Here is a 55,951-nt window from a genome sequence, read left to right on the forward strand (position 1 = left end):
CCCCGTTCCGGATCGCGCACGAGCTCGCCGGCGCCTGCGTCCAGGCGGCGGAGAAGCGCGGCGTGGAGCTGGACGCGCTCACCGACGAGGAGTTCGCCACGATCTCGCCGGCGCTGACCCCGGACGTACGCCTGGTGCTGACCATCGAGGGATCGGTCGCATCCCGCGACGGCCGTGGTGGCACTGCTCCCGACCGGGTCGCCGAGCAGCTCGCCGAGCTCCGGGCCAAGGCAGCCGGGTTCCGTACGTCGTAGTGCTCGCGAGCCTGTTGAACCAGCGCCCCGAGGTGGCCGCTCCGCGGCTCCTCGGGGCGACGCTGTCCTTCGACGGCGTGAAGGTGCGACTCACCGAGGTCGAGGCGTACGCGGCCGACGATCCCGGCTCGCACGCCTTCCGGGGCGAGACGAACCGCAACCGGGTGATGTTCGGGCCGCCCGGGCGGCTTTACGTTTACTTTACGTACGGAATGCATTATTGCTCGAACCTCGTATGCCACCCTCCGGGTGAGCCCGGCGCGATCCTGCTGCGTGCCGGCGAGATCATCGAGGGGATCGAGATCGCCCGGGAACGACGTGGCGCGGTACGCGACGTCGATCTCGCCCGGGGACCCGCGCGACTCTGTTCAGCGCTCGGGATCGACCTGACGATGGACGGGACCACCGACTTCGAGCTTGACCTTGCGCCGGCCGACACGTGGGCGGGGATCGAGGTCGCGGCCGGGCCGCGCGTCGGGCTGCGGCTCGCGCCGGACCGTCCCTGGCGGTTCTGGGTCGCAGGGGACCCGACGGTTTCGCCCTACCGGCCGGCGAAAGCCCTCCGATAGCTGGCCGGACGGGCCGATGACCGTCCACAGGCCCAGTTCGGACCGCGGTTCTCCACAGGCCGCATCGGCCCGGCCGGAACTGTCGGTGACCCTGATCAGGATGGTGGTCGGAGGTGATCGAGATGACGGTCGCAAGGGTAGAGAAGGAGCCATCACCGGACGATGGCGAGCGGATGGGGCCGGCCGGCGGGCTGGCGACGGTCAACGAGGTGCGGTTGATCGGCAGGCTGTCGCTGGCCGCGGAGGAGAAGGAGCTGCCGAGCGGAGATCAGCTGACCGCGTTCCGGGTGGTCGTCAACAGGCCGCGCGACAAACGCCGGGGGAGCCGGGTGCAGATCGACGCGCTCGAGTGTCACACCTGGGTCGCCAGGGTCCGGCGAGCGGCGATGACCTGGCAGGTCGGAGACGTCATCGAGGTCAACGGCTCCCTGCGTCGCCGGTTCTTCAAGACCGGCGGCCGATTGCAGTCGATGACCGAGGTGGAGGTGTCGTCGGCCAGACGGGTGAGCCGCGCAGCCGCCGCGGCCAGGCAGGCGAGCTAGTGGCGCGACTTCTCCAGCCGTGCCGAGTCCAGGAGGCGGATGAGCACGCCGGGGTGCGGCTTGGGCTGGAAGGAGGTCGCCTTCTCCGGGAGCAGCTGCCCGATCGATGCGGAGGAGAGGATGGTGTCGAAGGTCGGTGCCGCCAGCAGCACGGCGACGTCGCGACCCGGGCGGGCCCGCTTCAGAGCGGCGTCGACCTGGTGGGCGTGCAGCACCCGCGACGGCTGCCGGCGCAGCTCCGGGAGGACGCGGTCGTGCAGATAGCCGACATCACCGGTGATCGGGGTGTTGGCGGCGTCCACGTCGAGGGTGGCCCAGCCCCGGCCGTCGCTGAGCACGATGACACCAGGTCCGAGCCGGCCCAGGGCGGCGTCGCGGCTGCCGGCGGTCCACTCGGCGCCGACGGCCTCGGCCGCGGCCCGTAGGTCGCGCAGGTTCACCCCGGCCAACACGCGATGGATCGCGCCGAGCTGCAACGGCGTGTCGTCCTGGTCGATCAGCATCGCCAGGCCGAAGTCGGTCGCGGCGCCGTCGCCAGGCTCGGCGAGCCCCTGGAGCTCGGCGTACGCCGCGTAGCGGTGGTGTCCGTCGGCGATCAGTGCCTGCTGGCTCGCCCATGCCTTGCGCAGCTGCCCGATCAGCGCCTCGTCGGTGATCGCCCAGACACGATGGTGCTGCCCGCCGTGGTCGTCATACTGCTCCTCCGGCGTGCCGCTCTGCACCCGGTCGAGGAGCGCCGCGATGCCGTCGGGCGCGTGGTAGGTGAGCAGGATCGGCGCCGGATGCACCCGCATCTGCCGCATCCGGGAGGCGAGCTGCTCGGCCTGGGCGGTGCGTACGCCCTCGTGGGGTATCACCGCGGCGTCAGCGGGGTCGTCGGTGCGGTGCGAGACGTCGAGGATCCCGACGACGCCGCGCACGGTGATCCCGGCGGCGGTGTACTCGTGGAGGTAGAGCGCGAGGTCCTGGTGCTGGCGCAGATCGCCGCGCGCCAGCCACGAGCTGATCCGGGAGGCGACCCCTCGATAGGGCCGGGAGTAGAGCCGTGCGGAGGTCGGGTCCCCGATCCGTGAAGGGGCCAGCGAGAGCGCTCGAAACGGCTCCAGGCGCAGCGGACGCCCGAGGTACGGCGCCCTGACCACACCCGTATCGTCCATCCGCACATCGTAGGGTCACACTGGTGCCATTCGCCGAACCCCCGACTCAGAGAAGGAACTTCGTGTGCTGACCGGCCATCAGTTGAAGGGCTCAGCCCAGCCGCTCGCCGCCGCCCATGACGTGGCGATGCTCGACCTCGACGGCGTGGTCTACATCGGGGGCACAGCGGTCCGGCGCGCCCCCGAGTCGCTCGCCGCGGCGCGGGAGGCCGGGCTCAGGCTGGCGTTCATCACCAACAACGCCGCCCGGCCTCCGGCCAAGGTCGCCGAGAACATCCGCAACCTGGGCATCGAGGCGACCGCCGAGGACGTGGTCACCTCCGCCCAGGCCGCTGCGCGTGTCCTGGCCGAGCGGCTCGCCCCGGGGGCGAAGGTCGTCAACCTGGGCGCCGCGGGCCTGCGCGAGCCGCTCGAGGCCGCCGGCCTGGTGCCGGTGGCCGTCGACGAGGACGCCGAGGCGATCGTCACCGGCTACAACCCCGAGCTGCTGTGGAAGGACATCCTCCGCGCGGCCGTGCGGATCAAGGACGGGCTCTTCTGGGTCGCCAGCAACACCGACATGACCTTCCCGGCGGCCTACGGGATCGCGCCGGGCCACGGCGTGCTGGTCGACACGCTGCGCCGATTCTCGGGCGTCGAGCCGGTCGTGGCGGGCAAGCCGTCGCGACCCCTGCTGGAGGAGACCATCCGGCGCACCGAGGCCGATCACCCGCTGATGGTCGGCGACCGGCTCGACACCGACATCGAGGGCGGTCGCAACGCCGGCATCGATACGCTGCTGGTGCTCACCGGCGTCACCGGGCTCGAGGACCTCGTCGCGGCCGAGCCGCAGCGACGGCCCTCCTACATCTCGGCCGACCTGGGCGGGCTGCTGGAGACCCACGCGGCGCCGGAGATCGATGGCACGATCGCGCGGCTCGGCGGCTGGACGGCAGAGGTACGCGACGGAGAGCTGCAGGTCACCGGCGAAGGGAGCCCCGACGACTGGTGGCGGGTGGCCGCGGCCGGTGCCTGGGCACACCTGGACGCCACCGGATCGGTGGCCACGATCGGTGCACAGGCCGTGCCGCCTGGCCCGGATGCCGACGGCGGGACGGTAGTCTCAGCCCCATGAGCGAGCAGCATTTCGACGAGACCCCGGCTGAGGCCTCGGCCGGGCTGGGTGGCGCGGGCACGGCGCCGCACACCGGTGTCGCCCGCGTCGACGCGGTGCTCGAGACGCTCGACCGGCTCGATGAGCTGCCGTTGGCCGAGCACGTCGGCGTCTTCGAGGCCGCTCATACCGAGCTGCGTCGCGCCCTGGACCCCGACACCGGGGCCCACGACGCGATGGCCCGGATCGCCGCGGCCTCCGGCGATTCCCAGCCGACCGACCAGCACTGAGAGGCGAGCGCATGCCTCCTCGCCGCCTGCGTCTCGACGCCGAGCTGGTTCGACGCAAGCTGGCCCGATCTCGCGAGCACGCCAGCGAGCTGATCGCCGCCGGGCGGGTCACGGTCTCGGGCAACCGAGCCACCAAGCCGGCCACAGGCGTCACCACCGACGTCGCGATCGTGGTCACCGAAGACCCCGACCGTCCCGACTTCGTCTCCCGCGGCGGGCACAAGCTGGCCGGAGCACTCGCGGCGTTCGAACCGCTCGGGCTCTCGGTCAAGGGCCGCCGCTGTCTCGACGCCGGCGCGTCGACCGGAGGGTTCACCGACGTACTCCTGCGCAACGAGGCCCGGCAGGTCGTCGCCGTCGACGTCGGCTACGGCCAGCTCGCCTGGCGGCTGCAGCAGGACGAGCGGGTCGTCGTCCACGACCGCACCAACATCCGCGACCTCTCCCTCGACGTGGTCGGCGAACCCGTCGACGTCGTCGTCGGCGATCTCTCGTTCATCTCCCTCGAGCTCGTCCTGGACGCGCTGATCCGGGTGACCAGCCCCGACGGCGACCTGGCGCTGATGGTCAAGCCCCAGTTCGAGGTCGGCAAGGACCGGGTCGGCAAGGGTGGCGTGGTCCGCGACCCCGTCCTGCGGGCCGAGGCCGTCAACGCCGTCGCCGCGGCCGCCGCGAGACGCGGCTGGGGCGCACGCGCGGTCACCACCAGCCCGCTCCCGGGTCCCTCGGGCAACGTCGAGTTCTTCCTGTGGCTACGCCGTGGGGAGGCCACCGTCACCGAGGCGGAGATCGAGGAGGCCGTGCGCGAGCAGCGCGGCCTGGAGAGCCCTGCCACCGGAGATGTGTCGGTGCCGTCTGAGAAGGTTGATCCGTGACCGAAGCCGACGCCCCTGGCGTGGACCCAGCTCCCGTGGACGCAGCCGAGGTTCGGCGCGTCCTCATGCTCATCCACACCGGGCGGGAGGAGGCCCGCGAGGTCGGTCTCGCCTGTGCCAAGTCGCTCGCGGTCCACGGCATCGTGGTCCGCGTGCTGGCCAGCGAGGCGGCCGACCTGGGCATCGACCCGGCGGCGTACGAACCGAAGCTCGAGCTCGCCACCGACGAGGACGACGCGAGTCGCGACTGCGAGCTGGCGCTGGTCATCGGTGGCGACGGCACCATCCTGCGTGCGGCCGAGATCGTCCAGCCCCACCGCACCCCGGTCCTCGGGGTCAACCTCGGCCATGTCGGGTTCCTGGCCGAGGCGGAGTACGACGACGTCGAGTCGACGATCGAGGCGATCGTTCAGCGTCGCTACACCTCCGAGGACCGCCTCGCGCTCGAGGTCAGCGTCTTCGAGGACGGTCAGAAGGTCTTCCGTACGTTCGCGGTCAACGAGGCCAGCGTCGAGAAGGCCGCGCGCGAGCGGATGCTCGAGGTCGTCGTCGAGATCGACGGCCGGCCGCTGTCGAGGTGGGGCTGCGACGGCGTCGTCTGCGCGACCCCGACCGGCTCGACGGCCTACAACTTCTCCGCCGGCGGCCCGGTCGTGTGGCCGGGCGTCGAGGCGCTGCTGCTGACCCCGATCAGCGCACACGCGCTCTTCGCACGGGCCATGGTGGTCGCGCCGACCTCGGTGCTGGCCGTCGAGGTCATCTCACGGGCCGACGGCGCCGGCGTGCTCTGGTGCGACGGCCGGCGTTCCTACGACCTGGGCCCGGGTGCCCGGATCGAGGTCACCCGGGGGGTGGAGCCTGTCAGACTCGTTCGCCTGCACCAGGCCCCGTTCACGGATCGTCTGGTGCGGAAGTTCGGACTGTCTGTGGAGGGATGGCGAGGCGCCGCGGAACGGCGTCCGTTCAGGATGAACGGAGGCGAGAATGCTTGAGGAGATCAGGATCTCCGGACTCGGGATCATCGAGTCCTCGACCCTGGAGCTCGGACCAGGGCTGACCGTGGTGACCGGTGAGACCGGCGCGGGCAAGACCATGATCGTGACCGCGCTCGGGTTGCTGCTCGGCGGCCGCGGCGACGCCGGCTCGGTCCGCAAGGGCAAGAAGGCGGCCCGCGTCGAGGGCGTCATCGATGCCCGGTCGCTGCCCGGCGTCGTCGAGGCGACCGAGGAGGCCGGGGGAGAGGTCGAGGAGGGCCGCGTCCTAGTGGCCCGCACCGTCGCGGCCGAAGGCCGAGCGAGGGCGTACGTCGGGGGAGCGACCGTCCCGGTGGCGACCCTCGGCTCGGTGACCTCACCGCTGGTCGCGGTCCACGGCCAGTCCGACCAGCACCGGCTGCTGCAGCCACGCGCGCAGCGCGACTCGCTCGACCGCTTCGGCGGTGACGCGGTCGCCAAGCTCATCGCGGCCTACAGCGAGATCCACGCCGAGCTCCGAGCCGTCGAGCAAGAGCTCGACGAGGTCACCACCCACGCCCGCGAGCGGGCCCAGGAGGCCGACCTGCTCCGCTTCGGCCTCGGCGAGGTCGAGGAGGTCTCACCGGAGTCCGGCGAAGATGTCACCCTCGCTCAGGAGGAGGAGAAGCTCGGCTACGCCGACACGCTGCGCACCGCCGCAGAGCAGGCCCGCGAGGCGCTCTCCTCGGAGGTCGACGCCCCCGACGCGCTGGGCGCCATCTCCGCCGCGCGCCAGGCTCTCGACGGCGTCCGCGATCACGACCCCGACGCCGCCTCCCTGGCCGACCGTCTCGCGGAGGTCTCCTACCTGCTCTCCGACCTGGCCGCCGACGTCGCCTCCTACGCGACCGCGATCGAGACCGATCCGGCGCGGCTCTCCGTGGTCTCCGAGCGCCGCGCGGCACTGACCGCGCTGACGCGGAAGTACGGCGAGACCATCGACGAGGTGCTCGCCTGGGCCGAGACCGGCGCCAAGCGACTGCTCGAGCTCGACTCCGACGACGACCGGATCGAGGAGCTCCGCGGGGAGCGCACCCGGCTGCGTGCCGCCCTCGCAGACGCCGGCCTGGCGCTGTCGGCAGCCCGCACCGAGGCGGCCGGCGCTCTGGCCGAGGCAGTCAGCGACGAGCTCACCGGACTGGCGATGCCGCACGCGCGACTGGTGGTCGACGTACGCCAGAAGGAGACGGACGCGCCCGCATCCGAGGACGAGCCGCACGCACCGCTACTGGTTGGATCGGGGCAGGTCGGCTCGGGCAAGGACCGCCGCTGGCTGCGCTACGGCTCCAACGGCCTCGACGAGGTCGAGCTGCTGCTGGCCGCCAACACCGGCTCGGAGCCCCGCCCGCTCCACAAGGGCGCCTCCGGCGGTGAGCTCTCCCGGGTGATGCTGGCGATCGAGGTCGTCCTGGCGGCCACCAGCCCGGTCCCGACCTTCGTCTTCGACGAGGTCGACGCCGGCGTCGGCGGCACCGCCGCGGTCGAGATCGGGCGTCGTCTGGCCCACCTCGCCCGCACCGCCCAGGTCCTGGTCGTCACCCACCTGCCCCAGGTCGCCGCCTTCGCCGACCACCACGTCGCCGTCGAGAAGACCAGCGACGGTGTGGTCACCAGCTCCGGCCTCACCGTCCTCGACGACGAGTCCCGCGAACGCGAGCTCTCCCGCATGCTGGCGGGGCTGACGGCCTCCGACACCGCCATCGCGCACGCCCGCGAGCTCCTCGAGGTGGCCCGCGCGGCGAAGGTCTGATCCCGCCGAAACCTCAGTTCTGGCGACCGAGTCGGTCGTTGTGGCGAACGACACATGCCACAACGACCGACTCGGCCGTCAAACGTACGCATTCGGCCGCCACAACGACCGACTCGCCGGAACGGAGATCCGGGGACGCGCACAGGCGACGGGGGAGGATTGGCGGGACATGAGACTGCCTACTCGCCAGATTCCCTCCGTACTCCCAGGCATCCGCGGCACGCTCCGCGCGGGGCGGCCGACCAGGGCGCTGATCCCGCGGCTCAAAGAGGGCGACATCGCGGTGATCGACCATGTCGACCTGGACCGGAGCACCGCGCTGGCGATCGCGGCCAAGGGCGTCATCGCCGTGGTCAACGCCCAGCCGATGGTCTCGGGCCGCTACCCCAACCGGGGCCCGCAGACGCTGGCCGACGCCGGGATCGAGCTGATCGACAAGATCGGCGAGGCGGGGATCGAGAAGCTGGTCGACGGGCGGAAGGCCCGGATCCTCGACGGCGAGATCTTCGACGGCGAGCAGCTGCTGACCTCGGGCCGTGCGCTCGACCAGGAGGCCCTCGACAAGGACCTCGAGGACGCCAAACGGGGCCTGAGCTCCCACCTGGACCTCTTCACCCACAACAGCAGCGAGCTGCTCAAGCGTGAGGAGGAGGTGCTGCTGCACGGCAACGGCGTACCTCCTCTCGACACGCCGCTGGCCGGCCGTCCCGTCGTGGTGGTCGCCGACCATCCCGACCTGGACCGGCTCCTCGGCGACCTCGCCGGGTTCCTGCGCGAGCAGCGCCCGGCCATCATCGCGGTGGGTGCTGCGACGAAGAGGCTGACCAAGAAGCAGCTACGCCACGCCGTGGTCGTCCTGGGCCCCGACACCGACAGCTACCCCGAGCCGAAGGTGCTCACCAGCGCCGCCGAGGTCGTCCTCGCGCCCGGCGCCTCCGCGAGCGAGAACGCCACCGAGCTCCTGGACCGGATCGGCGTGCAGCCGAAACGGTTCGAGTCCGCCCTCGCCCCCGAGGACGCCGCCCTCCTGGTCGCCTACGCCCAGCACCCCTCGCTGGTGGTCGGGGCGGGGCTGAGTACCACGCTGACCGACTTCCTCGAGGACCAGCGCCCGGGCCTGGCCGGCACCTACCTGACCCGGCTCGCGCTCGGCCCGACGCTGATCGACGCCTCCGCGGTCCCGGCGGTACGCCGCAAGGAGCCCCGCAGCCGTCGCCTCGTCCTACCGCTTCTGGCTGCGGTGACGGCGCTGGCGATCGGCGTACCGGCCGGCGTCTGGGCCGCCGACCACGACCTCACCGCGATCGGCACGGGGATCGTGAACAGAGCCGACGACGGAGCCGCGGCGAGCCCCGCCTCCGGCGAGAGCGAGACGAAGAGCGCGAAGGAGCCGCAGCAGAGCGCCGAGGCCCAGTTCGTCGCCGAGGCCGGCGACGCGCTCCTGCCCGGCAGGCTCACCGGCCAGAAGGTCGCGGTCGTCACCCTCCCCGGCGCCGACCAGAAGACGGTCGCCGCGCTCACCGGCAACATCGAGGCGGCCGGCGGCGAGACGACGGGAGTGCTCGACGTACGGCCGAATCTGCTGGACCCCGACCGCAAGCAGTACGTCGACAGCCTGGCCACCCAGCTGGTCAAGCAGCTGGGCCGCGGCGACGCCGGACAGGCGACCTATCAGCGGATGGGCCAGGTGATCGGGGAGACCTACGCCGGCACGAAGCCGCCCGCAGCGTTCGACCAGCCCGCCAAGACCGCCGCTGTGGCGTTGCTCACCGGCGACCTGGTCAAGGCCCAGGGACGACCGACCGGACCGGCCGGTCTCGTCCTGGTCGTCCTCGGTGAGGACAGCGAGGACACGACCGCGGTCGAGGGCCTGGTCGAGGGCCTCGGTGCGACCACGAAAGGGCTGGTCGTGACGGCACCGACGGGCTCCGAGGACCTCGAGACGCTCCGCGCCAACGGCTGGCCGGGCTGGTTCGCGTCGGTCGACGGCATCGAGACGACCACCGGTCAGGTCGCCGCTCCGCTCGCGCTGTCTCGACAGCGGAGTCAACAAGGTGGCGATTTCGGTGCGTCAGGTTTCGGCGGCCTGCTGAAGCGTTGATAGGATTGAGGCCCATGAAGTCGGCGAGCTTGACCAAGCACATTTTTGTCACCGGGGGCGTCGCCTCCTCATTGGGAAAGGGCCTGACGGCATCGTCCCTCGGCCGTCTTCTCCGTTCGCGTGGCCTGAGCGTGACCATGCAGAAGCTGGACCCGTACCTCAACGTGGACCCCGGCACCATGAACCCGTTCCAGCACGGTGAGGTCTTCGTGACCAACGACGGCGCCGAGACGGATCTCGACATCGGCCACTACGAGCGGTTCCTCGACACCGACCTGGTCGGCCACGCCAACGTGACCACCGGGCAGGTCTACTCCAACGTGATCGCCAAGGAGCGCCGCGGCGACTACCTCGGCGAGACCGTCCAGGTGATCCCGCACATCACCGACGAGATCTCCGAGCGGGTTCTGGCCATGCACGGCCCCGAGATCGACGTGGTGATCACCGAGATCGGCGGCACGGTCGGCGACATCGAGTCGCTGCCATTCCTCGAGGCAGCCCGCCAGGTGCGCCAGCGCCTCGGCCGCGACAACGTCTTCTTCGTGCACGTCTCCCTGGTGCCCTACATCGGCCCGTCCAAGGAGCTCAAGACGAAGCCGACCCAGCACTCGGTGATGGCGCTGCGCCAGATCGGCATCCAGCCCGACGCCATCGTCTGCCGCGCCGACCGCGAGCTGCCCGAGGGCATCAAGCGCAAGATCGCGCTCATGTGCGACGTCGACGAGGACGCCGTGGTGACCGCCGCCGACGCCCCGAGCATCTACGACATCCCGAAGGTGCTCCACCGCGAGGGCCTGGACGCCTATGTCGTACGCAAGCTCGACCTGCCCTTCCGCGACGTCGACTGGGCGCTGTGGGAGGACCTGCTCCGCCGGGTGCACCACCCGAAGGAAGAGCTGACCATCGGCCTGGTCGGCAAGTACATCGACCTGCCCGACGCCTACCTGAGCGTCGGCGAGGCGCTCCGCGCCGGCGGTTTCGCCAACGAGGCCAAGGTCAACATCCGCTGGATCCCCTCCGACGAGTGCGAGACCCCTGAGGGCGCCGCCAAGAACCTCCACGACGTCGACGCGGTCTGCGTCCCCGGCGGCTTTGGCATCCGCGGCCTGGAGGGCAAGCTCGGCGCGCTGACCTACACCCGCACGCACCAGATCCCCACGCTCGGCCTGTGCCTCGGCCTGCAATGCATGGTCATCGAGTACGCCCGCAACGTGCTCGGCCTGGAGAAGGCCGACTCCACCGAGTTCGACGCCGAGACCCCCGAGCCCGTCATCGCGACGATGGAGGAGCAGAAGGCGTACGTCGAGGGCGCGGGCGACCTCGGTGGCACCATGCGCCTGGGGCTCTACCCGGCCGAGCTCAAGAAGGGCTCCATCGCGGCCGAGGTCTACGGCGAGACCTCCATCGAGGAGCGTCACCGTCACCGCTACGAGGTGAACAACGCCTACCGCGACCAGCTGGAGGACGCCGGCCTGGTCTTCTCCGGCCTCTCGCCCGACAACCAGCTCGTCGAGTTCGTCGAGCTGCCCCGTGACGTACACCCCTATTACGTCTCCACCCAGGCCCACCCCGAGCTCCGCTCGCGGCCGACCCGCCCGCACCCGCTCTTCGCCGGGCTGGTGAAGGCGGCCCTCGACCGGCAGAAGGAGCAGCGGTTCCCGATCGACGAGACCAACCTGCGCCGCGAGGTCAGCGAGGTCGAGCTGCCGGAGACGGCCGACGCCTGATCAGTAGCTGACAGAGCCCCTGGGGCCGGCATGTGCCGGGCCCAGGGGCTCTGCGTCTGTGTGTCAGCGACGTACCTCGCCGGACGGCTTCACCTCGCCGCGCCACGCACCGGTCTCGGTGCCGCGGTTCTCGATGAAGTCCTTGAACCGCTCGAGGTCGCCCTTGGCCCGCATGTCGACGATCTTGAGCAGGTCACCGGTCTTCTCGACCGCGCCCTCGGGCTCGTACTCCAGGTGAAGCGTCACCTGGGTCGACTTCGCCATCGCGTCCGGGGTGAACGAGACGGTGCCCTTGTTCGTGGCGCCCTCGACGGCACGCCAGGTGATGCGCTCATCGGGAACCTGGTCGACGATCTCGGCGTCCCACTCGCGGGTCACGCCACCGATCTCGGCCTTCCAGTGCAGATGCTTGTCGTCGAGCTGGCGGACCGACTCGACGCCCTCCATGAACTGGGGGAACGACTCGAACTGGGTCCACTGGTCGTACGCGGTGCTGACCGGGACGGCGACCTGGACGCTCTTCTCGATGGTGCTCATGTCGTGTCTCCTCTCGATTGCGTACGACACGAGAGGTACCCGGCGTCCTCGCGGGCCATACGTTCTGGCGGCCCGGATTCTGCCGCGGTCACAGCGCGCGAGCCGCGACCTGCCGCGAGTGCACGTCGGCCATGCGGATCACCGTCTGCCGGACGAACGGAACCAGCGCGTCGCCCTCGCAGGCGGCGCGCGCGGCCGCGGCGACGTCCTCACCGGCCTGGACCGGGTAGAAGCGGAGCTGGAGCCCGTAGGCGAGCAGTCCGCCACCCCTGATGTCGGCGACGGCATCCAGATAGCGCTGCGCGTACGGTGCCAGGATCTCCTCCTGGCCGGGGCGCCAGAACGCCGAGCTCAGGGCGTACCCACCGTCGGTGCGCGGCAGCCGGCGCTCGATCATGCTCACCTGCCAGGCCTCCTCCTTGGCCTCCGCGAGCGGCTGAGCCGTGCGTACGCCGAGGGCACTGACCCACGATTCGGGATCCGGGTCGCGCGCCTCCAGGTCTGCGACGGCCTCGGCGTCGTAGTCGCCCGTCTCGGCGCGCCGGCCGAGCAGCCGCCAGGCCACCTGTACGTCCTCGGCGGCCCCGCGCTCGGCCAGCGCGAGCTGCTCGGGCGTGGAGGCGTGCGAGGCGAGAACGCGCAGGGCGGTGTCGCGGTTGGCCGGGTCCTCGGCGAGCACCGCGGCAGCTGCGGCGACCAGCGCGCGCTGCTCGGCGACCCGCTCGGGCGCCGTCCACAGCTCGGCAGCGGTGACGGCCATGCTCAGGAACTCGCCGGTGACCTGCGGGTTGCGCTCGGTCTCGAGGACCGAGAGGACGCGCGAGACGACCTCGGGGCCGGCGATCTCGCCGCGGAACAGGGCGGTCCAGGCGCTGTTGACCGCGACCGCCCGCGCCACCGCGTCGGGCAGCAGGCCGGCGTTCTCGCCGAGCCAGGCTTCGCTGGCCTCGTCCGAACGCACCGCCGCGAAGGTCACGTCGGTCGCGTTGACCAGGTGCGCGGCGGCATCGGGGAGCGTGACCGCGACGGGCTCGCCCGCCACGGTGACCGGAGTGGTGGCGAGCAGGGCGCCGGAGGCGTCGTAGGAGGCGATGTCGAGCCGGTGGGGACGGACGGTTCCGTCGGGGCTGGTGACCGACACCTTGCCGTCGGCGAGGGTGATCACGTCGGTGCCGGCATGGTCGAGCCACGCGGTGGTCCAGGCGGAGAGGTCCTTGCCCGCGGCCGCACCGAAGGCGCCCATCAGGTCGTCGAGGACGGTGTTGCCGAAGGCGTGCTCGGCGAAGTAGGACTGCAGCCCGGCGAGGTAGGCCTCCTCGCCGATGTAGGCGTGCAGCTGCTGCAGCACGGCCTGGCCCTTCATGTAGGTGATCGCGTCGAAGTTGGCCATCGCGACGTCGACGCTGGGCACCACGCCCCGGATCGGGTGGGTGGCGGGCGTCGCGTCGATGTCGTAGCCCGCCTTCTTCTCGGTCAACGCGATCGAGGCCCACACGTCGGCGTGGTCGGGGAGCGCGGCCGAGGCCCACACGGCCGCCCACGAGGCGAAGGCCTCGTTGAGCCACAGGTCGTCCCACCAGCGCATCGTGACCAGGTCGCCGAACCACATGTGCGCCATCTCGTGGAGGACCACATTGGTGCGTTCGGTCCGGTCGGCGTGGGTTGGTGCCGTGCGGAAGAGGAACACGTCGCTGTGGGTGACCGCGCCCCAGTTCTCCATCGCGCCGCCCATGTCGGGCACGAAGATCTGGTCGTAGCGACGCTGCGGGAACGGCATCCCGAACTTGGCGCCGAACCAGGCCAGCCCGTGCTCGGTGACCTGCAGGATCTCCTCCCGGTCCCGCTCGAGCTGGCTGCGCAGCGACTGACGGGCGTAGAGGCCAAGGTCGTAGCCGCCGCGCTCCTCGCGGACCTCGATGAACGGCCCGGCGTTGACCACCACGACGTACGTCGAGAGCGGGGGAGTGTCCTCGAAGACCCAGGTCCGCGCGCCGGCTGCCGCGTCCGAGACGCTCGCGGGCGCGGAGTTGGAGAGCACCGTCCACTGCTCGGGGGCGGTCACGGTGAACCCGTGCACGGCCTTGAGGTCGGGCTGGTCGAAGCATGCCCACAGCCGGCGGGCGTCGTCGGGCTCGAACGAGGTCCACACGTAGACGTTGCCGTCGGATGGGTCCACGGTGCGCAGCACGCCCTCGGAGGAGGCGGTGTCGGACTGGGAGGCGGTCACGACCAGGGTGTTGGTCTCCGCGAGGTCCTCCAGCGGGATCCGGCCGCCGCTGATCGTGGCGAGGTCGAGCTCCGTGCCGTTGAGCGTGGCCGCGCCGACCTCGGCCACGCAGTCGACGAACGTGCTCGAACCCGGGGTGGCGGAGAAGGTGATCGTTGAGACGCTGGAGAGCGTCTCGCCCTCCAGCAGGCCGGTCATGTCGAGCGAGATGTCGTAGCGCTCGACGGTGACCGTGGCGGCCCGCGCGGCCGCCTCCTCCTGGGTGAGTGAGGCAGGGGCGGCGGGGGAGGTGGCAGACATGAGCCGAGGGTAGCCTCGGGCCATGACATCGGACGCACGAATTTCCGACTCGCCCGTGCCGCTGGACCAGGGACCGCTCACCGCGTGGGACGCCCCGGAGAGCTGGCCGGTCGCCTCGAGCGAGGACCTCCACCGTGACGGCTGGGTCGTCGCGCTGCGCGCCGACCGGATCAACCGCCCCGGTCACGAGGACGAGGAGCCGTTCCGTCGCCTGGTGGTCGAGCACCCGGGCGCCGCGGTCGTGCTGGCGCTCGACGAGGAGGAGCGGGCCCTGGTCATCACCCAGTACCGCCATCCCGCCAAGCGGCGCTTCGTGGAGCTGCCGGCCGGCCTGATCGACTATCCCGGCGAGGACCCGCTCGACGTCGCGGTGCGCGAGCTTCGTGAGGAGGTGGCCCACGAGGCGGCGGAGTGGACGCCGCTGCTCTCGACGTACGCCTCACCGGGGCTCACCGAGGAGATCCACCACTTCTTCCTCGCCCGCGGCCTCACCGCCAGTGACCGCGACGGCTTCGAGCTCGAGCACGAGGAGGCCGAGATGAGCGTCCACTGGGTGCCCTTCGAGGAGCTTCTCGAAGCTGTGCTGAGCGGCCGGGCGACCGACGCGCCGGTCGTCCAAGCCGTGCTTGCGTACGCGGCTCTCAAGTCTCGTGGCAGAGTCTGATCAGGGGGTCTGGTCAGGACCGAGCGACGTGATTTTGGTGACTTGCGCCACACCGGGTTAGACATGCCGCGTCAGGCGGCGCACATCCGGCTGACCCGTAGACCCACGGACCACCACATTCAGGGGCCATCACATGAAGGGCAGGGCAATGAGAATCGGCGTACCCAAGGAAGTCAAGAACCACGAGTACCGGGTGGCGATCACCCCCTCGGGCGTTCACGAGCTGGTGGCCAACGGCCACGAGGTCTTCGTCGAGGCAGGTGCCGGCGTCGGCTCCTCGATCCCCGACAGCGACTACGCCGCGGTCGGCGCCAAGATCCTCGGCGATGCCGATGAGACCTGGGGCAACGCCGACATGGTGCTCAAGGTCAAGGAGCCGGTCGCGGAGGAGTACCACCGGCTGCGCGAGGGCCTGACCCTGTTCACGTACCTCCACCTGGCCGCCGACAAGCCGCTGACGCAGGAGCTGCTGGCCAAGAAGGTCACCGCGATCGCGTACGAGACCGTCGAGCTGCCCAACCGGGCGCTGCCGCTGCTCTACCCGATGTCGGAGGTCGCCGGCTGCCTGGCGCCCCAGGTCGGCGCCTACAACCTGCTCAAGGCCCAGGGCGGCCGCGGCACGCTGATGGGTGGTGTCGGCGGTGTCGCCAACGCCAAGGTCGTCATCATCGGTGCCGGCGTCTCCGGGCAGAACGCCGCCAACATCGCTCTGGGGATGGGCGCCGACGTCACGCTGCTCGACACCGACCTGGAGAAGCTGCGGATGTCGTTCTGGCGCTACTCCAACCAGGTCCACGGCCTTGCGTCGAACAAGCTCGCGCTCGAGGAGCAGGTGCTCGCGGCCGACCTGGTCATCGGTGCCGTGCTGATCCCGGGCGCGGCCGCGCCGAAGCTGGTCAGCAACGACCTGGTCTCGCGGATGAAGCCGGGCTCGGTGCTCGTCGACATCGCCATCGACCAGGGCGGCTGCTTCGAGGACTCCCACGCCACCACCCACGCGGACCCGACCTACCAGGTCCACAACTCGACCTTCTACTGCGTGGCCAACATGCCCGGCGCGGTGCCCAACACCTCCACCTACGCCCTGACCAACGCGACCATGCCGTACGCCGTCGCCCTGGCCAACAAGGGCTGGCAGCAGGCGCTGCGTGAGGACGCTGCGCTCGCCAAGGGCCTCAACACCCACGCCGGCCAGCTCACCTACGGGCCCGTCGGCGAGGCGGTCGGGATCGACTCCGTCGCGCTCGCAGACGTGCTCGGCTGATCGCCTCAGTAGTCACAGCAGTCACGCCGTACAGGCAGTTCCGGCACTTCTCAGGCAATGCAATGCCTGAGAAGTGCCGGAATACCCGGTTAACCGGGTATTCCTCCCCGACCGGATCCACCACCCCTGGTTGGATGGACCCGTGACTGCCGCATCGAATGCCTCGGGCTCCGCTTCAGCGGTGGAGCACGCGATGCGTACGTATCTCGACCATCTGACGGTCGAGCGGGGCCTCGCGGCCAACACGCTGTCCTCCTACCGGCGCGACCTGCGGAGGTACGCCGAATTCCTCGCCCAACAGCGCGTCGAAGACCTCGCCGGGGTCTCGGAGGCGACGGTGTCGGGGTTCCTGGCCCACCTGCGCGAAGGCAGCGAGGAGCACCCGGCGCTCAGCGCGACCTCGGCGGCGCGGACGGTCGTCGCGGTGCGCGGGTTCCACAAGTTCGCGGTGGCCGACGGGCTGGTCGAGGCCAACCCGGCCGGCCACGTGAAGCCGCCGCGTGCGGAGAAGCGGCTCCCGAAGGCCCTCCCGCTGGCCGACGTCGAGGCGATCCTGGAGGCGGCGGGCGCGCCCGGGACGCCGCTCGCGCTGCGTGACCGGGCCCTCCTCGAAGTGCTCTACGGCACCGGCGCCCGCATCTCCGAGGCGGTCGGCCTCGACGTCGACGACCTCGACCGGGTCGACCACGTCGTACTCCTGCGAGGCAAGGGCGGCAAGGAGCGGATCGTCCCGGTCGGCTCCTACGCCATCGAGGCGGTCGAGGCCTACCTGACCCGGGCCCGCCCCGACCTCGCAGCCGCCCGCTCGGGAGGTGCGCTCTTCCTCAACGCCCGCGGCGGCCGCCTCTCCCGCCAGTCGGCCTGGACCGTCCTGACCCGGGCCGCCGAGCGCGCCGGGATCCACAAGGACGTCTCGCCCCACACCCTGCGCCACTCCTTCGCCACCCACCTGCTGGACGGCGGCGCCGACGTACGTGTCGTGCAGGAGCTGCTGGGCCATGCGTCGGTGACCACGACGCAGATCTACACTCTTGTCACCGTGGACAATCTCCGAGAGGTCTTCGCGACCGCACACCCGAGGGCCCTGTGACTGACACCAGCTGGATCCCCAAGGTCGGAGCGAGCCCTGACGACGTCTACGAGGCGGTCGTGGCGTGGGCCGAGAGGAGTGGCCGCAGCCTCTACCCTCACCAGGACGAGGCGATCATGTCCCTCCTGGCGGGCGACAACGTCATCCTGGCGACGCCGACGGGCTCGGGGAAGTCGCTGGTCGCGGCGGGCGCGCACGCGGCGGCGCTGGCCGAGGACAAGGTCTCCTTCTACACCGCGCCGATCAAGGCGCTGGTCAGCGAGAAGTTCTTCGATCTCGTGGAGACGTTCGGCGCCGAGAACGTCGGCATGCTCACCGGCGACGCCAGCGTCAACGCCGACGCCCCGATCATCTGCTGCACCGCCGAGGTGCTCGCCAACCTGGCGCTGCGAGAAGGAAAGCACGCCGACGTCGGGCTCGTGATCATGGACGAGTTCCACTACTACGGCGAGCCCGACCGTGGCTGGGCGTGGCAGGTGCCGCTGCTCGAGCTGCCGCAGGCCCAGTTCCTGCTGCTCTCCGCGACGCTCGGCGACACCAGCGCCCTGGCCAAGGACATGACCAGGCGAAACGGTCGCGAGACCGTGCTCGTCGACCAAGCGGAACGACCCGTTCCGCTCACCTTCGACTGGCGCCTCACGCCGCTCCAAGAGACCCTCGAGGAGCTCGTCACCACCGGCCAGGCTCCGGTCTACGTCGTCCACTTCACCCAGAAGGACGCCGTCACCCACGGCACCTCCCTGCTCAACGCCGGCTGGCTGAAGCTCTCCACCGAGGAGAAGGACCAGATCGCCAAGCGGCTCGAGCCGGTCCGCTTCGCCGCCGGCTTCGGCAAGACCCTCTCCAAGCTGCTGCGCAAGGGCATCGGCGTCCACCACGCCGGCATGCTCCCCAGATACCGAAGGCTCGTCGAGCAGCTCGCCCAGGCCGGGCTGCTCAAGGTCATCGCCGGCACCGACACCCTCGGCGTCGGCATCAACGTCCCGATCCGCACGGTGCTCTTCACCGGCCTGGCCAAGTTCGACGGCCGCCGCCAGCGCATCCTGCGCACCAGGGAGTTCCTCCAGATCGCAGGAAGGGCCGGCCGGGCGGGCTTCGACACCCAGGGCTACGTCGTCGTCCAGGCGCCTGAGCACATCATCGAGAACGAGAAGGCCAAGGCGAAGTCCGAGGAGCGCCGCAAGGCGGGCAAGAAGAACTCCAAGGCCCAGCTCAAGAAGCCGCCCGAGGGCACGGTCGTGTGGACCGAGGCGACCTTCACCAAGCTCGTCGACGGCGCCCCCGAGCCGCTGCAGAGCCGGATGAAGGTCGACAACTCGATGATCCTCAACGTCGTCGCCCGCGACGAGGACGCCTTCGAGGTCATGCGCCGGATCACCATGGACAACCACGAGGAGCGGCGCACCCAGCTCAAGCTCGCCCGCCGGGCCCTGCGCCTGACCCGCTCCCTGGTCCACAGCGGAGTCCTGACCAGGCTCGCCGAGCCCGATGCGTACGGGCGGCGCTATGTCCTCACCGAGGCCCTTCCCGCCGACTTCGCCCTCAACCAGCCGCTGGCCCACTTCGCCCTCGCCGCGCTGGACACGCTCGATCCGGAGTCGCCCGAGCACACCCTCGAGATCGTCTCGGTGGTCGAGTCCGTCCTCGAGCCGCCGCGCCAGATCCTCTTCGCCCAGCAGCACGAGGCCCGCGGGAAGGCGATCGAGAACATGAAGGCCGACGGCGTCGAGTACGACGAGCGGATGGCTCTCATCGAGGAGATCACCTGGCCGAAGCCGATGGCCGAGCGGCTCGAGGCGCTCTTCGAGGTCTACCGCGGCACTCACCCGTGGCTGCCCGAGGACGCCCTCGACCCCAAGTCGATCCTGCGCGAGATGTACGAGCAGGGGATGACCTTCACCGACGTCGTACGCCGCTACCAGCTCGCCCGCTCCGAGGGCCTGGTGCTGCGCTACCTGACCGACGCCTACCGCACCTTCCGGCACACCCTCCCTGAGACCCACAAGAGCCCCGAGATCGAGGACCTGGTCGAGTGGCTGGGGGAGACCATCCGGCAGACCGACTCCTCGCTGCTCGACGAGTGGGAGGCGCTCTCCGACCCCGAGCACATCCCGTCCGCCGTCGCCCACCACGAGGCGCCGCCGCCACCGCGGTCGCTGTCCCAGCAGACCCGTGCGTTCGAGATCATGGTCCGCAACGCGATGTGGGCCCGCGTCGACGCGGTCTCGCGCGACGACCTCGACACGCTGATGTCGCTGGAGCGCTCCGCCGCCGACCGGGTCGAGCCCGCGCGCGACGTGGTGATGACCAGGTCCCGCTGGGACGACGCCCTCGAGGCCTACTTCGCCGAGCACGACGACGTGGGCATCTCCGCCGACTCGCGCTCGCCCAAGCTGCTCACCTGGACCGTCGAGCGCGGCGCCCCGGCAGGAGTGGACGAGGAGGACGAGGCGTACGACTCGACCAGGGTCTGGCGGGTCACCCAGACCCTCGACGACCCGGCCGGCGACCACGACTGGGTGATCGAGGCGGTGGCCGATCTGGACGCGAGCGACGAGGCCGGCGAGCTGGTTTTGGCGACCGTGGCGATGCGTCGGCTGTGACGGGTTGCTCGGTTCCGCTAGCGTTGGGGCGTGCGCAAGCTACTGAAGAACCCCGTCGTCGTCGCGGCCATCGCCAAGATCGCCAACGAGGCTCGTAAGCCCGAGAACCAGAAGAAGATCAAGGACGCTGCGGGCAAGGCCTACGACCAGTTCCAGAAGCGCCGTCGGTCGCACTGAGCTCGGCCGATCGAGCGGAGATCCATCCACAGGTTTCTCCACATCGAAGGCCCTTCCTGTGGGGCTGGCGGTGCGCCAAGTGCACAGGTCATCAACAGATTCGGGCCACGTAGCAGAATCACCCGGATTTGCCTTGTGACACGCCCGGCGCGGCTCCTACAGTCGCGCAGATCCGGGTCTTAGAGTCGCCGTGTCGACATATAGACCCGCTAGCCGTGATCGTCCCAGGGCCGCGGCAACTGAACCGGGGGTGGAGGAATGGAAGACAGCTATTTCGGAGCAGGTGGTGCGACCGCGCCGCAGATGCCTCCGCAGACGCCGGCAGCCCCGCCGCCGGCCTATCCGCCCTCGGCCCGGCTGCGCGCCAACGCCCCTGAACCCGACGCGGGGTCCTTCGACTCCCCGGGCAAGAACAAGTTGGGCCCGACCGGTCGTCCCTGGCCCAACCTTCCCGAGCCCGGACCCGCCACCGGCGGCCCGGCGCGCACGGTCGCGATGGTCAACCAGAAGGGTGGCGTCGGCAAGACCACGACCACCATCAACCTGGGCGCCGCGCTGGCCGAGCACGGCCGCAAGGTCCTGATGGTCGACTTCGACCCGCAGGGGTCGCTCTCGGTCGGTCTGGGTCTCCAGCCCAACGAGATCGAGCTGACCGTCTACAACCTGCTGATGGAGCGTGACATCACGCTCGAGGACGTCGTCGTACCCTCCGGCATCGACGGTGTCGACCTGCTGCCGGCCAACATCGACCTCTCCGCCGCCGAGGTGCAGCTGGTCCAGGAGGTCGCCCGCGAGCAGACCCTGGCCCGCGCGCTGGCGCCGGCCGTCGCCAACTACGACGTCATCCTCATCGACTGCCAGCCGAGCCTGGGCCTGCTGACCGTCAACGCGCTGACCGCCTCCGACTCCGTGGTCGTGCCGCTGGAGTGCGAGTACTTCGCGCTGCGCGGCGTCGCCCTGCTCAAGGACACCATCGACAAGGTTCAGGAGCGGCTCAACCCGCGTCTGAAGATCGACGGAATACTGGGCACGATGTACGACAGCCGCACCATGCACAGCCGCGAGGTCATGGAGACCCTGGTCAACGGCTGGGGCGACCGCGTCTTCCACAGCGTCATCCGCCGCACCGTGAAGTTCGCCGACTCCACCGTGGTCGGCGAGCCGATCACCGAGTATGCATCCAGCTCCACCGGCGCCGACTCCTACCGGATGCTCGCCAAGGAGGTGCTGGCCCGATGGCAACGCGGCGAGTGAGGGTTCCGGCTGCCGACGACCTGTTCCGGCGTACGTCCGACGGCGCTGCCGCCGCGGGGCCCGCAGCCGAGGCGAAGGCCCGGCCGGTGCACGCCGTGCCCGAGCCGGCCGAGGAGACTCCGGCTGCCAAGAAGCGGTCCAGCGGCCGGGTACGTCATGACGAGAAGATGACGGTCTACATCACCTCCGAGGAGCTGCTCGACCTCGAGCACGCCCGGCTCAACCTGCGGGCCAAGCACAGCATCGCGGTCGACCGCGGCCGGCTGGTGCGCGAGGCGCTCGCGATCGTGCTGGCCGACCTGGAGGAGTACGGGGACGACAGCGCCCTCGTGCACCGGCTCGCCGAGTGACGGTCACGCAGATGCAGGATGCCCCGGACGGGGCCGAGGAGCAGGAGTCGAGCGGCGCCGGGGGCTTCGAGGTGCACCTCGGCAACTTCGAGGGCCCCTTCGACCTGCTGCTCAGCCTGATCGCCAAGCACAAGCTCGACATCACCGAGGTCTCCCTGGCCACGGTGACCGACGAGTTCATCGCCTACGTCAAGAAGGGCGCCGCCGAGAGGTCGCCCGAGGGCGGGGGCAAGGGTGTCTGGGATCTGGAACAGACGTCCAACTTCCTGCTGGTCGCGAGCACGCTGCTTGACCTGAAGGCGGCTCGGCTGCTGCCGCAGGGTGACGTCGAGGACGAGGAGGACCTCGCGCTGCTCGAGGCGCGCGACCTCCTCTTCGCGCGCCTGCTGCAGTACAAGGCGTTCAAGCAGGTCGCGGCCGTCTTCGGCGAGCGTCTCGCGAAGGAGTCCAAGCGCCACCCGCGCTCGGTCCAGCTCGAGCCGCGCTATGCGGGGCTCCTGCCCGAGGTGCTCATCGGGATCGGGCTGGAGCAGTTCGCCCAGCTCGCCGCGGCCGCGATGGCGCCCAAGCCCGGTCCGCCCGAGATCGGGCTCGCCCACATCCACGGCTCCAAGGTGTCGGTCAAGGAGCAGGCGGCCCTGGTCATCGAGCGGCTGCGCGCCGGCGGGCAGGTCACCTTCCGTGGCCTCTGCGCCGACTCGCCCGACACGCTGACCACGGTGGCCCGGTTCCTCTCGCTGCTGGAGCTCTTCCGCGAGGGTGCGGTCGCCTTCGACCAGGTCACCGCGCTGGGCGAGCTGACCGTACGCTGGACCGGCGACGAGGCGCTCGATGTCGATGAGCTGATCCAGGACGAGTTCGAGGGGCAGCCGCCCGCGGAGGGCGGCGCCGATGACGGGGAGAAGGACGATGACTGAGGCTGCCACGGGGGAGACCACCGAGGAGACCCTGGCGATCGAGTTCGCCGACCTGAGACCTGCGCTCGAGGCGGTGCTGATGGTCGCCGACGAGCCGCTGGCGGCGGCATCGCTGGCCTCGGCGGTCGGTCACCCGACGGCCGCCGTGATCGAGGCCCTGGAGGCTCTGGCGGCCGAATACACCGAGCAGGGCCGCGGCTTCGACCTGCGCAATGTCGCGGGTGGCTGGCGGTTCTACACCCGCGAGGAGTACGCCGCCGTCGTCGAGGGCTTCGTGCTCGAGGGTCAGCAGGCCCGGCTGACCCAGGCTGCCCTGGAGACGCTGGCCGTGGTCGCCTACAAGCAGCCCGTCTCGCGCGCCCGGGTCTCCGCGATCCGCGGCGTCAACGTCGACGGCGTGATGCGTACGCTGCTCACCCGCGGCCTCGTCGAGGAGGCCGGCCAGGACCACGAGACCGGCGCCAACCTCTACCGCACCACCGCCTACTTCCTCGAGCGGATCGGCATCACCGACCTCGGCGAGCTCCCCGAGCTGGCTCCGTACCTGCCCGACCTCGCCGACATGGAGGAGGAGCTGACTGAGCAGGTCAGCCAGGAGGCGCTGGCGGCACAACCGGAAGAGAGCGCGGCAAATGGGGATGACTCGGCGGATACGGCAGAATCGAAGACGTGAGCGACCTGCCTGAGCGAGACGATCTGCCGCTGGACGACGAGGGCCTGATCCGGCTCCAGAAGCTGCTGGCCCTGGCCGGCATCGCGTCGCGGCGCGGCAGCGAGATCCTGATGCTCAACGGCTCCGTCGAGGTCAACGGCGAGGTGGTCACCCGCCTCGGCACCAAGGTCGACCCCGGCAAGGACGTCGTACGCGTCGACGGCAAGCGGCTCCCGCCGATCTCCGGCAAGGTCTACCTGGCCCTCAACAAGCCGCGTGGTGTGGTCTCGACGATGAGCGACCCCGAGGGCCGACGCAACCTCTCGGACCTGGTCGCCGACCGCCCCGAGCGTCTGTTCCACGTCGGCCGTCTCGACACCGACACCGAGGGCCTGATCATCCTCACCAACGACGGTGACTTCGCCCACCGGCTGGCCCACCCCAGCTACGAGGTCGACAAGACCTATGTCGCCGAGGTCAGTGGCGAGATCTTCCCCAACGTACGCAAGCGGCTTCTCGCCGGTGTCACCCTCGAGGACGGCCCGGTGACCGTCACCAAGGCCCGGATCATGGAGACCCGCAAGGACAAGTCGATCATCGAGCTGGTCATCCACGAGGGACGCAACCGCATCGTGCGCCGCCTCCTCGACCATCTCGGCCACCCGGTGACGCGGCTGACCCGCACCCGGATCGGCCCGGTCCGGCTCGGCACCATGAAGCCCGGTGAGATGCGCGACCTGTCCCGCGAGGAGCTCGGCGAGCTCCTCGACACCACCGAGCTCTGAGGCCCCAGAAACCCTGGTGCGTACCTGGGGCTCGAGCCGTTAAGGTGATCGGCATGCAGCAGCGCGCGATGAGCACGACGACGCCGGACCCACTCCGGCGCTGACCTGCTGTCCACTTTTCGCAGACCGCCCCGGAGCATCGCTCCGGGGCGGTTCTCGTCTCTGGTGGCTGTGCTCCGGGACCTCGACCCAGGAGCACACCATGAACCTCGATCATCGCGACCTCAACCGCGACCTCGCCATCTTCGCCACCGACCCGCTGGCCGGATCCGGGCTGCCACTCTGGCTGCCCGACGGGGCCGTCATCTTCGCCGAGCTGGAGCGGCTCGCCGCCGACCTGGCTCGGGCCGACGGCTGCGTACCGGTCAAGACTCCGGTGCTCGGGAAACGCGCGCTCTTCGAGCGCTCGGGTCACTGGGCGAAGTTCGCCGAGGACATGTTCCCGCCGATGTCGATGGGATCGGGTTCGGACGAGGACGACCTCGTGCTCCGTCCGGCCAACTGCCCGCACCATGCGCTGGTCTACAAGGCCCGCCAGCACTCCTACCGCGAGCTCCCGATCCGGCTGCACGAGCTCGCCCCGATGTTCCGCGCCGAACGCTCCGGGGTGCTCTCGGGGCTGAGCCGGGTACGCCAGATCAACCTCGACGACACCCACGTCTTCTGCCGCCCCGACCAGGTGGCCGAGGAGGCGGGTAAGGCGCTGCGGTCGGCGCTGAAGGCACAGGCGATCCTCGGTCTGCAGGTCGACTACGTACGCCTCTCCCTCCGCGACGCCTCCCCGTCCTACCTCGGCTCCGTCGAGCAGTGGGACGGCGCCGAGGAGGCGCTGAGAAAGGCGGCGGCTGAGGTCGGCGTCGAGGTCGTGGTGGCGCCGGGCGAGGCCGCCTTCTACGGTCCCAAGCTCGACCTGCAGGTCATCGACCCCGCGGGACAGAGTGGATCGTCTCGGGCTCCGCTTCGACACGAAGAGACCATCGCCACCGTCCAGGTCGACTTCAACCAGCCCGAGCGCTTCGACCTCACCTACGACGCCGCCGACGGGTCCCAGCAGCGGGTCGTGATGGTCCACCGAGGCACCGTCGGGTCGATGGAGCGCGTCACCGCTGCCCTCCTGGAGCGCTACCAGGGTCGTCTCCCGCTGTGGCTGGCGCCTGTCCAGATCGCCGTCCTCCCTGTCTCCGCAGATCAGGACGCCGCTGCCCGCGGGTTCGTCGACGCGCTCGTCGCCGAGGGGCTCCGTCCGCGTCTGGACGCCGACGGCTCGCTCGGTGCTCGGATCCGCGAGTCTCGTCGCCGGCGGGAGCCGCTGATCGCGGTCCTCGGGTCGGTCGAGGCCGATGGCGGGCAGGTTCAGGTACGCGACGTCGCAGCCGGTGTCGAGCGGCGAGTCGATGTTGCTGATCTGGTGGCGCGGATGAAGGCGGCGTATGAGTCTCGGGCGGTTGGCGTGTCGTGGTGAGATCTGTGGGCGTCACGACCATCACCGCTCAGCGCTATCGCACACCGTCCTCGCCGGCCGCGATAGTGCATGGGCAACCCGCGTCGAGCGTGGCACCATCGAGATATGACCGTGCCGGAGGTGCTGCGGCCCTATGTCACCTCGCTGGTCACCTACGACGTGGATTTCGGGGCGCCGGGGGTGCATCGGGGGATGCCGTCGACCGAGATCACTTTCGTGCTCCCGGTCGACGAGCCGTTGGTGACCTCGTGGGGGAGAGGGACGGAGCCGGTGACGGCGTGGTCGCTGGTCTCCGGGCTGCACACCCGGCCGGCGGCGATCCATCACCACGGCTACCAGCGCGGCGTACAGTTGGGGCTGACAACCGCGGGGGTGCGGGCGCTGTTCGGGATGCCGGCCGCGGCGTGGCGCGGTGAGCTCCTCGCCCTCGACGAGGTCGCGGCACCTGGCGGCGTACGTCATCTTCCGGAGCGGCTGGCCGAGGCCGATCCGCGGGAGTGGGCGCGGTTGGTGGTGACCGGCCTGGTCGAGGCGCTGGCGCGCCACGGCGAGCCCGGACCGAGGGCCGAGGTGGGCCGTGCGCTGGCGCTGCTGACCGGGGGAGCCGGAGTGCAGGAGGTGGCCGATGACGTCGGCTACAGCCGCCGGCGGATCAGCGACTTGGTACGCGCCGAGACCGGCGTGGCGCCCAAGCAGTTCCAGCGGCTGGCGCGCTTCGACCGCTCCCGCGGCCTCGTCGGTCGGATGCCGCTGGCTCAAGCAGCAACGGTGTGCGGCTACGCCGACCAGGCGCACCTGACGCGGGAGTGGCAGGAGTTCGGCGGGTGTACGCCGACGACGTGGCTGCGCGAGGAGTTCCCATTCGTTCAAGACCTGGCCTACACATCGGCGGTTGACTCGGATGCATGAGCACTGAGCAGAAGACCGACGTAACGAAGATCAAGTACTGGCAGTCGATGGCGTTCCAGGACGCCGAGACGATGATGACGTGGCTGAGCGCAATCGGCTTCGTCGAGCACGCCACCTACCGCGAGGGCGGCATCGTGCACCACGCGGAGTGGCTCTGGCCCGGAGGAGGCGGGCTGATGTTCGGACAGGTACGCGAGGACGGCGGCATCAAGAACACCGGTGTCTCCTCCGCCTACCTGGTCACCGACGACCCCGACGCCGTCTTCGACAAGGCGGTCGCCGCCGGCGCCACCGTGGACCGGCCGATGGTCGACCAGGACTACGGCGGCCGCGGCGGCACCGTGACCGATCCCGAGGGCAACTCCTGGTCCATCGGCAGCTACCAGCCTTCGTGATCGCGACGCGATATCGCACACCCTGGTCGCCGGTCGCGATAGCGCACCACAGGCGCTGAGACGAGGAGGGTCCGGCGGCACCGACCGTTTAGCCTTGGGGGCATGACACAGACCGGGCACGCAGGGGGAGGGCTGTCGACTCTGACCGGCCCGGTCGAGATCGTCGGTGTCGGCCTGCTCGGCACCTCGGTCGCGCTCGCCTGCGCCTCCGCCGGACTCGACGTGCTGCTGAGCGACTCGGTCGCCAGTCACGTGCGCACCGCGACCGGCCTCGGGGCCGGCCGCCGCCGCAGGCCCGGCGACACGCCGCAGCTGGTCGTCGTCGCGGTCCCGCCGGCGCACCTCGGCGAGGTGATCGCCCGAGCGCTCGCCGACAGCCCCGACGCCATCGTGACCGACGTCGGCAGCGTGAAGGCCTCGCCGCTGGCCTACGTCCGTGAGCACAGCCCCGGCGACGTACGGCGCTACGTCGGCGGGCACCCGATGGCCGGCAGCGAGCGCTCCGGGCCGCTGGCCGCGACCGCGACGCTGTTCGAGGGGCGGCCCTGGGCGGTCACGCCGCACACGGAGGCGGACCCCGAGGCGACCGAGCTCGTCGGCGAGCTCGCCACGCTGTGCGGAGCCGTTCCGCTGACCCTCAGCCCGGAGGACCACGACCAGGCCGTCGCCCGCACCTCGCACGTCCCGCACCTGATGGCCGCCCTCGTGGCCGGCCGCCTGGCGGTGGCGCCCGAGGGACACCTCGGCCTCAGCGGTCAAGGGGTACGCGACGTGACCCGTGTGGCCGCCGGCGATCCTGGCCTCTACGGCCAGATCGTGGCCGGCAACGCCCGGGCCGTGACCGACCTGCTCACCGAGGTGCGCGCCCAGCTCGACGAGATGATCGCGGCGGTGGGCAACGGTGACGCGGCCGCCCTGGACGTACTTCTCAAGGAGGGGCAGGCCGGGACCCGGGCCATCCCCGGCAAGCACGGCCGGCCGCAGACCGCGCAGGCGACCATCTACGTCACGGTGCCCGACGAGCCCGGCAACCTGGCCCGTCTCTTCGCCGACGCGGGGGAGAGCGGCGTCAACATCGAGGACGTACGCATCGACCACGACCCCGGTCGCCCGGTCGGTGTCATGGAGCTGATCGTGGCCGACGACGCGGCCGACCGGATGCAGGCGGTTCTGGAGTCCCGGGGTTGGGTCGCTCACCGGTAGGCTCCCGCCCGTGAGCAGCAGCAATCCCACCACTGAACCCGCCCGTATCGTCATCGCCGTCGACGGCACCTCCGGCTCCGGGAAGTCGAGCACCTCGCGCGGCGTCGCCGACCGCCTGGGCATGCGCTTCCTCGACACCGGCGCGATGTACCGGGCGATGACCTGGTGGATGCTCAGCAACGACATCGACGTGCACGACGCGGACGCGATCGCCGCCGCGGCCGGCAAGCCGGTGATCACCTCCGGCACCGACCCGCTCGCCCCGACGATCGCCCTCGACGGGGCCGACGTCTCGGTCGAGATCCGCAGCGACAAGGTCAACGCGGCGGTCTCCCCGGTCGCGACCGTCCCCGAGGTCCGTGCCCGCCTGATCGCGCTCCAGCAGCAGGAGATCCGGGATGCGCTCGCCGCCGGCTCCGGCATCGTCGTCGAGGGCCGCGACATCGGCACCGCGGTCTGGCCCCAGGCCGACCTGAAGCTGTACGTCACCGCCGACCCCGCCGCACGCGCCGCGCGCCGCGCGGCCGAGGAGGGCGGCACCGACGCGGAGGCCGTCCGAGCGTCGCTGGAGAACCGCGACAAGATCGACTCCACCAAGGGCGGTGCGGCGGTGCCGGAGGGCGCCACTCACCTCGACACGACGCCGTACACGCTGGAGGAGGTCATCGACCTCGTCGTCGACCTCGCTCAGAAGGCGGGGGAGTGAGCGCGAGCCCGCCCGCGGGCACACCCCGCACCGAGCTTCCCCGCACCGACGGGGTCCCGCATCCGAGCCGGTGGGCGCTCTACCACATCAACGTCTACGCCCGATGGCTGATCCGGCGCCGGTTCGACGTGCGGCTGCACGAGACCGCCAACATCCCGGCGACCGGGCCGGTCGTCTTCGCCTCCAATCACATCGGCATCATCGACGGTCCGCTGCTGGCGATCTTCACACCGCGTCCGGTGCACGCGCTGACCAAGCTCGAGATGTTCGAGCACTGGTTCCTCGGCCCGTTCCTGCGCTGGGCGGGTCAGATCCCGCTCTACCGGTTCGGCAGCGACCCGGCGGCGGTGAAGATGGCGCTGCGAGTGCTGCGTGAGGGCAACGCGATGGGCATCTATCCCGAAGGCACCCGCGGCGCGGGCGACCTGTCCCACTTCAACCGCGGCGCCGCCTATCTCGCCCTCGCCTCGGGTGCTCCGGTGGTGCCGGTGACGATGCTCGGCAGCCGCGATCCGGGTGGCGGCGTCTCGTCGCTGCCACACAAAGGTGCTCAGATCGACATCGTCTATGGCGAGCCTTTCCACGTCGAGCGCGTAGGCTGGCCGCGTACCAGGGAACAAGTCGGGCATGTCTCGGGTTTGCTCCAGAAGCACATGCAGGTCCAACAGGACCATGCCCTGGCGTTGACCGGTCGCGAACTGCCCGGTCCGCTACCTAGCGAGGAGAACAATGACTGACCCCGACGTTTCGTACGAGGACGTACGAAACCTGACCGAGACCGACGAGACCCCGGCCGGCCCACTGCCGGTGCTGGCGGTCGTCGGCCGCCCGAACGTCGGGAAGTCGACCCTGGTCAACCGGATCATCGGTCGTCGCGAGGCCGTCGTCCAGGACGTACCCGGAGTGACCCGCGACCGCGTCTCCTACGACGCCGACTGGAACGGCAAGGCGTTCACGCTGGTCGACACCGGCGGCTGGGACCCCGACGCCCAGGGCCTGGCCGAGCGGATCGCCGCCCAGGCCGAGATCGCGGTCTCGCTAGCCGACGCCGTCCTCTTCGTGGTCGACGCGACCGTCGGCATCACCGACGCCGACGAGGCAGTCGTACGCATCCTGCGCAAGTCCGGCAAGCCGGTCGTCCTGGCCGCCAACAAGGTCGACGACATGCGCACCGAGGCCGAGGCCGCCGCACTGTGGAACCTCGGGCTCGGTGAGCCCTGGCCGGTCTCCGCGCTGCACGGCCGCGGCTCGGGCGACATGCTCGACGCGATCCTCGCGGTGCTTCCCGACCCGCCGCCGCTTCCCGAGGGCACCGAGATCGGTGGCCCGCGCCGGATCGCGCTCGTCGGCAAGCCCAACGTGGGCAAGTCGAGCCTGCTGAACAAGCTGGCTCAGGAGGAGCGGGCAGTCGTCGACAACGTCGCCGGCACCACCGTCGACCCGGTCGACGAGCTGATCGAGCTCGGCGGCCGCGAGTGGCGCTTCATCGACACCGCCGGGATCCGCAAGCGGGTCAAGGAGGCCTCGGGCCACGAGTACTACGCCTCCCTGCGCACCACCACCGCCATCGACCGCGCCGAGGTCGCCGTCCTCGTCCTCGACGGCGGCGAGAAGATCTCAGAGCAGGACATCCGCATCCTGCAGACGGTCCGCGAGGCCGGCCGGGCGCTGGTGATCGCGTTCAACAAGTGGGACCTCGTCGACGAGGACCGTCGCTGGCAGCTCGACCGCGAGATCGAGCGCGATCTCGTCCAGGTGCAGTGGGCCCCGCGGATCAACATCACCGCACGCACCGGCTGGCACGTCGACCGGCTGGTCCCGGCTCTCGACAAGGCCCTCGAGGGCTGGGAGACGCGGATCGGCACCGGCGCGCTCAACTCGTTCCTCGGCCGCCTCGTCGCCGAGCACCCGCACCCGGTCCGGTCCGGCAAGCAGCCGAAGATCCTCTTCGGCACCCAGCCCTCGACCGCGCCGCCGACGTTCGTGCTGTTCACCAGCGGCAAGCTCGAGGCCTCCTACGAGCGCTTCATCGAGCGCCGTCTGCGCGAGGAGTTCGGCTTCGTCGGCACCCCGATCGTGCTGCAGCAGCGGGTTCGGGAGAAGCGCAAGCGCTAGTCCCCAGGTGGGGCGGGCGTCAGCTGACCGTCCGCCCCTACCTGCACCCAGCCGTGGTTCGCGGCGTGCCAGCCGAGCTGCATGCGGGTCTCCACGCCGGCCAGGTCGAGCAGCGCTCGCACCCTGCGCTGCACGGTACGCAGCGATGTACCGAGCTGTTTGGCGACGGCCTGGTCGGTGAGCCCGGCGAGCAGCAGCCCGAGGACCTGCGCGTCCTCGTCGTCGACCTGGTGCGCGACGTCACCGGTGAGGCCGGAGGTCCCCACCAGCATGGGCGTCGACTGGTCCCACACGTTCTCGTAGAGCGCGATCAGGGCGTCGAGCAGGGTGCTCTCGCGGACGAGCAGCGCGCCGACGACGTCGCCCGAGGAGGTCAGCGGCATCAGGGCGAGCCGCCTGTCGACGATGATGAGCTTGAGCGGCACCTGGTCGGCGAAGCGGATCTCCTCGCCCGCGTCGGTCGCCTCGATCGCCTCGTCGACGGTCACGTCGTGGCTCTCGAGCATGCTGCGCTCGACCACGACCCGGTAGTGCACGCCCCGCGCGACGGCCTTGTTCTCTGCTGAGTTCTCCTGGCTGGAGGTCACGATCACCGGCGGGCGTACGAACGCGTCGACGCGCTCGCGCGCGCCGAGCTGGACCTGCTCGAACCGGTGCCGGACGGCGTCCTCGCCGTGGATGACGTCGACCACGTCCGTGGGTCCGCGGCCGGCAGCCGCCACCCGGTAGGCCTCGTCGAGGCGGCTGAGCTCGATCTCCGCCTGCCGCACCTCGTCCTGCTGCCGGGCGAGCAGCGCGCCGAGCGCGATCGCGGGCGGGGCGGCGGCGAAACGCCGCTCGTCGCCGGTGATCCGGGCGGCCAGGCCGTGCTCCTCGAGGCGGCGCAGCAGCAGATGCGCCTCTCCCGGTGACGTCCCGAAGGCGCTGAGGGCGGCCGCGAACTCGGCGGCGGTGGCGGAGGGCATGGTGATGAGCTCGCCGTAGGCGAGGGTCTCATCGGGGGTCAGACCGAGCACGAGGCCGAGCATGGCACTTCTGCGACACAACCCGGATGTTCCGGTGCTGACGGAGTCTCGCCATGCCGCAAAACCGCCACGACATCGCTCTTGTCGCCTGTCGCGCCCCATTGACAAGGTCCATCTCCATGAGACCCCCAACCACATCCGGCCTCTCGGCCGCCACCAAGGCCGTCGCGGCAGCTGCTGCGGCGACCGCCTTGGTCGCGACCATGGCCACCAGCGCGCATGCGACCCCAGGCACCGACCCCACGCCTGAGGGCACTCGGACCGACGCCGGCAGCACCGCCGCCGGCACGGCGCCCCGTACGCCCGCCCTCGACGACGGACGGACCACGATCACCCTCGTGACCGGTGACGTCATCGACGTGACCGCGACCGACGACGGAGTCCTGACCCTCGGGTTCGACGCCGCCGCCGGTGCGATCGAGACCCAGCAGGTGGGCGACCACCTCTACGCGATCCCCACCGCTGCCAAGCCCTACCTGGCCGCGGGCACGCTCGACCGCCGGCTCTTCGACGTCACCGGGCTCCTCGAGATGAGCTACGACGACGAGACCGTCGATGCCACTCCGCTGATCCTGGAGCAGGCCCCGACCCGTGCCAAGGCGGCGAAGCTGCCGGGCGCCGAGCGTACGCTCGACCTGCCCAGCATCGACGCCGACGCCGTGGCGGTGAGCAAGAAGAAGTCGTCCACGTTCTGGTCGGCTGTGGCCACCGACAGCGGGGCGTCCGCGCGGGCAGCAGGTCCGGCCGGCAAGCTCGGCGGCGGCGTCGAGAAGATCTGGCTCGACGGCAAGGCCGAGACCACCCTGGACCGCAGCACCGCGCAGATCGGTGCCCCCGAGGCGTGGGCCGCGGGCTTCGAGGGGAAGGGCGCGACCGTCGCGGTCCTCGACACCGGGATCGACGCCACCCACCCCGACGTCGCCGACCAGGTCGACGAGGCGCAGTCGTTCGTCCCGGGGGAGGAGGCCACCAGCGACGTGCAGGGGCACGGCACGCATGTCGCCTCCACCGTCCTGGGCACCGGCGCGGCCAGTGAGGGTCTCTACAAGGGCGTCGCCCCTGGCGCCGACCTGCTGGTCGGCAAGGTCCTCGACAACGCCGGCTACGGCCAGGACTCCTGGATCATCGCCGGCATGGAGTGGGGCGCGGCGAACGCCGACGTCGTCTCGATGAGCCTCGGTGACTCCAGCCTCAACGACGGCACCGACCCGATGGCGCAGGCGCTCAACGCGCTGAGCGAGGAGACCGGTGCCCTGTTCGTCGTCGCGGCCGGCAACAGCTACGCCGAGGGATCGATCGGCAGCCCGGGCACCGCGGATGCCGCTCTCACGGTGGGCGCGGTGGACGACGGTGACGTACGCGCCGACTTCTCCAGCTACGGCCCACGGGTCGGCGACCACGCGATCAAGCCCGACCTGACCGCGCCCGGCGTCGACATCCTCGCTGCCCGCTCCCAGCAGTCGTCCGGCGAGGGCTGGTACCGCTCGATGGACGGTACGTCGATGGCCACCCCGCACGTCGCGGGAGCGGCCGCGATCCTCAAGGGCGCCCACCCCGACCTCACCGGTGAGCAGCTCAAGAACGCCTTGGTCTCCTCGGCCGCGGACATCGACGCGCCGGCGTACGAGGTCGGCACCGGCCGCCTCGACGTGCCCGCCGCGCTCGACGGCGTGGACGGCTCCGGCGACGGGTTCCTCGGCTTCTACGGCTGGCCGCACGACGGCGACGAGCCCGCCAACGGCACCGTGACCTACACCAACTCCACCGATGCCGACGTCACGCTCGCGCTGAGCACCGACGTCGTCGGCCCCGACGGCAAGGCGAGCGACCTCGTCTCGCTCTCCGCCGAGGAGGTCGTGGTCCCGGCCGGCGGCAGCGCCGAGGTCACGATCACGGCCGACGCCGATGACGCCCCGCTCGCCGGTAAGTACAGCGGTGCCGTCGTCGCCACCTCCGGCGAGATCACCGTGCGCACCGCGACCGCGCTCGTCAAGGAGGAGGAGCGCTACGGCCTCGACATCACCGCGCTCGACCGGTCCGGCGAGCCGGCCGCCGGCTACGTCGACTTCTACCGCTACGGCGACCAGTTCGTCAGCAGCCTGCCGATCGACCCGGCCACGGGCACGGTGCCGACCCAGCGCCTGCAGCCCGGCACGTACTCGGCCACGGCGTTCCTTGACGTCGCCGGCTCCCAGGGACCCGGCTCGACCGGCGTCGCGCTGGTCGGCGACCCGCAGGTCGTCGTCACCGACAAGGACCAGTCCCTCGTGCTCGACGCCCGGAAGGCCGACGAGCTCACCCTGAAGACGCCCAAGGACAGCGACGTCGCCTACCGCCGGTTCCAGTTCTTCAACGACTCCGGCATCGGCGGGCTCTATGCGACCTTCGGCGCCACGTACGCCGTCCCGGTCGACGTCGACTCGATCTACGCCGAGGCCACCGGCCCCGTCGGCAGCGCCGAGTTCGACTTCGCCGTACGCTGGCGGGCCATCGAGCCGGCGCTCGACGTGACGGCGCGCAGCTCGCGGGCACTCGCCTTCGACCCGGTCTACCAGCTCGGCTCGACCAGGCTCGACGGCCGGGTGTCGCTGCGTGCGGTCGCCGCCGGCAAGGGCACGTCCGCTGACTACGAGGACGTCGACGCCAAGGGCCGCGCCGTGCTCGTGACCAGGGACGACGCCGTCACCGCCGAGGAGCGGGAGGCCGCGGCCCGGGCCGCCGGCGCGGCGCTGCTCATCGTCGTCAACGACCGTCCCGGGCCGCTGGTCGACTTCGTCACCCAGGAGGACCTGCCCGTCGTCTCGGTGCGGTCGGCTCAGGGCGAGAAGCTCCTGGCGGCCGCCGCGAAGGGCACGGTGACCCTGGAGGGCAAGGCCGTCGAGTTCCCCTCCTACCTCTACGACGTCTCCAAGAGCTGGCCCGGTGAGATCCCGGCCGAGCTCGCGCTGGCGCCGACCACCCGGCAGCTGGCCACCGTGGAGAGCCGCTACCACGACACCCAGGAGCGGCTCGCCGTAGACGACCGCGCCGACTGCCGCGACTACCAGTGGCCGCCGTGCCTCAGCGTCCGGGCGCTACAGCCCACGGCGACCGATCGGACCGACTACGTCACCACCTACGACGGCGTCACCTGGTACGAGAACGTGGACCACGAGAGCACCTGGGAGCAGCGGGGCGTGCGCCAGGCGTACGAGCCGCGTAGCACCACGGTGCGCAACTGGTTCGCTCCGGTGACCGCGCCCCGCACGGGCGACGGCTACTGGGGTCCACGACACAACGGTGACTGGTTCCAGGTCAACGTCGCCAACGCCAGCGGCCCGGCCGGGATCACCGGTGGGTTCCCCTGGGGCGAGACCCCGGTGACCTCCCGCCTCTTCCATGGAGACACCCTGGTGCGAGAGAACATCGGGCAGGCGGTCCAGACCGCGGTCCCCGTTGCCGAGGGCCCGCAGACGTACCGCTTCGAGATCGACACCGACGCGGCCGGCGACGCCCACCGCTACTCGACCAGCACTCGTACGTCCTGGACGTTCGTCGCCGACCTGGCCGATGAAGCCGTTCCTGGTGAGGACGGCACGCCGTTGCCGCTGCTCCAGCTCGACTACGACGTGGACACGGCACTGGACGGCACGGTGCGTGCGGGAGCCGAGGTCCCGTTCGCGGTCGTGCCCTACACCGTGCCGGGCGCTCCGAGGGCCGGCTCGGTCTCCGGGGCGACGCTGCAGGTCAGCTACGACGGCGGCTCGACCTGGACCGCGGTGAAGCTGCGCAAGGACGGTGACCGGTGGGAGACGCGCCTGCGCATCCCCGCGCGCGGCGCCGACCTGGTCTCGCTGCGGGCGACCGCCCGCGACGACGCCGGCAACACGGTGACCCAGAAGGTCGTCTCGGCCTTCGGGGTGAAGCGCTAGCAGCGCAACGAACAGGCCCGCAGGTCACCATCGGGTGACTTGCGGGCCTTGTTCTATGTCGGGGGCCTGCGGGCTAGGCGGCGGAGCCGTCCGCGGCGGCGCGGGCCGGCGAGACCTCGAGGCGCTCGAGCACGCCCTGGTAGAGCTTGGTCAGAGCGGCGACCTCCTCGGGGGTGAAGGCGTCGAACATGACCTGGCGGATCAGCTTCACGTGTTCAGGAGCAGCGGCCTTGATGGCCTCGAGCCCGGCCGGGGTGAGGTCGACGAAGGCGCCACGACGGTCGTCGAGGCACTCGCGGCGCTCGACGAGGCCGCGCGCGGCCATCCGCATCACCTGGCGCGAGAGCCGGCTCTTCTCCCACTGCAGCTTGTCGCCGAGCTCGTACATCCGCAGCGAACGGTCGGGGACGTCGGTCAGGTTGACCAGGACGTCGTAGTCGGCGAGGGAGAGGCCGTTCTTGGCTTGGAGGTCGCGGTTCATCCGCGAAGTGAGCTGTGCGTTGACGGCGAGCCAGGCACGCCACGCGACCTGTTCGTCGTTACTGAGCCACTTGACCTCATCCATGAGGCATACCTTACCGAGTCGTAGCTCGTGCTTTCAGCACCACCGCCCGCCTCCGGCAACAGTTGACGCAGAAACTAGACTGGATCCGAGACGTCATGGCATGAGGAGAGCACGATGAGCATCGACATGGACTTCATCACGAAGGACCGTGAGCGGATCAAGAAGGAGTACCTCCGTGAGGAGGGCGCCCGACCGGCCAGCACGGCTCGCGGGATCCACCACGCCGCGCTGCTCTCCTCGGACGTACGCAGGTCGATCGACTTCTACCAGGGACTCCTGGAGTTCCCCCTGACCGAGATCTTCGAGAACCGCGACTACGCCGGCTCCGACCACTTCTTCTTCGACGTCGGGGCGGGCAACCTGCTGGCCTTCTTCACCCTTCCCGGGCTCGACCTGGGCCCGTACGCCGAGGTGCTCGGCGGGCTGCACCACATCGCGATCTCGGTGACGCCTGAGAAGTGGGACTACCTGCGCGCCAAGCTCGACGCCGCGGGCGTCGACTACATGGTCGAGTCCAAGTCCTCGCTCTATTTCATGGGGCCCGACGGCGAGCGGCTCGAGCTCCTTGCCGACCCGCTGGGGGAGATGTACGGCACCAAGGTGCTCTGAGGCAAGGCGCAGCCGGGACGGGGCACTGGCCCAGTCCCGGCCGCGCTCAGGGACGGTCGAACGGGTCCTCGGGCACCTCGAGCTCGAGCTGCTCGGCGTAGACCTGCTCCTCGGCCCGCCGGTCGGCCAGCCACGCCGTCAGCGCCACCACGACCAGTTGCGAGCGGGACTCCGCGGCCATCTCGTGGACCATGGCGTCCAGCACGTCGACATTCGTCGCCAGGAGACGCAGGGGCATCGTGACGTACGGGTCCTCGAGCCGCTTCGGCTGAGGAACCGTGCGCATGAAGGTGCCGTCGGAGACGGGCCTGGTCTTCTCGCGCAGCGCTGCCTGGTGGGCGCGCAGCAGGACCGGCAGCCGGGGGCGGGTCGCCGCGACGGCGTCGAGCATGACGTCGACCAGCGAACGCGGCACCTCCTGGCTGTAGGTCTTCCACTGCGCCGCCAGGGATGCCGGCACGGAGAGGCTGATCGCCTGCACCGGCATCCCCTGGCGCCGCCCGGCGCCCTCCCGCTTCGACTTCGTGCGATGGGCCGGGGTGCCCTTGCGGGAGATCGGGTCGAGCTTGCTGGGGGCCGGGTCCGACGGGGCTGTGTTGGATGGGGAAGGTGTATCCGACACGGTGAGCTCCTGTGGTGGGTGTGATCCATGTGTCAGGAGTGATTGTGTCGGACAGCACCGACAGTTTCGTGAGGGCGGGTGTCAGATCACCATGCTCAGTGCCAGCACGAACACCAGACCGGACACGGAGAGCACCGTCTCCATCAGCGACCAGGACTTGATCGTCTGGACGACGTCGAGGCCGAAGTACTCCTTGACCAGCCAGAACCCGGCGTCGTTGACGTGGGAGAAGAACACCGAGCCGGCACCGACGGCGAGCACGACGAGCGAGACCTCGGCGGCGGGCATGTTGGCGACCAGGTCGACCACCAGCGACGAGGCGGTGATGGTGGCGACGGTCGCGGAGCCGGTGGCGAGGCGGATGAGGACCGCGAGCACCCAGGCCAGCACGATCGCGGACACGCCGGAGCCCTGGGCCCAGTCGGCGAGCTGGGTGCCGATGCCGGTGTCGATCAGCGACTGCTTGAACCCGCCACCCGCGGCGACGATGAGCACGATGCCCGCGATCGGCGGCAGCGACATCTCGACCGTCTTGGCGATCTGGCGGCGGTCCATCCCGGACCCGCGGCCGAGTGTGAACATGGCGACGATGACCGCGATGGTGAGCGCGACGAGCGGGTAGCCGATCACGTCGAAGACCTGCTGGAGCTGGTTCTCGGGGTCGTTGATGACGATGTCGACGATCGCCTTGGCGAGCATCAGCACGAGCGGCAGCAGGACGCTGAACAGGGTGACGCCGAAGGAGGGGCGACGGATATCGGTGGCTGTGGCGGCTCCCGGGCCGCCCACCGGAGTGGCGTCGTAGGTGTGCGGTGCTTCGACGACGACCCAGCGGCCGGCGAGCCGGCCGAACAGCGGCCCGCTGACGATGATGACCGGGATGGCGACCAGTACGCCGAGCGCGAGCGTCGTGCCGAGATCTGCCTGGAGCGCGCCGATCGCGGCGAGCGGACCCGGGTGCGGCGGCACCAGGCCGTGCATCGCCGAGAGGCCCGCGAGGGTGGGGATGCCGACGGTGATCAGCGAGACCTGTGCACGACGGGCGACCAGGTAGATGACCGGCATCAGCAGCACCAGGCCGATCTCGAAGAACATCGGCAGGCCGATGATCGCCCCGACGAGCGCCATCGCCCACGGCAGCGTACGAACCGAGGACCTGCCCACGATCGTGTCGACGATCTGGTCGGCACCACCGGAGTCGGAGAGGAGCTTGGCGAACATCGCACCCAGCGCGATCAGCAGGCCGACGCTGGTCGCTGTTGCGCCGAAGCCTTCACCGAAGGAGGTGATCACGTCCATCACGTTGCGTCCCGCGAGCACACCGACCGCGATGCCGCCGAGCAGGAGCGCGAGGAACGGGTGCAGCTTGACGTAGGTGATGAGGACGACGATCAGGGCGATCGAGGCCAGCGCGGCGGCGAGGAGTACGCCTCCTGATGCGACCGGGGCGACCGGCTCGGTCGCGGCGGCGAGGATGTTCATGCGGACTCCCTGGTCAGGTTCGAGGTCGGGTTCATGGTGGTGAGGAAGCGGTCGACGATCGCGTCGATGTCCTGGTCGATGTCGATGGTCGTGCCCTGCTCGTCGGGAGCGAGGGGCTCGAGGGTCGCGAACTGCGAGCGCAGCAGCGACGGCGGCATGAAGTGCCCCGCACGGGCGGCGAGGCGCGCCTCGACCACCTCCGGGGTGCCGCTGAGGTGGAGCAGCCGGAGTCCGCGGGCGCGGCTGTGGAGCAGATCGCGGTAGCTGCGCTTGAGCGCCGAGCAGCTCAGCACCGCGCCGGTCTGCTCGTGCTCGGCGAGCCAGCCACCGAGCGTCTCCAGCCAGGGCTGCCGGTCGTGATCGTTCAGCGCACGACCGGAGGCCATCTTCGCGATGTTCTCCGGCGGGTGGAAGTCGTCGGCGTCGGCGAAGGGGACCCGGAGGCGCTGGGCGATCGCAGCGCCGACGGTCGACTTGCCGGAGCCGGAGACTCCCATGACGACGAGGAGAGGGTTCTGTGTCACGCGTCACAGGGTGCATCAAAAGGCATCCGTTTGGCAAGGCGAAGTGTCATAACGGATTCTGATTACGACGGGTCGGGATTGTGCGACGATGCCGCAGTGACGACTTCCAGCGGTGATGCCGTACATCGACTGCACCAGAGCGTCCGAGACGCGCTCGGACGCAGGATCGTCTCTGCCGAGCTGCCGCCAGGGTCCGTTCTCACGCTGGAGGGGATCCAGGCGACGTACGACGTCTCGCGCCCGGTCGCACGGGAGTCGGTACGGGTTCTCCAGGCGATGGGCATGGTCACCACCCGGCGACGTGTCGGCATCACCGTCCTCCCGCGGCAGGAGTGGAACGTCTTCGACCCGCTGGTCATCCGCTGGCGGCTCGACGGCGAGGGCCGGCGCGAGCAGCTGCTGTCGCTCTCCGAGCTCCGGCTCGGGTTCGAGCCGATCGCGGCCCGCCTCGCCGCCGAGCGGGCCGAGCCCCAGCACCACGGCGAGCTGGCCCGATCCGTGGCCGACATGGTCGTCCACGCCGCCGCCGGCGACCTGGAGGCCTATCTCGAGGCCGACACGACCTTCCATCGCGTCCTGCTCAACGCCTGTGGCAACGACATGCTCGCCGCCTTCGGGGACCTCGTCGCCGAGCTCCTCGCCGGACGTACGCACCACCACCTGATGCCCGACAAGCCCAACCCCACCGCCATCGAGCTGCACGAGAAGGTGGCGATCGCGGTACGCAACGGCGACCCGGCAGCCGCCGAGGAAGCCATGCGCGCCATCATCGACGAAGCCGCCGAAGCCCTCGCCTCTGCTGAGGACTGACGGACCACGACGGCTTCACGGCGGCATCAGTCGGTGAACGCGACCTTGCTGCGCTGTCGGGAGGAGACGGTCCTGCCGCGCCGCACCGCGACGTACCGGCCGAGCGCGACCAGCCCGAACCCGGCTGCGAAGACTCCGAGGGTGAGCACCCCGTACGACAGCGGGAACTCGCCCGCTTCGAACGCCGGAGCAGAGGCGTTCGGCGAGAGTGCGTCGAGCAGCAGGTACAGGGTCTGGAAGACGAACGCCCATAGATAGGCGATCGCATAGGCGGTGTTGGCGGCCAGATGGGACCGCAGGAAGTAGCCGAGCGCGAAGGCGGCCAGGACGGTGACGACCGCGATCATCGGGGCTCGCCTCCGTCGAACGCCGTCGAGCGGCGAGGGGCGGAGAACATCAGGTAGACCGCCGCGACGGTCCACAGGACCGATACGCCGACCAGAATCCTGATGGGCGCGGGAATGCCTTCCACGAAGAACGCCGGCAGCCCGGTCAGGGTGACGATGATGATGGCGCCGGCAGCGATCCGCGCGGCTACGCGGTTGCCGCGCCAGGCGGCGATCACCGCGGCCAGGCCGATGACGCCGAGGATCGAGCCGGCGACGAGGACGCCGATGGGAGGCCCGGCGTCGCCTTCGGGCGCCGGGAACAGCGCGCTCGGGATGTTGGCGGCGCTCATCAGACCGGCCAGGACGAGGCCGACCTTCTGGCGGGTGCTGTGCCCGGTGCGGCGAGTGGTCATGGTGCTCATGGTGACTCCTTGGGTGAGTGGGTGTGCCCCAAACCTGCGCCTTCCGGAATTCCCTCGGTCAGTTCCGAACCACCCGCGTCGTTCCCGAGGCATCCCGGTCATGACGGGAAACAGTTCCCGGGACGGCGCGCACGGGTGGCGTCATGATGAGTGCATGACCGTGCGGATCCTGCTCGCCGACGACCACCCGGTCGTGCGCGGCGGGCTGCGCGCGCTGCTCGACACCATCGACGGGCTCGAGGTCGTGGGCGAGGTCGGTGACGGCGAGGCGGCGGTGCGCGAGGTCCAACTGTCCCGCCCCGACGTGATCTTGATGGACGTACGGATGCCGGTGCTCGATGGGGTCGAGGCGACGCGGCGGATCCGGGCCGCGGTCCCGGAGACCGCTGTGCTCATGCTGACGATGTACGACGACGACGCGACCGTGTTCACCGCGATGCAGGCCGGCGCGCGCGGTTACCTCCTCAAGGGCGCCGAGCAGGACGAGATCGTCGGAGCGGTACGGGCCGTCGTCGCCGGCCAGGCGATCTTCGGGCCAGGGGTCGCGGCGCGGATTCTCGCCCACTTCAGTGCTTCACCTGCCCGGGTCGAGGTCCCGTTTCCCGAGCTGACCGACCGGGAGCGCGAGATCCTCGACCTGCTCGCGACCGGGTCGCGCACCGGCGCGATCGCCCAGCAGTTGTTCCTGTCGCCGAAGACCGTGAGCAACCACCTCACCAGCATCTTCGCCAAGCTCCAGGTGGCCGACCGCGCCGCTGCGATCATCCGGGCTCGCGAGGGCGGGCTGGGGGAGAGCGGCCGGGGTGAAGGTGGCCGGGCGCCATGACGTACCCCGAGCTCGTCGGCATCGCGGTGCTCGGGCTCAGCACGCTGGTCAGCGGCGCGGCGATGCTGGGCAGGTCTCGGGCCGTGGCATCGGGGGTGCCGCTCGCTCTCGGCGGGCTCGCCGTCCTCGGCGGCGCTCTCACCTGGCGGGCGGAGCCGGACTTCGCGACCTGGGCCTTCGTCGTCGGAGGGTCCCTGTTGCTGCCGCTGGCGGTGACGGCGTACCCCCGACTGCGCTGGCGCAACCCCGTCGACTTCGTGGCCCTGGTGGTCGTCGGCGGAGCCGGCCTGTTCGCGGTCGCCTCGCTGAGCCTGACCGGGCCATGGGGCTCCTCCGGGGTGCTGCTGTCGACCGGGGCCACGCTCGTCGTGACCTGCCTCCTCCACACCTGGTGGAAGCTCGAGCGCAGCGACGGGACCGACCGCCGGGCGCTGACCTGGATGGGCCTGAGCCTGGCCAGCACCGGCGTCGTCTTCTTCTTCATCGCGTTCGCGTTGGACGGTGTGCCCGGCCGGAGCACCGGAGCCGGGATCGTGTACGGCGCGGGGTTCGCGCTCTTCGCCGTCGTCGGTCCGGCGATGTACGTCGGGCTCAGGAGGCCGGAGGTCGTCGACGTACGCGGCCTCGTCGTCCAGGCCGTCGTGCTTCTGACGGCCGTCGTCGCCTACATGGCGATCTACGCCACGATCGAGGGTGTCCTGGAGCTGCTCGGCGGCCGCCCACCGAGCGTGGGCACGATCGCGCTCGCCGCGGCGCTGGCCGCCGCCCTGTTCCACCCACTGCAGGTCGCCATGCGAGGCGTCATCGACGAGCTGCTGTTCGGCATCCGCCCGGACCCGCTCGGCGCCGCCGGCCACGTCGCCGAGAACATCGGCGACGACCCCGCGCTGGCACTGCGGGTGATCCGTGAGGCGCTCGTGCTCTCCTACTGCGAGCTCCGGGTCGAGGGCGTCGTGATGGCCACCTCGGGCACGGCCGTCACCCACACCCGTACGCTGCCCCTGGACATCGGAGACGGTCGCACCGGCGAGCTCGTGGTCGGGCTTCGGGCCGGTGACCTCGCCCTGACTGCTGGTGACAAGCACGTCCTCGACCTGGCCCGCCCGTTGCTCGCGCAGTTGCTGCGCGCCCGGATGCTCGCCGACCAGCTGCAGGAGTCGCGTGAGCAGACGGTCAGCGCCATCGAGGAGGAGCGGCGGCGGCTTCGACGGGAGCTCCACGACGGTCTCGGCCCGCGGCTCTCCGGGATCGCCTTCACCGCCGACGCCGCGCGCAACACGATGCGCGAGGACCCCGAATCGGCGGCCGGTCTGCTGCGCGCGCTCCGGGCCGAGACCGGCACGGCGATCCGTGAGATCCGGGAGCTGGTCTACGGCATGCGACCTCCGGCGCTCGACGAGCTCGGCCTCGTCTCGGCCGTACGCCAGCAGGCCGAGATGCTGCGTACTCCGGACGGCCGGTCGATGCGGATCACGATCACCGCCGCCGACCTCCCACCGCTCGCCGCGGCCGTCGAGGTCGCGGCGTACCGGATCACGGTCGAGGCCCTCCGCAACGTCGCTCGACACAGCGGCTCCCAGGTCGCCGAGGCCACTCTCGGTGTCGAGGGCGGCGAGCTGCGGGTCGCGGTGTGCGACCACGGCACGGTCGGAAATCCGTGGACCCGTGGCGTCGGGTTGACCTCGATGCGCGAGCGCGCCGAAGAGCTCGGCGGCACCCTGGAGGCGGGGTACGCCGACGGCGGCGGCCGCGTGGTCGCCGCGCTGCCCTTGTCGCCGGCAGGCTGACCGCGGCTGCTCCGAATCGCCGGTCGCGGTCGATGACGCGCCGGAGGGGGATACCGATTGGTGAGCGCATGAGGCCGTGCGGTAATGTTCGGAGCGCTTCGAGCGGAGAAATCCACTCGCAGTTTCGGGCTGTGGCGCAGCTTGGTAGCGCACTTGACTGGGGGTCAAGGGGCCGCAGGTTCAAATCCTGTCAGCCCGACAGATCGCCCCTGACCTGCTCATGCAGGTCAGGGGCGTTTTTGCGTCTGTCCGCGAGGTTCACCATGTTGCCCGTCGGCGGGGCCATCGGCCCATGCTGGGACCACCAGGTCGAAATGCGTCTCCACCGGCCGTCGAGGTTGTGCTCCGGGTGCAGGTAGCCCAGCGTCACGGCGGGGGTCGGCGTTCGTCCAGAAGGGCGGCGATGCCGTCGCCGGAGACGTGACCCGGTCGGCCGGCGAGGTCGAGCTGGGCGTCGAGTGTGAGCGCAGCGTTGATCAACGACAGGTGGGTGAAGGCCTGCGGGAAGTTCCCGATCTGCTCTCCGTTGACGGCGATCTCCTCGGAGTAGAGGCCAACGTGGTTGGCGTAGGTGAGCATCTTCTCGAACGCCAACCTCGCCTTCTCGACCCGTCCGGCGCGGGCCATGGCGTCGACGTACCACATGGTGCAGATGGAGAAGGTCCCCTCCGACCCGTGCAGCCCGTCGGGTGAGGCGGCCGGGTCGTAGCGGTAGACCAGGCTGTCGGTCTCCAGCTCCTCCTCGATGGCATCGAGGGTCGACAGCCACCGCGGGTCCTGCGAGGAGATGAAGCCGACGACCGGCGCCAGGAGCACGGAGGCGTCGAGCACGTCGGTCTCGTAGTGCTGGACGAAGGCCTGGCGCTTCTCGTGCCAGCCGGCGGTCATGATCTGCTCGTAGATGGCCTCGCGCGCTGCCGTCCACCGTGCGATGTCGGCTGCTCGCCCTCGCCCGTACTTCGTGGCCTGCCGGATCCCGCGGTCGAAGGCGACCCAGCACATCACCCGTCCGTACGTGAACGACTGGAGACCGCCGCGTGTCTCCCAGATGCCCGCGTCGGGCTGGTCCCAGTTCTCGGACAGCCAGTTCAAGATCCGGGAGAACGTCTGGAGGCCTTCGTAGCTGGCGGGCAGCGCACCCAGCCGGTCGGCCTCGTAAGCGCAGTCGGCGAACTCGCCGTAGATGTCCTGCTGTATCTGGTCGGCAGCCCCGTTGCCGATCCGGACCGGGCGCGATTCCTTGTAGCCGCTGAGGTGATCGAGGGTCTCCTCGACGAGGTCGGGGGAGCCGTCGACCCGGTACATGATCTTCAGGGGAACGGCTTCGTTGGCGGCTGCGGATTCGCGCGCCCGGTCCCCGACCCAGCGGGCGAGCTGCGCGGCCTCCTCGGTGAAGCCGAGACCGAGCAGGGCCCGTACCGAGAACGACGAGTCTCGGATCCACGTGAAGCGGTAGTCCCAGTTGCGCTCTCCCCCCAGCTGTTCGGGGAGGCCGGCGGTGGCCGCCGCGATCGGTGCGCCTGTCGGGGCGTAGGTCAGCAGCTTGAGGGTGATGGCGGAACGGTTGACCATCTCGCGCCACCGCCCCCGGTAGGTCGAGTGCGCCAACCATGAGCGCCAGAAGCCGACCGTGCCCTCGAGCGCCGCGAGCACCTCTCCCTCCTCGACGCGGCGGGGCCCGTCCCCGGCCGTCTCCAGGACGAAACCGACGTCTTGGCCCTCCTCGACCTCGAACGACGCCACCACGTCGTCGCCGACCTGTTCGAGGGGTACCCCCGCTTGGAGGACGAGTCGGGTGCCATCCGACTCGAACACCGCCCCCGAAGGGGTCACCTCCACCGTGTGGGAGGCACGGCCGTAGTCGAAGCGGGGCGCGCACGACATCCGGAACCGCGTCCGCCCGCGCACGCCTCGCACGACGCGGACGATCGTGTGCTGATCCCGGGCCACCGCGGGATCCGAGATCGGCATGAAATCGATGACCGAGCTCGTGCTCGCCTCGACCATGAACCGGGTGGCGAGAACCGCCGAGTCGCCCAGGTAGCTCTGCCTGGTCAGGTGGCCGTCTCCCTCCGGTGCGATCCGGAAGCGGCCGCCGCGGTCGGCGTCGAGCAGGGACGCGAACACGCTCGGCGAGTCGAAGCGCGGGGTGCAGAACCAATCGACGTCGCCGTTGCTCGCCACCAGCGCCGCGGTCTGCAGGTCCCCGATGATGGCGTGGTCGGCGATTGAGGGCTGCTCGGCCATGAGCTTCTCCTTGTCCTCCTAGGAGGGGTGTCGCCGGCGGGCAGACGCCCGCCGGGTGCTACACCGCTCGCCGTCAGCATCGGTGGTTCGATTCTCGTGCCCCGGCGCCCCACCGACGTCACCCACTAGGGATGAAACAGCTGTCGGCGCCCTGGCCCCACCGTTGACGGGTGGATGGCAGACAGGGGCTCACCCTGTATCTCCGCTCCAGGACAACTGGCCGGTTCGGGTCCGCCCTATCCGAAACGGGTGATCCGCTGGGCCCGCCTTCGCCGTTGTACTGGAGCAGTCGCGCTCCGATGTGTGTCGGGGGCGGAGAAGGGAGATCGACATGTGTCGTTGGCTCGCATACTCAGGTTCGCCGGTGCTCCTGGAGGACCTTCTGTTCAAGCCGGAGAACTCGCTCGTGGTGCAGAGCAAGCACTCACGGCTGGGCGTGGAGACGGTCAACGGTGACGGCTTCGGTGTCGGTTGGTACGGCGCCCAGGACACCCCAGGGATCTACCACAGCATCGAGCCCGCCTGGAACGACCGCAACCTCCGCGAGCTCTCGGCCCACGCTGCCGCCGGTCGGGTCTTCGCGCACATCCGAGCGACGACCGGCACGGCGGTCCAGCAGACCAACTGCCATCCCTTCCGTCACGGCCGCTGGCTGTGGATGCACAACGGGGCCATCGCCGACTTCCCGTTGCTGAAGCGCGACCTGACCATGGCCGTCGAGCCTGGGCTGTTCCCCGACATCGAGGGATCGACGGACTCGGAGCTGTTCTTCTTCCTCGCCCTGACCTTCGGACTCCAAGAGAACCCGCCGGACGCGGTGGCTCAGGCGGTTGGCCTCATCGAGGAGACGGGGCGACGCCACGGAGTCGAATACCCGATCCAGATGTCGGTGGCGACCACCGACGGGGAAACCACGTGGGCATTCCGGTACTCCAGCGAGGGTAGGTCCCGATCGCTGTTCCACAACACCGACGTCGCCACACTCCGTCTCCAATACCCCGACAACCCAGTACTGCATCAGCTTTCCGATGACGCACGCCTCGTAGTGTCCGAGCCGTTGGGGGACTTGCGCGGGGCGTGGCGGGAGGTGCCGGAGTCCTCCTGCCTCATCGTCCGGGGTGGCCGCGAGGAGCTGCAGGAGTTCTCACCGTCGCCTGTCCGTGCCCTGGACTGACGCATCTGGCGGAGGGAGTTCCATGTCTCCGGGTCATCCACATGGGATGACGCCTGGACAGGGATCCGCCGCCGATGATGACAGGGACGAGGTGCCGCAGAGGTGCCCGCAACCAGTAGAGCAGGTGGTGGCATGACCGACCAGGAGACCGTGCACGAGAGCGAATCCCTCGACGAGCTCGGTCCTGTCGACTGGATCGTGGTGGAGTTCCCCGGGAGCCGGTTCAACGGCAAGATCGCGCCCACACTGATGGACCTGGTCGACCGCGGGATCATCCGGATCCTCGATCTGCTGATGATCCGCAAGGAGGAGGACGGATCGTTCGATGCGTTCGAGATCAGCGACCTCGACGACGGCGAGATCGGCGGCATCCGGGACTACGAGACCGCGATGGCCAACCTGCTGAGCCAGGAGGACGTCGAGTCCGTCTCGGCGGCCGTCGCGCCGGGCAGCACCGCCGCGCTGTTGGTCTGGGAGAACACCTGGGCCGCCCCGTTCGGATCCGCGGTGCGCCACGCCGGAGGACAGCTCGTCGCGAGTGGCCGTATTCCGGTGCAGGCGATTCTCGCAGCCATCGAAGCAGATCTTGAAGAGGAGGACTGACATGCCATTGAGACGCAGGGCACGACGGGGAGTCATCGGCCCCGCACCCGTTGCCAGAACAGCCGCCGTCGTAGGCACCGCCGCCGTCGTCACTCACGGCGTACGCCGGCGGGGCGACCGCCGCGAGGACCGCCGAGACGACCGCCGCGACCGGCGAGGCTGAAAGCGCGTCGCGACCGGCCGCTTTGGGGCGGCTGAATCACCCGGCCCGGGTGATGAGAGAACAGATCAGACGGCTCTAGGCTTCCAGCGATCCACGACTGGAAGAGGCGGGACCTGCGATGGGAATCTTGTGCGCGCGACGAGACGACGCCCCAGCCGTGCGTCGGTTCCGGGCGGGCTGATTCACATGACGCTCCGCGTGTCGGAGCCGGCGACGTCATGACCGAGGGTCGGCAGAACGGCAAGAGGCTCCTCGGTCGGGTCGCCGGCGCGGTGACGGAAAGGGTCGTCGTCACGGTCGATCCCGATATCGTCCTGGAGCACGTCGATCTCAACGCCCTGCTCAGCCGCGTAGACCTGGACGCGGTCCTGGCGCGGGTCGATATGGATGCGTTGCTCGCGCAAGTCGACATCAACAAGCTCCTCGCCGACGTAGACCTGGACGCCCTGCTGCGGAACGTCGACCTCGAGGCGCTCGTACGCCGCTCCGGCATCCCCGACATCGTGGCGGAGAGCACCTACTCGATGGCCGGATCCGCCCTCGACGTCGCCCGGCGGCAGCTGGTGGGGCTCGACGTCCTCATCGACCGGATCGTGGACCGGCTGATGCGACGGAGCGAGGACGAGCGACGGGAAGGGCCGCTCAGCCTGGTTGCGGCCCGAGGAGCAACGCCCGACCCCAGGAACGACAGTGCCAGGATCCGTCGAGTGCGCCGCTCGGTGTCCGGACACTATGCGGGAGCGATCAGCAGGGCAGCAGCCGCTCTCATCGACGGCCTTCTCATCGCCGGCCTCTATACGCTAGGCGTCGCCGGGTTCAGCTTCCTGCTCGACATGTTCACGACCATGTCGCTCACCGACGACCGCTCGACCCTGCTCGGGATCGCTGCCTTCGTGACCTGGGCGTTCTCCTACGTCTTCATCAGCCTCGCCATCACCGGCCGGACGATTGGCAAGGGCCTGACCGGACTACGCGTCGTACGCGCCGACGGCACCGCACCAGGGGTGCGCACGATGTTCGTCAGGACGCTGGTGTTTCCCCTCAGCGTGGTGTTCTTCGGGATCGGACTGCTCTTGATCGTGGTGCAGCGTGAACATCGTTCCTTCCACGACCTGATCGCCAAGACCTGTGTTGTCTATGACTGGGGAGACCGCAGCGCTGAGATGCCGGGGCCACTCTCGGACTTCCTCGATCGCGCCCGATCGGACTCCCCGCAGCGCTGACGACGCCTGCAGGCTCAGGAGCCGCCGCTAAGTCGGACCTCGGACCAGTCGAGGCCGTCCAGATTGACGACGATCGCCTCCTGGGTGGTGCGTGCGATCACGACGACGGCCTCGGTGTCCGTGTCGGGGTTCTCCTCGCGGTGAGGGACCCACGGCGGCACGAAGACGTAGTCGCCGGGGCCGGTCTCCACGCGGGTCTCGACGGGCTCGTCTCCCTCGGTGTCCAGGAAGACGAAGACCGGGTTGCCTGAGACGACGTAGATCGCGGTCTCGGAGGCACCGTGGTGGTGGTTGGCCGAGGCGGTCGAGGCGGGGACATGGGTCTGGCCCATCCACAGGTTCTTCGCGCCAACGGTCTTGCCGCTGACCGCCTCGAGCCGCCGCATCCCGGAGGTCTGCCCGGTCTGGTCGACCAGGCCGGAGGGGGCCACGTGGTGGAGGTGCCGGTGAAACGCGTCGATCTCGGCGGGGACGAGGACACCGCTCGGCGTGCGAATGTAGTCCCCGTCAGAGGACCCGGCAGGTACGTGAACGGCAGACATCAGGCTCCTTTGGCCAAGGTGAGGACAGGGTCGTTGCCGGGCAGGGCGAGCAGTGGCCGCAGGACGGCGGCCACCTGTGCGGCCGTCTCCTTGGTCAGACCGGGTCGGGTGCAGACGTAGAGCGGGAGCGGGTCGGGTGTCGGGAGATCGGGCACCCGGACCAGGCCTTCGGGAGTCTCGCCGAGGGTCGCCATGAGCGCGACGCCGAGGCCGGCCCCGACGGCTGCCTGAACGCCGGCCAGCTGTATGGCCTCGGCGCCGATGGTGGCAGGGATCGAGTGATCGGCGAGCGTCTCCAGGGCCCGGCTGCGAAGCGCGCACGGTTCGTCGAAGGCGACGATGGGCACGGGGCTGGTCGGCGCGGGGAGACGCCACGAGTGCGATGCGAACCAGGTGAGAGTCAGATCTCCGACGTAGAGGGCCCGAGGGTCGTCTGCCTGCTGGATCAGCAGGGCCAGGTCGATGCCGCCGGCGGTGAGGCCCTCGCGCAGCTTGTTGCCACGGTCGATCCGGAATCGGAAGTCGCGCTTCGGAACCGACTGTGCCAGCGCTCTGGAGACGTTGGGCAACAGCTGGGCGGCGGCGTGCTCGGTCGACCCGATGGTGACCGTCATCGGAGCGTCGGTGGGGGACGGACGGAACTTCGCCACGGTCTCATCATGCAGCGCGATGATCCGGCGCGCCTGTGCCAGGAGCACGGATCCATCGGCGGTGAACCGGGACCCGCGACCCTGCCGCTCGACCAGCGTGCGCCCGACCGCGGACTCCAAGCGGCGTACGTGCTGGCTGACCGCGCTCTGTGTCAGGTGCAGCGCTGTGGCGGCCCGCTGGAAGCCGCCGAAGTCTGCGACGGCGACCAAGCTGCGCAGCGGGGCGATATCCAGATTCTGGCTCATGTCGATCAGAGTAATACACAATTGATGAGCGTTCGTGATGGTTCAGCATCGTGGAACGTCGTTGGACCCGGTGGCATTTGTCTATCAAACTCATAGACATAAGGCTCTCTGGGAAGAGGGCCACCGCGGGCTGACACCCGGCCGCGGCTGACCACCACGGAGGCAGCATGTCCCGACGCACGATCAAGCTGGGCGCCGTCCCGTACGGCACCGGCGGTCCGGGCCAGCACCGGCTCTGGCTCGACCCCGAGATCCCGGGCGACGCGAGCGTCAACATCGACTGGTTCATCCAGACGGCCAAGCTCGCCGAGCAGGGCCGCTTCGACCTGATGTTCATCGTGGACAGCCAGTTCATCACCCCGCACAGCCCGCCGCACTACCTCAACCGTCTGGAACCGCTCACCCTGCTCTCCGCGGTGGCCACCCACACGAAGCATCTCGGTCTGGTCGGCACCGCGACCACGAGCTTCAACAGCCCCTTCAACCTGGTGCGCCGCTTCGCCTCCCTCGACCTGATCAGCCACGGTCGCGCCGGGTGGAACGTGGTCACCACCGGTGATGCGGGCACCGCGACCAACTACGGGCTCGCGGAGCACTACGACTACGACACCCGCTACGGCCGCGCCCAGGAGTACGTCGAGCTGGCCCTTGCCCTGTGGGACTCCTATGAGGACGATGCGTTCGTACGCGACCGAGAGACCGCCCGGTTCCTCGACCCCGACAAGCAGCACGCGCTGAACCACGAGGGCACCTACTTCAAGGTCGCCGGCCCGCTCAACCTGCAGCGCAGCCCGCAGGGACATCCGGTCATCTTCCAAGCCGGTGACTCCGACCAGGGTCGCGACCTGGGTGCCTCCGTCGGGGAAGGGATCTTCACCCACGCTCCCGACATCGGCAGCGGCCAGGCGTTCTACGACGACATCAAGACCCGCGCCCGCGGCTTCGGCCGCAACCCGGACGACCTCGTGATCATGCCGGGGGTCAAGGTCGTCGTCGGCGACACCGACGAGGAGGCCCGTGAGATCGAGGCCGCGGACCACGAACGCGACCACGGCTTCGCGGAGGCTCTCGCTGAGTTCGGCCGGCCCTTCGGCTGGCACGACTTCCGGCAGTACGACCTCGACGCACCCTTCCCGGCCGAGGCGCTCGAGCATGGCGAGCGGTCCTTCTTCACCCAGGCCCAGAAGATCACCCAGCGAGCGGTCGAGAACGGCTGGACGCTGCGTCAGACCGTCGAGGCGACCCGGGTCTTCCGTAAGTCGGAGTTCGTCGGCAGCCCCGAGACGGTCGCCACCAAGCTGCAGGAGTGGTGGCAGGGACGGGCGTGCGACGGCTTCAACATCGGCGTCGACCACCCGGCCAACTTCAGGCGGATCGTGGAGGAGGTCATCCCGATCCTGGCCGAGCGCGGCGTCTTCCGCCGCGAGTACGAGGCCACCACCCTGCGCGGAAACCTCGGCCTTCCGGTCCCGGAGAACCGCCACACCCTGGCTCGCCGCACTCCGACGAGCTGACCTCCACAGCGCTCGGGCGCCCGAACGACACACCCACCTCACCGCCAGAGACGACACAGGAAGACCGATCACTCCCATGGCCAACAAGGCATTCGCGCGCAGCGACAAGCGCTCCATCTCGACCACGTCCTCGACGCCGACCCTCAGCCGGCGCAGCCTGCTCGGCCTCACCCTCGGCGCCGCGGCCGTGTTCGCCCTGGAAGCCTGCGGCTCCGAGACCGGCGCCAGTGCGTCCGGTGGACGGATCACCTGGGCCTGGCAGCTGCCCACGACCTGGGACCCGGTGACCTCCTCGGCCGGCTCCGACGTCCAGATGCTGGCGCTCGTCTACGAGGCCATCACCGGCCTCGACGAGAAGGGCAACCCGGTGCCGTGGCTGGCCGAGAAGTGGACGTACAACTCCGAGGGCACGCAGGTGACCTTCACCCTGAAGAAGGGGTTGAGGTTCAGCGATGACACGCCGCTGGACGCCACGGCGGTGGCCAAGTCGATCGAACGCGGACGCACCGCCGACGGCTCCCTGATCGCGCCCCAGATGGTCGGGATCACCAAGGTGACCGCCTCGGGCGACCTCGACGTCGTGCTCGACCTGGCCGAGGTCGACTACCAGATCCCGGCTCTGTTCGCGGGCAAGACGGGCATGGTCGTCAACCCGGCCGTCTTCGAGAAGGACGCCGCCTCCCTGGCCACGAAGCCGGCCGGCTCCGGGCCGTTCAGCCTGACCACGTACGTCCAGAACGACCACGCCGAACTGGTGAAGAACGCCCACTTCCAGCTCGCCGACGAGATCAAGGTCGACGAGTTCCACCTCTACCCCCAGCCCGACCCGGCCACCGCGGTCGCCTCGGTCCAGTCCGGCCAGTACAACGTCGCGCGCATCTCCGGTGCCCAGGTCGAACAGGCCCGGCAAGCGGGCCTCGAGGTCCAGATCCTCGACTCGATGTTCGTCTCGTGCCTGGACGTACACGCCGGGAAGAAGCCGTTCGATGACCCAGCGGTCGTCGAGGCGCTCAAGTACGGCATCGACCGGGAGAAGATCAAGAAGGTCGCCAACTTCGACATCGGCGAGGTCAACTACCAGCTCTTCCCCAAGGGGTACGTCGGCTACAACCCCGAGCTCGAGGGCGTCTACGAGTACGACCCGGAGAAGGCGAAGCAGATCCTCGCGGACGCCGGCCACACCGGCCCGGTCAAGGGCGAGTTCACCAGCAGCGGCCAGGCCGCGGCGGCTGTCGAGCTGATCCAGGCCCAGCTCAAGGAGATCGGGATCGAGCTCACGATCAAGTCGATCCCACAGACCCAGCACACCCAGCTGGTCTACATCGAGCACTCCCAGGCGCTGACCTACGACGGCTTCGCCGGCCGGGAGTCGCCGGTGCAGGCCTTCCAGGTCCTCTTCGGCAAGGAGGGTCTGATGAACCCGAACCGCGCCACGAACCCCGCCCTGGAGGCCCAGCTCAAGAAGGTCCGGGCCACTCCGACCGACGACCCGGCGTACCCCTCGGTCCTGCAGGAGGCGACGAGGATCGCGATCACCAGCTTCCCCAACACCTTCCTCTACAACGCGCCCCGGATCATCGCCCGCAAGAACGCCTCCGAGCTGCCCGCCTCGCCGAGCCTGCAGCGCTTCGAGGGAGTGACGACCTCGTGAGCGTGGCCCAAGCCACCTCTTCCACCGCCGCGTACGCCGACTCACCCGCGGAGGCGTCGGCGGTACGACCGACCGCCGGCACGGTCGGCGGCTGGCTCCGCCGCATCCTCAACCTGGTCGCGATCACCGCTGCCGTGCTGTTGCTCGCCTCGGTCATCACCTTCGCGCTCGGGGCGATGGCGAAGACCAACCCGGCCGCGGCGGTGCTCGGCGAGACCGCGACCGATGCCGACATCGCCCGGCTCGACCACCAGTTCGGTCTCGACCGGCCGCTGGTGGTCCAGTACGCCGACTGGCTCGGCTCCGCGCTGCAAGGCGACCTCGGCGTCTCCTGGTTCACGACCGTCCCGGTTGCCGACAGCATCGCCCAGGCGCTCCCGGTCGACCTCTCCATTGCCCTGCTCGCCATCGTGCTGGCGATTCTCATCGGCGGCGCGGCCGGGATCGGCGCGGCGCTGAGCAACGGGGGAGTCTTCGACCGGGCGGTCACCGTCGTCTGCTCGCTGCTCGGCACGCTGCCGCCGTTCGTGATCGGGATGGCGCTGATCGTGGTCTTCGCGGTCAAGGCCAAGCTGCTTCCGGCAGGCGGCTACGTACCGATCGGGGAGAACCCGGCCGAGTGGCTCCGCTTCGCGATCCTGCCCTCCTTGGCACTCAGCCTCGACGTCGCGGCCTCGATCGCCCGGCAGCTGCGCACCTCGCTGGTCGGGGCACTGCGGGAGAACTACGCGATCGGCGCCCAGATGCGCGGCTTCGGTCGCCGGCGGGTCCTGTTCGGCCACGTCCTGCGCAACGCCGCAGCCCCCACGCTGGCCGTCATCGGCCTGGCCATCCCGCTCGTCATCGGCGGTGCCGTCATGACCGAGAAGCTCTTCGGCCTGCCCGGCATCGCGCAGCTCGCTCTGCAGTCCTCGGAGAAGGGGGACGTACCCGTGGTCCTCGGCACTCTGCTGGTCACCGCGGTCGTCGTCGTCATCGCCAGCCTGGTGGTCAACGTCGCCCAGGCGGCGCTCGACCCGGCCGCTCGCGGCACGAGGGGCGGGAAGCGATGAGAACGCTCAAGGCCCTGTGGGCGCAGCCCGCCAGCCGCTTCGCCTTCGTGGTCCTGACGGTGATCGCCTTCCTGGTCGTCTTCGGCGGCACCCTGGCGCCGTACGACCCGCTGCGACAGTTCAGCGACGAGGTGCTCCAGGCCCCATCGGGGAAGCATCTGCTCGGCACCGACTACGTCGGACGTGACGTTCTGTCGCGGCTCATGGCCGGCACCCGGCTCTCGGTGGTCGGCGCTCTGGAGGCGGTTGCGATCGCCGCAGTCCTCGGCGTCCCGTCCGGGCTGGCCTCGGCCTGGATGGGCAGGATCGGGGAATGGGTCTCGCTGCGGATCGCCGACACCCTGATGATCCTGCCGTTCACCGTCTTCGCCATCGCCGTCGCCGGCACCATCGGCAACGGCCTCCAGCAGGCGATGGTCGCGGTCGGCGTCCTGATCAGCCCGATGTTCTTCCGGGTCACCCGGGCCGCGGCCCTCGGCCTTCGGCGCACGCAGTACGTCGAGGCCGCCGAGCTGATGGGCGCGAGCCAGTGGTGGACGCTGCGCAAGCACATCTGGAGCAAGGTGCTTCCCAACGTCGCCGTCGCCGCCGCACACGCCACCGGCGCGAGCCTCCTGGTCGTCGCCTCGCTCTCGTTCCTCGGGATCGGCGTCCAGCCGCCGGCGCCCACCTGGGGCGGGATGCTCTCGGCCGACCTCGGCTACCTCGCCCAGCAGAGCTGGGCACCGATCTTCCCGGCGCTCCTGATGATGGCGACCGTCGGGTCCCTCAACATCCTGGCCGACGGCATCCGTGACGCCGGCACCCAGCGCCGCCGCCGACGCCCGTCCCGGGCGCACGACCGGAAGGAGACCGTCGATGCCGCAGCCTGATCCCGACACGTACGCCACCAGCCCACGCACCCTCACCGTCGAGGACCTGCAGGTCAGCGTCGGGGACCACCTCGTCGCAGTGAACGGCGTCTCCTTCCAGATCCGCCGCGGCGAGGCCGTC

At 70.2% G+C, this 55,951-nt stretch carries 53 protein-coding genes and 1 tRNA gene (2 of these 54 only partly in view); 41 read left to right on the top strand and 13 right to left on the bottom strand.

The genetic code is table 11. The features are described from left to right. The 3 genes from argH to ACIO3S_RS10045 form a co-directional block, all read left to right on the top strand. Window positions 1-254, top strand: partial view of an argininosuccinate lyase gene (gene argH / locus ACIO3S_RS10035; protein WP_400462483.1) — the final stretch only. The gene continues 1,168 nt to the left of window position 1, outside the view; only the last 254 of its 1,422 coding nucleotides appear in the window; the start codon falls outside the window, past its left edge; the stop codon is at window positions 252-254. Then, the gene (locus tag ACIO3S_RS10040; protein ID WP_400462486.1) at window positions 254-823 is read left to right on the top strand and encodes a DNA-3-methyladenine glycosylase; all 570 of its coding nucleotides are present in this window, start codon (window positions 254-256) and stop codon (window positions 821-823) included. Before argH ends, ACIO3S_RS10040 begins: the two co-directional genes overlap by 1 nt. A 122-nt stretch (window positions 824-945) precedes the next feature. Beyond that, window positions 946-1,365, top strand: a complete 420-nt coding sequence (locus tag ACIO3S_RS10045) for a single-stranded DNA-binding protein (RefSeq protein WP_160023780.1) — start codon at window positions 946-948, stop codon at window positions 1,363-1,365. On the opposite strand, the gene ACIO3S_RS10050 is transcribed toward ACIO3S_RS10045, so the two are convergent. After that, entirely contained in the window at window positions 1,362-2,522 is a 1,161-nt protein-coding gene (locus ACIO3S_RS10050) for a DUF1015 family protein (RefSeq protein WP_400462490.1), read from the bottom strand. The genes ACIO3S_RS10045 and ACIO3S_RS10050 overlap by 4 nt on opposite strands. Window positions 2,523-2,586: 64 nt before the next feature. Here ACIO3S_RS10050 and ACIO3S_RS10055 point away from each other — a divergent pair, with 64 nt between their 5' ends. From ACIO3S_RS10055 to ACIO3S_RS10085, 7 genes are all read left to right on the top strand, one after another. Then, the gene (locus ACIO3S_RS10055) at window positions 2,587-3,636 is read left to right on the top strand and encodes an HAD-IIA family hydrolase (RefSeq protein ID WP_400462493.1); all 1,050 of its coding nucleotides are present in this window, start codon (window positions 2,587-2,589) and stop codon (window positions 3,634-3,636) included. Continuing rightward, on the top strand, window positions 3,633-3,905 hold the full coding sequence (locus tag ACIO3S_RS10060; RefSeq protein ID WP_400462496.1) for a hypothetical protein: 273 nt from the start codon (window positions 3,633-3,635) through the stop codon (window positions 3,903-3,905). Before ACIO3S_RS10055 ends, ACIO3S_RS10060 begins: the two co-directional genes overlap by 4 nt. A gap of 11 nt (window positions 3,906-3,916) precedes the next feature. Beyond that, window positions 3,917-4,780, top strand: a complete 864-nt coding sequence (locus ACIO3S_RS10065; protein ID WP_160023772.1) for a TlyA family RNA methyltransferase — start codon at window positions 3,917-3,919, stop codon at window positions 4,778-4,780. Beyond that, window positions 4,777-5,772, top strand: coding sequence for an NAD kinase (locus tag ACIO3S_RS10070; protein ID WP_400462500.1), 996 nt, complete (start codon window positions 4,777-4,779; stop codon window positions 5,770-5,772). The genes ACIO3S_RS10065 and ACIO3S_RS10070 overlap by 4 nt, the downstream gene beginning before the upstream one ends. Further along, window positions 5,765-7,543 (top strand): DNA repair protein RecN, encoded by a 1,779-nt coding sequence (gene recN, locus ACIO3S_RS10075; RefSeq protein ID WP_400462503.1) that lies wholly within the window; start codon window positions 5,765-5,767, stop codon window positions 7,541-7,543. The genes ACIO3S_RS10070 and recN overlap by 8 nt, the downstream gene beginning before the upstream one ends. A gap of 169 nt (window positions 7,544-7,712) precedes the next feature. Next, on the top strand, window positions 7,713-9,644 hold the full coding sequence (steA, locus tag ACIO3S_RS10080; RefSeq protein ID WP_400462506.1) for a putative cytokinetic ring protein SteA: 1,932 nt from the start codon (window positions 7,713-7,715) through the stop codon (window positions 9,642-9,644). A 14-nt stretch (window positions 9,645-9,658) separates the two neighbouring features. Further along, on the top strand, window positions 9,659-11,371 hold the full coding sequence (locus tag ACIO3S_RS10085; protein ID WP_160023764.1) for a CTP synthase: 1,713 nt from the start codon (window positions 9,659-9,661) through the stop codon (window positions 11,369-11,371). A gap of 63 nt (window positions 11,372-11,434) precedes the next feature. Here ACIO3S_RS10085 and ACIO3S_RS10090 read toward each other — a convergent pair whose 3' ends face one another. After that, window positions 11,435-11,908 (bottom strand): SRPBCC family protein, encoded by a 474-nt coding sequence (locus ACIO3S_RS10090; RefSeq protein ID WP_350713890.1) that lies wholly within the window; start codon window positions 11,906-11,908, stop codon window positions 11,435-11,437. A gap of 88 nt (window positions 11,909-11,996) precedes the next feature. Further along, on the bottom strand, window positions 11,997-14,435 hold the full coding sequence (pepN, locus tag ACIO3S_RS10095; RefSeq protein WP_400462510.1) for an aminopeptidase N: 2,439 nt from the start codon (window positions 14,433-14,435) through the stop codon (window positions 11,997-11,999). A 22-nt stretch (window positions 14,436-14,457) separates the two neighbouring features. On the opposite strand from pepN, the gene ACIO3S_RS10100 reads away from it, so the two are divergent. The 17 genes from ACIO3S_RS10100 to der all read left to right on the top strand — a co-directional run bounded on the left by ACIO3S_RS10100 (window position 14,458) and on the right by der (window position 30,981). Beyond that, window positions 14,458-15,099 (top strand): NUDIX hydrolase, encoded by a 642-nt coding sequence (locus ACIO3S_RS10100; protein ID WP_400462513.1) that lies wholly within the window; start codon window positions 14,458-14,460, stop codon window positions 15,097-15,099. 148 nt (window positions 15,100-15,247) lie between these two features. Continuing rightward, on the top strand, window positions 15,248-16,363 hold the full coding sequence (gene ald, locus ACIO3S_RS10105) for an alanine dehydrogenase (RefSeq protein WP_160023758.1): 1,116 nt from the start codon (window positions 15,248-15,250) through the stop codon (window positions 16,361-16,363). Between the two features lie 193 nt (window positions 16,364-16,556). After that, entirely contained in the window at window positions 16,557-17,453 is an 897-nt protein-coding gene (gene xerD / locus ACIO3S_RS10110) for a site-specific tyrosine recombinase XerD (RefSeq protein ID WP_400464594.1), read from the top strand. Then, entirely contained in the window at window positions 17,450-20,056 is a 2,607-nt protein-coding gene (locus ACIO3S_RS10115; RefSeq protein WP_400462516.1) for a DEAD/DEAH box helicase, read from the top strand. The genes xerD and ACIO3S_RS10115 overlap by 4 nt, the downstream gene beginning before the upstream one ends. Window positions 20,057-20,086: 30 nt before the next feature. After that, window positions 20,087-20,233, top strand: a complete 147-nt coding sequence (locus ACIO3S_RS10120; protein WP_350839477.1) for a hypothetical protein — start codon at window positions 20,087-20,089, stop codon at window positions 20,231-20,233. Between the two features lie 303 nt (window positions 20,234-20,536). Continuing rightward, the gene (locus ACIO3S_RS10125; protein ID WP_400464597.1) at window positions 20,537-21,487 is read left to right on the top strand and encodes a ParA family protein; all 951 of its coding nucleotides are present in this window, start codon (window positions 20,537-20,539) and stop codon (window positions 21,485-21,487) included. After that, window positions 21,469-21,837: a hypothetical protein gene (locus ACIO3S_RS10130; RefSeq protein ID WP_160023748.1), complete on the top strand. Its 369-nt coding sequence runs from the start codon at window positions 21,469-21,471 to the stop codon at window positions 21,835-21,837. The genes ACIO3S_RS10125 and ACIO3S_RS10130 overlap by 19 nt, the downstream gene beginning before the upstream one ends. A gap of 11 nt (window positions 21,838-21,848) precedes the next feature. Continuing rightward, window positions 21,849-22,754, top strand: a complete 906-nt coding sequence (locus tag ACIO3S_RS10135; RefSeq protein WP_400462520.1) for a segregation and condensation protein A — start codon at window positions 21,849-21,851, stop codon at window positions 22,752-22,754. Beyond that, entirely contained in the window at window positions 22,747-23,427 is a 681-nt protein-coding gene (gene scpB / locus ACIO3S_RS10140) for an SMC-Scp complex subunit ScpB (protein ID WP_400462523.1), read from the top strand. Before ACIO3S_RS10135 ends, scpB begins: the two co-directional genes overlap by 8 nt. After that, the gene (locus tag ACIO3S_RS10145) at window positions 23,424-24,191 is read left to right on the top strand and encodes a pseudouridine synthase (protein WP_160023742.1); all 768 of its coding nucleotides are present in this window, start codon (window positions 23,424-23,426) and stop codon (window positions 24,189-24,191) included. Before scpB ends, ACIO3S_RS10145 begins: the two co-directional genes overlap by 4 nt. Before the next feature lie 202 nt (window positions 24,192-24,393). Next, entirely contained in the window at window positions 24,394-25,653 is a 1,260-nt protein-coding gene (gene thrS, locus ACIO3S_RS10150) for a threonine--tRNA ligase (RefSeq protein WP_400462526.1), read from the top strand. 105 nt (window positions 25,654-25,758) lie between these two features. Then, on the top strand, window positions 25,759-26,562 hold the full coding sequence (locus tag ACIO3S_RS10155; RefSeq protein ID WP_400462529.1) for a helix-turn-helix domain-containing protein: 804 nt from the start codon (window positions 25,759-25,761) through the stop codon (window positions 26,560-26,562). Then, complete coding sequence (locus ACIO3S_RS10160) at window positions 26,559-26,957, top strand: VOC family protein (protein ID WP_400462532.1); 399 nt, start codon at window positions 26,559-26,561, stop codon at window positions 26,955-26,957. Before ACIO3S_RS10155 ends, ACIO3S_RS10160 begins: the two co-directional genes overlap by 4 nt. Before the next feature lie 102 nt (window positions 26,958-27,059). Further along, the gene (locus tag ACIO3S_RS10165; protein WP_400462535.1) at window positions 27,060-28,160 is read left to right on the top strand and encodes a prephenate dehydrogenase; all 1,101 of its coding nucleotides are present in this window, start codon (window positions 27,060-27,062) and stop codon (window positions 28,158-28,160) included. A 10-nt stretch (window positions 28,161-28,170) separates the two neighbouring features. Next, window positions 28,171-28,866: a (d)CMP kinase gene (gene cmk, locus ACIO3S_RS10170; protein ID WP_400462538.1), complete on the top strand. Its 696-nt coding sequence runs from the start codon at window positions 28,171-28,173 to the stop codon at window positions 28,864-28,866. Next, window positions 28,863-29,603, top strand: coding sequence for a lysophospholipid acyltransferase family protein (locus ACIO3S_RS10175; RefSeq protein ID WP_400462541.1), 741 nt, complete (start codon window positions 28,863-28,865; stop codon window positions 29,601-29,603). Before cmk ends, ACIO3S_RS10175 begins: the two co-directional genes overlap by 4 nt. Next, complete coding sequence (der, locus tag ACIO3S_RS10180; protein ID WP_400462544.1) at window positions 29,596-30,981, top strand: ribosome biogenesis GTPase Der; 1,386 nt, start codon at window positions 29,596-29,598, stop codon at window positions 30,979-30,981. Before ACIO3S_RS10175 ends, der begins: the two co-directional genes overlap by 8 nt. Here der and ACIO3S_RS10185 read toward each other — a convergent pair. Beyond that, window positions 30,978-32,009 (bottom strand): helix-turn-helix domain-containing protein, encoded by a 1,032-nt coding sequence (locus tag ACIO3S_RS10185; RefSeq protein ID WP_400462547.1) that lies wholly within the window; start codon window positions 32,007-32,009, stop codon window positions 30,978-30,980. The genes der and ACIO3S_RS10185 overlap by 4 nt on opposite strands. A gap of 116 nt (window positions 32,010-32,125) precedes the next feature. Between ACIO3S_RS10185 and ACIO3S_RS10190 the strand changes: the two genes are divergently transcribed. Further along, a complete protein-coding gene (locus ACIO3S_RS10190; protein ID WP_400462549.1) occupies window positions 32,126-35,917 on the top strand; it encodes a S8 family serine peptidase in 3,792 nt (1,263 codons plus the stop codon). Window positions 35,918-35,990: 73 nt separating this feature from the next. Here the strand turns inward: ACIO3S_RS10190 and ACIO3S_RS10195 are convergent, their stop codons facing one another. Beyond that, a complete protein-coding gene (locus tag ACIO3S_RS10195) occupies window positions 35,991-36,482 on the bottom strand; it encodes a MarR family transcriptional regulator (protein WP_160023723.1) in 492 nt (163 codons plus the stop codon). A 114-nt stretch (window positions 36,483-36,596) separates the two neighbouring features. Between ACIO3S_RS10195 and ACIO3S_RS10200 the strand changes: the two genes are divergently transcribed. Further along, window positions 36,597-37,091: a VOC family protein gene (locus ACIO3S_RS10200; RefSeq protein WP_160023721.1), complete on the top strand. Its 495-nt coding sequence runs from the start codon at window positions 36,597-36,599 to the stop codon at window positions 37,089-37,091. A 46-nt stretch (window positions 37,092-37,137) separates the two neighbouring features. On the opposite strand, the gene ACIO3S_RS10205 is transcribed toward ACIO3S_RS10200, so the two are convergent. The 3 genes from ACIO3S_RS10205 to ACIO3S_RS10215 all read right to left on the bottom strand — a co-directional run bounded on the left by ACIO3S_RS10205 (window position 37,138) and on the right by ACIO3S_RS10215 (window position 39,692). Next, on the bottom strand, window positions 37,138-37,713 hold the full coding sequence (locus tag ACIO3S_RS10205; RefSeq protein ID WP_160023719.1) for a hypothetical protein: 576 nt from the start codon (window positions 37,711-37,713) through the stop codon (window positions 37,138-37,140). 81 nt (window positions 37,714-37,794) lie between these two features. After that, complete coding sequence (locus tag ACIO3S_RS10210) at window positions 37,795-39,195, bottom strand: GntP family permease (protein ID WP_400462554.1); 1,401 nt, start codon at window positions 39,193-39,195, stop codon at window positions 37,795-37,797. Beyond that, window positions 39,192-39,692, bottom strand: coding sequence for a gluconokinase (locus tag ACIO3S_RS10215; RefSeq protein WP_400464600.1), 501 nt, complete (start codon window positions 39,690-39,692; stop codon window positions 39,192-39,194). The genes ACIO3S_RS10210 and ACIO3S_RS10215 overlap by 4 nt, the downstream gene beginning before the upstream one ends. Before the next feature lie 123 nt (window positions 39,693-39,815). Between ACIO3S_RS10215 and ACIO3S_RS10220 the strand changes: the two genes are divergently transcribed. Then, a complete protein-coding gene (locus ACIO3S_RS10220) occupies window positions 39,816-40,529 on the top strand; it encodes a FadR/GntR family transcriptional regulator (RefSeq protein ID WP_400462557.1) in 714 nt (237 codons plus the stop codon). Between the two features lie 26 nt (window positions 40,530-40,555). Here the strand turns inward: ACIO3S_RS10220 and ACIO3S_RS10225 are convergent, their stop codons facing one another. Together ACIO3S_RS10225 and ACIO3S_RS10230 are read right to left on the bottom strand one after the other, a co-directional pair. Then, window positions 40,556-40,876 (bottom strand): hypothetical protein, encoded by a 321-nt coding sequence (locus ACIO3S_RS10225; protein ID WP_400462560.1) that lies wholly within the window; start codon window positions 40,874-40,876, stop codon window positions 40,556-40,558. Next, on the bottom strand, window positions 40,873-41,280 hold the full coding sequence (locus tag ACIO3S_RS10230; RefSeq protein WP_400462563.1) for a hypothetical protein: 408 nt from the start codon (window positions 41,278-41,280) through the stop codon (window positions 40,873-40,875). Before ACIO3S_RS10230 ends, ACIO3S_RS10225 begins: the two co-directional genes overlap by 4 nt. A gap of 154 nt (window positions 41,281-41,434) precedes the next feature. On the opposite strand from ACIO3S_RS10230, the gene ACIO3S_RS10235 reads away from it, so the two are divergent. The 3 genes from ACIO3S_RS10235 to ACIO3S_RS10245 all read left to right on the top strand — a co-directional run bounded on the left by ACIO3S_RS10235 (window position 41,435) and on the right by ACIO3S_RS10245 (window position 44,092). After that, window positions 41,435-42,106, top strand: a complete 672-nt coding sequence (locus tag ACIO3S_RS10235) for a response regulator (protein ID WP_400462566.1) — start codon at window positions 41,435-41,437, stop codon at window positions 42,104-42,106. Next, on the top strand, window positions 42,103-43,893 hold the full coding sequence (locus ACIO3S_RS10240; RefSeq protein WP_400462569.1) for a histidine kinase: 1,791 nt from the start codon (window positions 42,103-42,105) through the stop codon (window positions 43,891-43,893). The genes ACIO3S_RS10235 and ACIO3S_RS10240 overlap by 4 nt, the downstream gene beginning before the upstream one ends. 125 nt (window positions 43,894-44,018) lie before the next feature. Further along, a tRNA-Pro gene (locus ACIO3S_RS10245) sits at window positions 44,019-44,092 on the top strand. Between the two features lie 167 nt (window positions 44,093-44,259). Here ACIO3S_RS10245 and ACIO3S_RS10250 read toward each other — a convergent pair. Next, window positions 44,260-46,140: a glycoside hydrolase family 15 protein gene (locus ACIO3S_RS10250; RefSeq protein WP_400462572.1), complete on the bottom strand. Its 1,881-nt coding sequence runs from the start codon at window positions 46,138-46,140 to the stop codon at window positions 44,260-44,262. A 364-nt stretch (window positions 46,141-46,504) separates the two neighbouring features. On the opposite strand from ACIO3S_RS10250, the gene ACIO3S_RS10255 reads away from it, so the two are divergent. From ACIO3S_RS10255 to ACIO3S_RS10265, 3 genes are all read left to right on the top strand, one after another. Then, entirely contained in the window at window positions 46,505-47,314 is an 810-nt protein-coding gene (locus ACIO3S_RS10255) for a class II glutamine amidotransferase (RefSeq protein WP_400462575.1), read from the top strand. Window positions 47,315-47,446: 132 nt separating this feature from the next. Beyond that, window positions 47,447-47,917 (top strand): DUF6325 family protein, encoded by a 471-nt coding sequence (locus ACIO3S_RS10260; RefSeq protein ID WP_400462578.1) that lies wholly within the window; start codon window positions 47,447-47,449, stop codon window positions 47,915-47,917. A gap of 381 nt (window positions 47,918-48,298) precedes the next feature. After that, complete coding sequence (locus ACIO3S_RS10265) at window positions 48,299-49,303, top strand: RDD family protein (protein ID WP_400462580.1); 1,005 nt, start codon at window positions 48,299-48,301, stop codon at window positions 49,301-49,303. Window positions 49,304-49,317: 14 nt separating this feature from the next. On the opposite strand, the gene ACIO3S_RS10270 is transcribed toward ACIO3S_RS10265, so the two are convergent. Both ACIO3S_RS10270 and ACIO3S_RS10275 read right to left on the bottom strand, forming a co-directional pair. After that, a complete protein-coding gene (locus ACIO3S_RS10270) occupies window positions 49,318-49,845 on the bottom strand; it encodes a cupin domain-containing protein (protein ID WP_350839506.1) in 528 nt (175 codons plus the stop codon). Next, the gene (locus ACIO3S_RS10275; RefSeq protein WP_400462583.1) at window positions 49,845-50,741 is read right to left on the bottom strand and encodes a LysR substrate-binding domain-containing protein; all 897 of its coding nucleotides are present in this window, start codon (window positions 50,739-50,741) and stop codon (window positions 49,845-49,847) included. The genes ACIO3S_RS10270 and ACIO3S_RS10275 overlap by 1 nt, the downstream gene beginning before the upstream one ends. A 167-nt stretch (window positions 50,742-50,908) precedes the next feature. Here ACIO3S_RS10275 and ACIO3S_RS10280 point away from each other — a divergent pair, with 167 nt between their 5' ends. From ACIO3S_RS10280 to ACIO3S_RS10300, 5 genes are all read left to right on the top strand, one after another. Then, window positions 50,909-52,255: an LLM class flavin-dependent oxidoreductase gene (locus ACIO3S_RS10280; RefSeq protein WP_400462585.1), complete on the top strand. Its 1,347-nt coding sequence runs from the start codon at window positions 50,909-50,911 to the stop codon at window positions 52,253-52,255. A gap of 76 nt (window positions 52,256-52,331) precedes the next feature. Continuing rightward, a complete protein-coding gene (locus tag ACIO3S_RS10285; protein ID WP_400462587.1) occupies window positions 52,332-53,906 on the top strand; it encodes an ABC transporter substrate-binding protein in 1,575 nt (524 codons plus the stop codon). Next, window positions 53,903-54,958 carry an ABC transporter permease gene (locus ACIO3S_RS10290; RefSeq protein ID WP_400462590.1) on the top strand — a complete coding sequence of 352 codons (1,056 nt, stop codon included), beginning with the start codon at window positions 53,903-53,905 and terminating at the stop codon, window positions 54,956-54,958. The genes ACIO3S_RS10285 and ACIO3S_RS10290 overlap by 4 nt, the downstream gene beginning before the upstream one ends. Further along, window positions 54,955-55,830 carry an ABC transporter permease gene (locus ACIO3S_RS10295; RefSeq protein ID WP_400462593.1) on the top strand — a complete coding sequence of 292 codons (876 nt, stop codon included), beginning with the start codon at window positions 54,955-54,957 and terminating at the stop codon, window positions 55,828-55,830. Before ACIO3S_RS10290 ends, ACIO3S_RS10295 begins: the two co-directional genes overlap by 4 nt. Further along, window positions 55,817-55,951: the beginning of an ABC transporter ATP-binding protein gene (locus ACIO3S_RS10300; RefSeq protein WP_400462596.1), read on the top strand. The gene runs 873 nt beyond the window's last position; only the first 135 of its 1,008 coding nucleotides appear in the window; the start codon lies at window positions 55,817-55,819; its stop codon lies beyond the right edge, outside the window. The genes ACIO3S_RS10295 and ACIO3S_RS10300 overlap by 14 nt, the downstream gene beginning before the upstream one ends.

It is taken from the genome of Nocardioides sp. NPDC087217, assembly GCF_044744805.1.
Classification (GTDB): domain Bacteria; phylum Actinomycetota; class Actinomycetes; order Propionibacteriales; family Nocardioidaceae; genus Nocardioides.

Excerpts from the sequence above, each read along its gene's own strand:
- ACIO3S_RS10045 (WP_160023780.1), top strand. The coding sequence starts at position 946 with ATGACGGTCGCAAGGGTAGAGAAGGAGCCATCACCGGACGATGGCGAG.
- ACIO3S_RS10050 (WP_400462490.1), bottom strand. The coding sequence starts at position 2,522 with ATGGACGATACGGGTGTGGTCAGGGCGCCGTACCTCGGGCGTCCGCTG.
- ACIO3S_RS10060 (WP_400462496.1), top strand. The coding sequence starts at position 3,633 with ATGAGCGAGCAGCATTTCGACGAGACCCCGGCTGAGGCCTCGGCCGGG.
- ACIO3S_RS10065 (WP_160023772.1), top strand. The coding sequence starts at position 3,917 with ATGCCTCCTCGCCGCCTGCGTCTCGACGCCGAGCTGGTTCGACGCAAG.
- recN (WP_400462503.1), top strand. The coding sequence starts at position 5,765 with ATGCTTGAGGAGATCAGGATCTCCGGACTCGGGATCATCGAGTCCTCG.
- steA (WP_400462506.1), top strand. The coding sequence starts at position 7,713 with ATGAGACTGCCTACTCGCCAGATTCCCTCCGTACTCCCAGGCATCCGC.
- ACIO3S_RS10085 (WP_160023764.1), top strand. The coding sequence starts at position 9,659 with ATGAAGTCGGCGAGCTTGACCAAGCACATTTTTGTCACCGGGGGCGTC.
- ACIO3S_RS10090 (WP_350713890.1), bottom strand. The coding sequence starts at position 11,908 with ATGAGCACCATCGAGAAGAGCGTCCAGGTCGCCGTCCCGGTCAGCACC.
- pepN (WP_400462510.1), bottom strand. The coding sequence starts at position 14,435 with ATGTCTGCCACCTCCCCCGCCGCCCCTGCCTCACTCACCCAGGAGGAG.
- ACIO3S_RS10100 (WP_400462513.1), top strand. The coding sequence starts at position 14,458 with ATGACATCGGACGCACGAATTTCCGACTCGCCCGTGCCGCTGGACCAG.
- ald (WP_160023758.1), top strand. The coding sequence starts at position 15,248 with ATGAGAATCGGCGTACCCAAGGAAGTCAAGAACCACGAGTACCGGGTG.
- xerD (WP_400464594.1), top strand. The coding sequence starts at position 16,557 with ATGCGTACGTATCTCGACCATCTGACGGTCGAGCGGGGCCTCGCGGCC.
- ACIO3S_RS10125 (WP_400464597.1), top strand. The coding sequence starts at position 20,537 with ATGCCTCCGCAGACGCCGGCAGCCCCGCCGCCGGCCTATCCGCCCTCG.
- ACIO3S_RS10130 (WP_160023748.1), top strand. The coding sequence starts at position 21,469 with ATGGCAACGCGGCGAGTGAGGGTTCCGGCTGCCGACGACCTGTTCCGG.
- ACIO3S_RS10135 (WP_400462520.1), top strand. The coding sequence starts at position 21,849 with ATGCAGGATGCCCCGGACGGGGCCGAGGAGCAGGAGTCGAGCGGCGCC.
- scpB (WP_400462523.1), top strand. The coding sequence starts at position 22,747 with ATGACTGAGGCTGCCACGGGGGAGACCACCGAGGAGACCCTGGCGATC.
- thrS (WP_400462526.1), top strand. The coding sequence starts at position 24,394 with ATGAACCTCGATCATCGCGACCTCAACCGCGACCTCGCCATCTTCGCC.
- ACIO3S_RS10155 (WP_400462529.1), top strand. The coding sequence starts at position 25,759 with ATGACCGTGCCGGAGGTGCTGCGGCCCTATGTCACCTCGCTGGTCACC.
- ACIO3S_RS10160 (WP_400462532.1), top strand. The coding sequence starts at position 26,559 with ATGAGCACTGAGCAGAAGACCGACGTAACGAAGATCAAGTACTGGCAG.
- ACIO3S_RS10165 (WP_400462535.1), top strand. The coding sequence starts at position 27,060 with ATGACACAGACCGGGCACGCAGGGGGAGGGCTGTCGACTCTGACCGGC.
- der (WP_400462544.1), top strand. The coding sequence starts at position 29,596 with ATGACTGACCCCGACGTTTCGTACGAGGACGTACGAAACCTGACCGAG.
- ACIO3S_RS10185 (WP_400462547.1), bottom strand. The coding sequence starts at position 32,009 with ATGCTCGGCCTCGTGCTCGGTCTGACCCCCGATGAGACCCTCGCCTAC.
- ACIO3S_RS10190 (WP_400462549.1), top strand. The coding sequence starts at position 32,126 with ATGAGACCCCCAACCACATCCGGCCTCTCGGCCGCCACCAAGGCCGTC.
- ACIO3S_RS10195 (WP_160023723.1), bottom strand. The coding sequence starts at position 36,482 with ATGGATGAGGTCAAGTGGCTCAGTAACGACGAACAGGTCGCGTGGCGT.
- ACIO3S_RS10200 (WP_160023721.1), top strand. The coding sequence starts at position 36,597 with ATGAGCATCGACATGGACTTCATCACGAAGGACCGTGAGCGGATCAAG.
- ACIO3S_RS10210 (WP_400462554.1), bottom strand. The coding sequence starts at position 39,195 with ATGAACATCCTCGCCGCCGCGACCGAGCCGGTCGCCCCGGTCGCATCA.
- ACIO3S_RS10215 (WP_400464600.1), bottom strand. The coding sequence starts at position 39,692 with ATGGGAGTCTCCGGCTCCGGCAAGTCGACCGTCGGCGCTGCGATCGCC.
- ACIO3S_RS10225 (WP_400462560.1), bottom strand. The coding sequence starts at position 40,876 with ATGATCGCGGTCGTCACCGTCCTGGCCGCCTTCGCGCTCGGCTACTTC.
- ACIO3S_RS10230 (WP_400462563.1), bottom strand. The coding sequence starts at position 41,280 with ATGAGCACCATGACCACTCGCCGCACCGGGCACAGCACCCGCCAGAAG.
- ACIO3S_RS10235 (WP_400462566.1), top strand. The coding sequence starts at position 41,435 with ATGACCGTGCGGATCCTGCTCGCCGACGACCACCCGGTCGTGCGCGGC.
- ACIO3S_RS10240 (WP_400462569.1), top strand. The coding sequence starts at position 42,103 with ATGACGTACCCCGAGCTCGTCGGCATCGCGGTGCTCGGGCTCAGCACG.
- ACIO3S_RS10250 (WP_400462572.1), bottom strand. The coding sequence starts at position 46,140 with ATGGCCGAGCAGCCCTCAATCGCCGACCACGCCATCATCGGGGACCTG.
- ACIO3S_RS10260 (WP_400462578.1), top strand. The coding sequence starts at position 47,447 with ATGACCGACCAGGAGACCGTGCACGAGAGCGAATCCCTCGACGAGCTC.
- ACIO3S_RS10265 (WP_400462580.1), top strand. The coding sequence starts at position 48,299 with ATGACCGAGGGTCGGCAGAACGGCAAGAGGCTCCTCGGTCGGGTCGCC.
- ACIO3S_RS10270 (WP_350839506.1), bottom strand. The coding sequence starts at position 49,845 with ATGTCTGCCGTTCACGTACCTGCCGGGTCCTCTGACGGGGACTACATT.
- ACIO3S_RS10275 (WP_400462583.1), bottom strand. The coding sequence starts at position 50,741 with ATGAGCCAGAATCTGGATATCGCCCCGCTGCGCAGCTTGGTCGCCGTC.
- ACIO3S_RS10280 (WP_400462585.1), top strand. The coding sequence starts at position 50,909 with ATGTCCCGACGCACGATCAAGCTGGGCGCCGTCCCGTACGGCACCGGC.
- ACIO3S_RS10285 (WP_400462587.1), top strand. The coding sequence starts at position 52,332 with ATGGCCAACAAGGCATTCGCGCGCAGCGACAAGCGCTCCATCTCGACC.
- ACIO3S_RS10295 (WP_400462593.1), top strand. The coding sequence starts at position 54,955 with ATGAGAACGCTCAAGGCCCTGTGGGCGCAGCCCGCCAGCCGCTTCGCC.